This is a genomic window from Bacteroidota bacterium, from assembly GCA_026391695.1.
Taxonomy (GTDB): domain Bacteria; phylum Bacteroidota; class Bacteroidia; order Bacteroidales; family JAGONC01; genus JAPLDP01.
In genome coordinates this window covers 1-51,184 of sequence record JAPLDP010000025.1, presented here as the reverse complement: position 1 = coordinate 51,184, position 51,184 = coordinate 1, and the positions used below count along the sequence as shown (strand labels likewise).

Here is a 51,184-nt window from a genome sequence, read left to right as displayed (position 1 = left end):
TGATGATCAAATATTTCGACGCGTTGCATAAATCAAAAATGAAAAACGAATAACATTGAAGTGCAAGAGCTTAATAAAAAATCTTTAAGATAAACAGGCTAATAATGAAAGCATAAATTTAGGTGCGAAACTTTAGTTATTTATATTTCCTATCCTGATTGGAAACCACTTCGAGGCATTGAGGAAAATATTAACCTATCATTATTGAATTCAAACAATCATCTAGGATATCTATTATATAATCTGGTTCTCTTCCCATTTTAAAAATCACAAAATAAAATATTTCATAATTCTCCTTATTTCCAGCCTGTTTCTTATCTTGTTCATTTGATTCAATAAAAACTTTATATACCGAGCAACTCCCTAACTTTTCAATAGCAATATGATTTATCTTACGATGTGTAAAATAGAGATCTCGCAACCGAATAAGTGTATAAGATATATTTTGAGGATTTTCACAATAATTTTTTTGAAAAAGCAAACAACTATCTTTGCTTAAATTCCTTTTAAAGCATTGAACATCCAGATTATAGCCTTCAAATAGACTTTCTCGATCAATATATTTATGATATGTCGCTATTGAAATTGAATCATTATTGATATCATTTAAGAAATTTTGTATTAATATAATTTGCCTATTAGAAATCGTATCATCCTCATAATTAGAATTAAACGATCCAGGAAATAATAGAAGCAGCAACATTAGTTTCATAGTTTTGTAATTTAATGCCAATAAACTCTTAAAGGAATTGGGCCATATCTATTTATATGGTTTTGAATAAAACTACTTAGTTGATTCAATCGTAAAGCATTTTCTTGAATGCCGGGACATCCTGCTGTTCCATCATTTAGCCACCACATTCCTAAAGAATTACCATCCGGGTGTATACTGTATCCATAGTGACCATTTGGAAGCCTATATGGCTCTATCTTCGCAAACCATCCTATGCCATCACGAAAATAGCTTGGATTGTCCTTAATATTAACATCAAAAGAAATATGTGTAATAGAATAGTCATAGTTTTGAGATAAAGGGCTGTAATTACTTGATCCGCATCGAGTCAAATAAAGATCATTGAATACTTGAGTGCCATCTGAATAATTATCATAAATGTGCAATCCTTCATCATCAATACAAGAACTAGAATTTTCATACCAGGGATTTAATTTGCTTCTTAGTCCCTCCGTATTCAATTCTATTCTTTGTTCTGGTATATTGAAGTCTATTCTTTCGGAAGTAATTCTGAGTGCGCCCTTCCAATTTGGCTCTCCTGTCCAAAAGTTTCTATCTTTTGCAGCAGCAGCAATTCCCCCACCGATACCACCAAATGTTGCACCAATAAGTGCCTGTCTCCATGTAGCATCAATTCCTTTGGATAAAGACTCTCCCAGATTTTTACCTGCCACCACACTATTACCAGTGCCAGTAATAAATCCATTCGTCGCGCCAGCCGCTCCACCCATAGAGGCTCCGGTTATAAATCCATAAGCACCATCAACAGCACATGTTCCTAAAAATCCGGCTCCAAATGATCCACCCATGAATAACGATCCGATACCAGCTCCAACTCCTGCAGCTGCGGCTCCTGCAACAGCGCCTACGCCAAAGTATCCCAATCCTTGCCAGAAGTTGTCAATATTACCCCAGTTACTTATCAGGTTCATTGTCCCCCCAATGATTGCCCCAATAATAAGATGAAGAAACTCCCCATTGGGATCGGCGTATTTCAAAGGATTATTCAGTGCATAACTGTACCGGTTAAAATTCTGTCCATTTTCCGGTGCTTGCACAAAAGGATCAGGGCTTATGAAACATCCAAGCCAAGGATCGTACACGCGACCGTTCATGTTTATCAGGTTAAAAACATCAAGGTGTTCATGACCCGTAAATCCCCGATCGAATAAAAACGAAACCGGCACATTTTCGTATGTCCAATCGGTATGATTACGCCTCCGTCCCCAGGGATCAAAACTATAAATCTGTTCTACATTATTGTACTCAGCTACTATCCCGTTATCGGAGGTAATACAATAAATAGAGCCCAGATAATCCTTGTAGATGTAATACATAATATTCTCATTTCCCTGCTGGACATAAATTGCAAAAAGGCCATCACCTCCAATTAAGTAATGCATTTTACGATCGGGAGCAGACTTGAATTTTTCAATTTCGCAATCGCTGCCAATATAGTATTTGGTCTTATATACTACCCGATTAATTGAAAATTGTGTTTTTTTCCTGACTTCATCAGGTCCATACAAAAATGACATTTCTAAAGTGCTGACATCATCCGGTTGATCTATTGTTTGTGTTATTTTTTTGACTTTATTGAAAGTCCACTTAGTACATGACAAAAAATTATAATAATTTGATAATCAATAATTTATGTTAATAACTCGGTGATAACTATTTGAAATAAAATGATATAAAATCCTGATATTCAGTATCCTAGGTGAAAATATCTATGCATATGACACCAAGACACACAAACACCAGGGTTGAGAGTAAAAATAGTATTTTATTCGATGCATTATCAAAAATTTTCGGGAACAAAATGAATTTGGCCCGAATAAAGTTCTTTGGCTTATTTATTTGTGCTCTTTGCAAGGTACAAACTGTTTGCTTTGAGAAACTGGCTACCGGTTTTGATTTGGATGCTAAAGTTGATTCTTCCTTACGCAGAATTCAACGCTTCATCGCGGATTATGTGTTGGATACACGGCTTATTGCCCGCTTTGTTTACTCCTTATTACCGCTTAAGCCGCCCTATCGCCTGACAATGGATAGAACCACTTGGAAATTCGGATCATCAAATATCAATATACTGGTTCTTGCGATTGTTTATCAAGGTGTGGCCTTCCCAATCCTGTATAAGATGATGCCCAAATTTGGCAACTCTTCCACCCGGGAACGCATTGAACTCATGGAGGATTTCATTGAACTGTTCGGCATCGACAGTATTGAATGTCTGTTGGCAGACCGGGGGTTTGTCGGAGATCATTGGCTGACCTATCTCAATTGTCGGCATATCCGGTATTACATTCGAATACGCAAGAACTTTTGGGTTGTTATACCTAAAAACGGACATCGGGTAAAAGCTTCATGGCTGTTTAACCGTTTAAAGATCAATCAGTATGAATTTTACCGGGGGATCGTTTACGTGAATGGTCAACTTTGCTATTTGTCAGCATCAAAGATCAAAAACAGACATGGTATACCGGAACTCCAGATCATTGTTTCGTTCAATAAACCCGATCAATCGCAATCATTATACAAAGAACGTTGGCAGATTGAATCTGCATCTAAAGCACTTAAAACAAGTGGTTTCAATATTGAAGATACCCACTTGACAGATATTAATCGTATTAACAAACTCCTTGCATTGGTGCTTTTCGCTTTTACCTGGGCGTACCTTGCAGGAATTTTTTTAGACTCGCTTCGCCCAATCAAGATTAAAAAGCATGGCAGAAGAGCTAAAAGCTTGTTTAAATATGGTTTAACTTATCTCGCAAGTGTGTTGTTTTCCAATGATATAAATAAATTTATTGAGTGTTGTAAATTTTTGTCATGTACTTAGTGCAAACATTTACTTTGATCGGGTTTTAAAAAAGTTCGTCCGCTTGATTTATCGTGCCATGGTTGATAGGTATGGCACAATTCCATCGTGGAGATAATATGAACCACTCCGGGGTGGATGCCTCGTTGCTTGATCTTATCCGCAATGATTTGTTCCTTCCGGGTAGCCGCTTTACGGATAAATTCAATATTTACCGATTGTTCTGCCGCTTTACGGTTGGCGTTTTCCTTGATCATTTCTTTGAAAGGTTCCGCAAATCGAGCATAATCGAAAATACGTATTCCATTTCGGTTTAAATAAGCTGTCATTCCCTGTTCGTAAGAGAGCTCTGGCAATGTGCCAGTAAGAATAAGCCGATCATAATATCCAAGTTCAAAACTGATTTTGTCCTGATATCTTTGTGTCAATAGTTCCATTCATGCAAGGTACGATTTTCCCTCTTTGGTTCTGGCTTGTCCAGGTTAGGTTTTCTTCGTTCAATAAGCTGTTACCAATGCCATATATGAAGCTATTAGTAATACTCAAAAGGTCTCCTCTCACAAACTCGCTTGAAACACTCGCCATTACTTTTTGAGTATGGGTGAAGGTAAAAACAGCGCTTCCTTACAGGAAAAGCATCTCCTTGTACTATTGAATACCTTCCATTCTTTTTGTTGGGAATCATATACTTTTATGCTATCCCAATCCAAGTATTTAACCTTTATATATTTAAGAGCCCATTTATTTGAATAAACTGACGACATCCCTTCAGGAAAATAGGATTCAATAATATATTTCCTTTTATTTTTTAATGTTACAATTTGTATTGTTGAAAAACTTAAAGCATAAATCTCTATTTTGACTTTTATGGAATCGCTATTTAAGGACTCAAAATCAATCATTAAACAACCATTTACATCAGTCGATGATTTTATTTGTACATTATCGTTTTCTTCTAAGCTTGAAATGATAACAGCAGAACAAATAATTGGAGTACCATCGGCATGTTGAACACATAATTTAACACTGTCAGAAAAACTAGTATCTTCAACTTCATATACTCTCGATGATATTCTGTTGAAGTCCAAATGGTTAATTATGAATTTAGATTTTTTTTGTGAATAAGATCCTATTCCATAATTGTAATTTATGAAAGCACCATTATTAAGAAAGCGATATGCTAAAGAATCATAACCGATACAAAACATCTCATTTTCACTATTAAAATATAGGTTATTATTAAAGTCCTGAGAATATGATTTATTAGTCAGAAAATTAATTAAAAATAGAAGCAATAATTTAACATATCTAGTCAACATAATAAATTATTTTAGGGCACCTCTAAAAACAGGTTTTAGCCCGGTTAATAATACAATAAAGGTATAACGAGACCTTTGCAAAATGATCGATGTTTACCTCAGTTGAAGTTTTAGCTTATTTTTTCGTTGAAATTTTCTTTTTAACCTTCGTTTTTTCAAAAAATTTCCAATTTTACTTGATTTTTATCCCAAATTTGGCCTTTTTTGACCTTTTCTTGTTTATTTGACACATTTCGCCACTACTAATCCAGGTGACCGCTTCAGATTATAAGCTATAGCTTCCATTACATGTTGTCCATGTGTTTTTGCAAGCCCTTTATATCTTGCCAGTCCCGCTCCAAACCACCGGCTCATCCCTCCAAATGTTCGCTCCACCACCCATCGGCTTTTGCTTATTAGTTTAGGGCACCTCTAAAAACAGGTTTTAGCCCGGTTAATAATACAATAAAGGTATAACATTGTTTTTTTAAAAACAAACTTTTACCCCCCCTATTTTTATATACTTATATATCAATGACTTACAAAAGACATCGTTCACATTTGGGCACACTTATCCCCCGTAACCTATCTTTTGCAGTTGAATATACCGAAATAAATTGTATGTCAAATTTATTAACCCTATCTGTGACTCCGCCCGTATCTTGCCTATACAACGAATATATGAACCATGCATACTATTTTCCACAAATCCAAATATATGCTCTATCCGCACTCTTACGGAAGACTTTTTTTTATTGTTTTTTTTCTGTACTTCTGTTAACGGTTTATTTCGGTAACCTTTTTCGTGTGTGCAGTTTTTCATTTTGTTCTTTGAAATGGCTGCTTCTACAGTTGGGCCTGTATATGCGCTATCTCCATACATTTCCTGATCCGCATCTTTTTCTTCCATAATATCCGGTACAGTTGTGGAATCGTGAACGGATGCATCTGTTACCGTATACTTTTCTATCAACTTGCTTTTTTGATCACTCTTGATATGATTCTTGTATCCATAGAAAGTTTCATCGTTTTTCTTGGTCCATCTATCATCTATGTCTTTCTGCGATAGTTTGTGCCGATTTTCCAACCACTTTTCCCGGGCACGTTGCCTTCTTTGATTTGTTTGTTTTCTGCTCTGCTATTTCTTTGTCTTGGTACCTCAACAAAACTGGCATCTATTATTTTCCCTTCCTTACCAATATATCCCTCTTTTTCCAACAATTCTTCAAATGTATGGAATAACTCTTCCGTCTTTCCTGATTTTGTTACAGTTTCCTTAAACAACCATATGGTTTTACTATCTGGTACTTTATCGCTTAACTCCAAATCCAAAAAACGCATGAATGTTAACCGGTCCAATATCTGGTATTCTGTCTGATCATCCGACAAATTATAATACCTTTGCAATATCAGTATTTTGAACATCAACAGATATTCATATGGAGTTCTGCCTCCTATCCCTTTTTCTTCCTTTCTAAAAATGTCTTCTAATAGGGGACGGAATAGTTCCCAATTTATCTTCTTTTTCAACAATAACAATGGATCGCCTTGTTTGGATAGCTTGGTTAACCGAAATTCTTCGTCAAATAAGCCTCTCGCATTTTTATTCTTCATAATTTCAATACTTTCTACTAAAGATAAGGCTTTCCATTATACAAACAAATATATTTTGTTAACAATCAATTGTTTACAACTACCAAAAATTCAAAACACCTTGCCTGATAAGCATTGTAGAATTTTTAGAGATGCCCAAAATTATTTTTGAATATCCAGGTGATCAGGAATAGAATAATTCCATCTGTTCATGGCAAATTCACAAAAGTCCAGAACCTTATCGAGCTGCTCCCTTTGAATGATGAGCTTGTTTTTTTTATAGTCTTTTGTATCAGCCAAATAGACTTTTATTTTTGATAAAGCCGATTCTTTTAGTGGAAGCTTGAAATGATCGTATATTTTTTCCAGTTGCTTCATAGGATCTCTTTCAAGATCCTCAAATCTTAACTCAATGAAATTTTTCGCAGATAATAATGGAATATCCTGTATCAATTGATTCATCATCTCATGATATATATTAAGGACATCCTCTTCGAGCTCCTTGTCAGAAATGTCGTGGAACTGAAGATAAGGCAATAACTGGCGGTAGAAATGCCTTGTCGAAAGGAATACCTCTATGGGATTGCGATGAATATGAATGAATCTGGCATCAGGGAAAATTTCAAGAATTTGTTTAATACGTCCGGTATTGACCGGATTTTTTGAAACGAAAATGTGTGAATGGGAATTTTTGAGTGCTTTCTTGATCAGTAATTGGTATTCGGATCGCCACTTTAGTGTTAGTTCAAGCGAAACCTCTTTAAACTGGACGTACTTTTTATAATACTCTTTAATTCTCCGCGGGAACATCCAAAAATAATAATAACAGAAAGGGATATTCATCCCGGGAATGAAATCTTCTTCCTGTGGATAATTGGAATCCAGCTTGACATTATCTCCCTTCCTGGTAGGAGGGATCAGAAGTATCATGAAATTCTTGAAAATGAACTTTCCAAGCCAGTTGAACATGGTATCGGGGAATACTCCCTGGTAGGTAGTGACAAATCCTATCTGCGGATCCTGGCACATGAGGTTATGCAGGTGAGTGGTGCCGCTGCGCCAATGCCCGATAATGAAGATCGGTGCTACAGGATCGGCTAACCGCTTTATTTTGGGATTTATAAACAGTTTCTCATATAACCTGAATGGTAAGTTGATGAGGTTGATGATAATGATGATAAATGCACGAAAATAATATTTAGGTAAAACCTTATTGGTACAGAGTAGTTTAAGTAGTAAGGTAAGCCTGAATCCAACAGCAGGAGGGAGAAGTACGTTGATATTTTCCTTGACGGCTTTATAACTTTTTAACATGCTCAAAAATAATAAAACATTTGGGATGGATTAATCATAGAGACCTTATTTATTTCGGGTTGCAAGTTGCAAGTTGCAGGTTACAAGTTACTAGTGTGATTCTCAACCCGCAACCTGTAACCTGTAACCTGAGACCTCAATAGTTTACCATCCTTTCCACCTTGTTTATTCTCAGGTAAGATTTAATAATTTGCTGCACATCTCGGTTATCGTTGAAACTTTTTACACTTTCACGCAGGGATTCAGCATTCTGATGACACATAGTAATATCAATAAACCCGAATCCGATATATTTTATCGATGACCAGGAAACTGGAGTGATCGAACAGGTACGGTTTTATAGCCAGGCCGACCTTTTGATTGTAATCTTCAGCACTTTCCTCACAGATGCATGCACCATTACATTGCCTGATGTGGTACTGAAAACAGGCTCCCCTGGATTTATATAATCCACACAGCTTCTGGCATAATCCAAACTTTTCAACCAGTGAAAATAAATGCTCTTTGGCCTCAATTTGTGAGGTATAGGAGAGAAGAGGAACGAATGTACCGTCGTTTTTATCGATTTTTAATCGGAGATAACCTTTGTCATCAATAAAATCGAAAAGGCCATAGGTAAACACCGACCTTCGCAGGGATGTATTGTAAAATGGTTTGTGTTTTTTTATTTCATCCGATTCAAGGAGCATTGCAACGAGGTCATTACCGGTCAGCTCGAAACTCACATCGGCAATGTTATTTTTCATCTCGATTTCCTTTTTAATTGTATTATTGCTGAAATGTGACAGCACACGCTGGTATATGTTTACACTTTTTCCGACATAAATGATATCTCCGTCTGCATTATAAAAATAATAAACGCCGGGTGCTTCGGGCAAGTGATTGAGTTTATCGCGGTCAATGATGGTATCCGGGAACTTGTTTATACCATTCACTGCTTCGGGATCGACGGAAATCAGCAATTCAAAAAGACGTGCTGTTGCTGTTGCATCACCTGCAGCACGATGCCGGTTTGGATTATTGATATTCATGTCCTTGCACAGATTCCCCAATCCGTAAGATTTACGGAAGGGTATGATTTTCCTGCTCAGCTTGGCAGTGCATATCTTTTCACGTTTATAATCATAGCCAAGATTGCCGAATTCCTGCTTCAGGAAATTATAGTCAAAAGCTACATTATGACCGACCAGTACTTTGTCCTCGGTGAGTTCGATGATTTTTTTTGCAACCTCAAGGAACCTCGGAGCGACTTCAACCATTTTATTATTGATTCCTGTCATTTGCGTGATGCGGTATGGAATGATCTTCTCCGGATTGATGAGTGTCACAAACGCCTCTATGATACTATGACCATCATGGATAAAGATGGCAATCTCGGTGATTTTTTCAAAACGGGCACTCAGTCCGGTTGTTTCAACATCTATGACAGCATACATGTAACTTGAAATTACAGGTTTAATTTGGTCTGGATGGCTTTAACTTCCTTTTTCAGCGTGCGGATGGTTTCGGCCAGGTCTTCCTTTTCAATATTGGGTTCGGGCATTTCCGAACTGAAATAGTAAACGAATTTCCATATTTCCCTGATTTGGCTTACCAACACATCATAAGGTTTAAAGAAGGAATTGAGTGAATGCAGGGTGAGTTTCTTCTCTTTTTCAATTTTGTTCTCAACCACTTTAAACACGATGCCTTCATCCTGGGTGAGGAGGATATATGCGTGCTTATTTTTTATCAGGTTCCAGTTTTGGACATATTCTCCGATGACCCATGAACCATCGGGTATGGGATGCATGGAATCACCGCTGATCTGGAAGGCACGGTACTTTCTTTCTTTTGACAGAAATGGCAGGTGAAATGTCGGCAACACTCTAATATATTCCGGATCGGAAAATCCATTGGCATAACCTGCCTTGGCTTTTTCAGTGACCAACTCGATGTTTTCTTCGTTGTCATCGTTTATGGTGGTTGCCAGCACTCGCAAGGTGCTTCCGGATATATAGATGTCATATCCCTTTTCCAGTTGCGACATTTGGCTTTCAGGAAGTTGTGAAAGGTCAACTTTGATCAGCGTGTCGATGGCAATATTAAAGTATTTTGAGAATGCAATCAGTGCCTGGATACTGGGTTGGGCCACTTCATTTTCATATCCGCTCAGAGTCGAACGCTTCATCTCCAGGGCGAAAGCCACATCGTCTTGCGTGCGGTTTTTGCGTTTTCGGAGGAATTTTATATTATTGCTGAAGTACATACTATGAATTTTAAAATTTAGCAGTCATACGTTGCAGGTTGCAGGTTGCAGGTTACAAGTTGCAAGTTGAGCGAAGCGCAGCTGAGCGAAATCCCGACAAAGTCGGGATTATAGGGTGTCATTTCCAATTTTGTTCCACATAATCTGTAAATGAAAAAATCATTTTACTGAGTTGACAATATTGTTGAATGAGATCTATTAGATATTTGTCTTTGAAATGAATTTCATGAATCATTCTTAAATGAGAAATTGTTTCATCACATGAAGCATGAGCGAAGATTAAAAATCTGATAAAATCTGCCTGATATCTTTTTCTTCCATACCCTTCAACAATATTTGATATAATACTTTTTGATGATCTTCTGATCTGGCTTCCAAGTTCAAATAGTTCATATTTAGGTAATTTAAGTGTCATTTGGTGAACTTCTATGGCCAACGTAAATGATAAATTATAAATTTCCAGATCTCTGTAACTTTTGATTCTTTCTTTATCTGTCATTTTTGGGACTATCAACCTGTAACCTGCAACCTGCAACTCATATCATTTATCAATTTAATTCCCAATTGTTACCCAAAAATTTTTAAGTTTTTTATATGTACCTGAAAAAATGATTATATTGTAATCAAAAAAATGATTAAAAACTAATCAAAGGTAATACAGAAAATTTAAATCCAAACTTTTTTTCAAAATTTTTTTATGGTTACCGATCATCGCAGTATTGTTCATATTGACCTGGATTCATTCTTTGTTTCAGTAGAGCGTCTGCAAAATCCGAAACTTATCGGAAAGCCTGTTCTTATTGGTGGCACTTCCGACAGGGGCGTTGTAGCGAGTTGCAGCTATGAAGCCCGCAAATTTGGTGTCAGCTCGGCAATGCCGATGAAAATGGCAAAAAATTTATGCCACGATGCCATTATCATCAAAGGAGATATGGAGCTATACAGTAAATATTCAAACGTCGTCACCCAAATCATTGCCGACGAATCACCATTATTTGAGAAAGCTTCCATTGATGAACATTATATTGATATTACAGGAATGGATCGTTTCTTTGGCTATTATAAATGGACGCAGGATCTGAGGAAGAAAATCATCCTGAATACCGGCCTGCCCATTTCTTCAGGACTTTCAGTTAATAAAACCGTTTCAAAGATGGCCACCGGCGAAGCCAAACCCAACGGGGAGCTTTTTGTGCCGGAAGAGAATGTCAGACCATTCATGTTCCCGCTTTCTATCAGGAAGATTCCCATGATCGGCAATAAAACATACCAGTTATTGAGGTCAATGGGTATAGTTACTATTGAAACACTCAGTAAAATCCCGGTGGAGATGATGGAAAAGGTAATGGGCAAGAATGGTATCATCATCTGGAAAAAAGCCAATGGCATTGACCCTACACCTGTCATCCAATACTCCGAAGCCAAATCTATCAGCACCGAACGAACCTTCGACAAAGATACCATTGATGTGGCCCGGCTCAAAGAGATACTGACTGCAATGGTTGAAAAAATTTCGTTTGAGTTACGGCAGGCACAGAAACTCACGGCATGCCTTACTGTCAAGATCAGGTATTCAAATTTTGATACGGAAACACTTCAAAGACAGATACCGTATTCATCTTTCGATCATGAATTGATTCCAGTGGCTCAGGATCTGTTTAAACAATTGTATAAACGAAGGATGCTGGTCAGGCTGATAGGGGTGAGGTTCAGCCACCTCGTACCCGGTGTTCAGCAATTAAACCTCTTTGAAAGCACGCCTGAGATGACAAGCCTTTATATGGCAATGGATAAAATCAGGAACAGGTATGGACGACATGTGCTTAAAAGGGCAATATGTTTCTGAATTGCCATTCATATTATAGTTTGAGATATGGAGCGCTATCCATCGAAAACCTCATTGCCACGGCATTACAGAATGATGTTCACACCCTGGCTTTGACGGATATTGATAATTCGACTGGTATTATTGATTTTGTTAAGCTCTGCAAGGAAAGCAACATTAAACCCATTGCAGGTATTGAATTCAGAAATGGAGATAAACACCTCTATACGGGACTGGCAAGGAATAATAATGGTTTCAGGGAATTGAACGAACTCGTCACCCACCATAATATTTCCAAAACGGAATATCCGGATATTGTCCCTGAGTTATCGGATGTTTATATCATCTATCCTTTCGAAAAAAAGAGGAAAAGAGATTTTCGGGATAACGAGTTTATTGGAATTCGGCCTTCTGAAACACGATTGCTCCATACCGGTGAATTCAGTTCCGACCAATCAAGGCTTGTCATCTCCCAGCCTGTGACATTCAAGGATAAAACAGGATATTTCCTTCACAGGAATCTCAGGGCAATAGATCATAATACATTGATTACAAAGCTTGAAGATGACCAGTCAGCGCTCCCCGATGAAATTTTAATCCCTTCCGGTGAATTGTTGAATCATTATAAGGATCATCCACAGATTATCATAAATACTGAACGGATCATCAATGATTGTGCGATTGATTTTGACTTTAACGGAGTCAGAAATAAAAAAACCTTCACCGGCAGCCGCTATGACGATAAAATTCTGCTGGAGAAGCTAACGTATGATGGCCTTGAATACCGGTATGGCCGAAAGGACAAGGTAGCTGAAAACCGTGTGAAGCGTGAGCTGGAGATTATTGATAAGCTGGGTTTTTCGGCTTATTTCCTGATCACCTGGGACATCATACGGTATTCTATGTCACGTGGTTTTTATCATGTAGGCCGCGGCAGCGGAGCAAACAGCGTGGTGGCCTATTGCCTGAAGATCACCGATGTCGATCCCATTGACCTGGACCTCTATTTTGAACGCTTCATCAATCCCAAACGTACCAGCCCCCCTGATTTCGACATTGATTATTCATGGAAGGAGAGAGAAGATGTGCAGGATTATATCTTCAAACGATATGGACATGAGCATACAGCCCTTCTCGGAGCTATGTCGACATTTGTCGGCAATTCCATTTACAGGGAGCTGGGGAAGGTATATGGCCTGCCTAAGCAGGAGATCGACAACCTGTTGATGAATCCCCAGGCGGAGATCAATAAAAATGAGATCACCCGTAAAATTCATGCTGTCGCCGAAATGATGGTTGATTTTCCGAATATACGGAGTATTCATGCCGGAGGTGTGCTCATATCCGAGGATCCCATCTGTTGCTATACTGCCATGGATATGCCACCGAAAGGATTTCAAACTACACAGTGGGACATGTATGTCGCCGAGGCTATCGGCTATGAAAAACTCGACATCCTGAGCCAGCGCGGCATCGGGCATATCAGGGATTGTGCCGATATCATCAGGCAGAATAGGGGAATAACGGTGGATGTCCATCAGGTAAAAAAGTTTAAAACCGATCCGCAGGTCAAACACCAGCTGAAAATTGGCGAGACCATTGGCTGCTTTTATATTGAAAGCCCTGCTATGCGGGGACTGCTGAAAAAGCTCATGTGCGATAACTACCTCACCCTTGTCGCGGCCAGCTCTATCATCCGCCCTGGCGTGGCGAAATCAGGGATGATGCGCGAATATATATACCGTTTTCATCATCCCAATGACTTCACTTACATCCACCCGGTGATGGAAGAGCAATTAAAGGAAACCTATGGTGTGATGGTTTACCAGGAAGATGTGCTGAAAGTGTGCCATCATTTCGCCGGACTCGACATGGCTGATGCCGATGTCTTACGCCGCGCCATGAGCGGAAAATCGCGTTCTATAAATGAATTTAATCGTATAGTAGAAAAGTTTTTTTCGAATTGCAAGGCATCGGATTACCCCGAAGATATCACACGCGAAGTGTGGAGGCAGATCGAATCTTTTGCCGGATATTCATTTTCGAAGGCTCATTCTGCCTCCTATGCCGTGGAGAGCTACCAGAGCCTCTACCTGAAAGCACATTTTCCACTGGAATTTATGGTGGCTGTCATCAATAACTTTGGAGGCTTCTACCAGCGCTGGGTCTATTTCAATGAAGCCTGGCGGCAGGGGGCGACGATTAACCTGCCCTGTGTGAATAACAGCGACTACCTTACAACCATCAATGGAAAAGATATCTACATCGGATTTATTCATGTCGCTAACCTTGAGGAAAACCTTGGCAGGGCTGTGGCTGCCGAAAGGATAAAAAACGGGCCATTCACCGGTCTGGAGAATTTTATAAACAGGGTGCCGTGCCACCTGGAACAAATTATCCTGTTGATCCGCACCGGCGCCTTCCATTTCACCGGTATGACAAAAGCACAGTTATTATGGGAGGCACACCTTTTCTTCGGAAAGCATATTAACACTGACATCAATCATCAACTTTTTCATTCTCCGGCGAAAAATTATACCCTGCCACAGCTTGAACAGACCAGGATCGAAGATGCCTATGATGAAATTGAGATCATCGGATTTCCTGTGACATTATCTTATTTTGACCTGCTTGAAACGAATTTCAGGGGTGAAGTCACAGCTTTAGACATGCTAAGTCATACAGGGAAAAAAGTAAGGATGGTCGGACGCCTTGTGACCATTAAATATGTTAAAACCGTCAGAAAGGAATTGATGCACTTTGGGACATTTCTTGATATTCATGGTGAATTTTATGATACCGTTCATTTCCCCGATTCATTGAAGAATTATCCGTTCAGGGGTAGCGGCGTTTATCTTATTCTCGGAACCATCACTGAAGAATTCGGTTATCCCAGCCTGACGGCAGAAAAAATGGCCAAACTTCCATTGAAAAAAGATCCCAGAAGTAATTAATGCAGATTTTTATAAATTTGATGCTCTTATCGCAATTTTTATGGATATGAAGGAAATACTGGAAAGCACTGAATTCCTGAAGGGGAAAGGCTACCTGTCGCCTGAAATTGCCATTATTCTGGGAACAGGACTTGGCAAGCTGGTAAATTATATCGACGTGGAAATTGAGACGTCTTATGAGCAAATACCGCATTTCCCGGTCTCTTCCGTTGAATTTCATTCCGGTAAGTTATTGTATGGGACATTAGAAGGGAAAAAAATCATTGCCATGCATGGCCGGTTTCATTATTATGAAGGATATGATTTCCAGCAGCTTACGCTGCCTGTCCGTGTGATGAAATTACTCGGCGTCAAATATCTTTTAGTCTCCAATGCAGGCGGAGCGGTTAACCTGAATTTTAAAAAGGGATCCCTAATGCTGATTGACGACCATATAAACCTGTTACCGGGTAATCCTCTGATAGGAAAGAATCTGGATAAATTTGGCCCACGTTATCCGGATATGAGTGAGCCCTACTCTAAATTTCTGAATGATAAGCTCGTGAATATTGCCGCCAGGCTGAATATCACCCTGCATAAGGGTGTTTATGTTCCCATGCCCGGACCCATGCTCGAAACAAGGGCGGAGTATAGGTATCTGCGGATCATCGGAGCCGACGTGGTTGGCATGTCGACAGTTCCCGAAGCTATTGTGGCTAAACACATGAATCTGCCATGCGCAGCTATTTCCGTTATCACTGACGAATGTGACCCCGACCACCTGGCACCTGTTCAGATTAAAGATATCCTGGCCGTCGCAGCCAGGGCTGAGGAAAATCTGATCAGGCTCATCATTGGTTTAGTCGCAGAGCTCTGATCTATTTTGCGTAGCTTATCGCTCTGGTTTCCCTGATGACCGTAATTTTGATCTGACCGGGATAAGTCATCTCATCCTGTATTTTTCGTGACAGGTCATAGGCCAGCTGGTTGGCTTCGGTATCGGAAATCTTATCGGCGCCGACGATCACGCGCAGTTCACGGCCGGCTTGGATAGCATAGGTTTTCACCACACCGGGATAGGAGAGTGCCAGCTCTTCCAGGTGACTCAGGCGCTGGATGTATGCCTCCACAACTTCTCTTCTTGCTCCCGGCCTGGCTCCTGAGATGGCATCACACACCTGAACAATAGGAGCTGTGAGCGATTCCATCTCCACTTCGTCATGATGTGCTCCGATAGCATTGCAGATTTCAGGTTTTTCCTTGTATTTTTCGGCCAGTTTCATGCCCAGGGTTGCATGTGGCAGATCGGGTTCGTTATCCGGAACTTTGCCGATGTCATGCAACAGTCCGGCTCTCTTGGCAGTCTTGGGATTCAATCCCAGCTCCGATGCCATCGTCGCACACAGGTTGGCGACTTCCTTGGAATGCTGCAGCAGGTTTTGCCCGTACGATGACCGGTATTTCATCTTACCTATGAGCCGTATGAGCTCGTGATGCATGTTATGGATGCCGAGGTCGATACAGGTGCGTTTTCCGATCTCAATGATCTCCTGCTCAATTTGCTTTTTGGTCTTGGCCACCACTTCTTCGATTCGGGCAGGATGGATGCGGCCGTCGGTGACCAGCTTATGCAATGAAAGACGGGCGATTTCGCGTCGTACCGGATCGAATCCGGAAAGGAGGATGGCATCGGGTGAGTCATCGATGATGATTTCGATGCCTGTCAGAGCTTCCAGGGCACGGATGTTACGCCCTTCACGGCCAATAATACGGCCTTTGATTTCATCGTTTTCAATATTGAAAACCGACACCGTGTTTTCGACAGCATGCTCTACAGCCGTTCGCTGTAATGTTTCAATGACAATCTTCTTGGCTTCACGGTTGGCAGTGATCTTGGCTTCCTCAACGATCTCGCGAATATGTCCTATCGCTTCGGTTTTGGCTTCTTCCTTCAGGCTTTCGGTAAGCAATACTTTGGCTTCCACGGCCGACATTCCCGAGATGGTCTCTAATTGCTCAACCTGTTTCTTGGTAGATTTCTCGAGTTCCTGCTGTTTCTTGCTGACGATCTCGAGTTGCGTCGTGAGATTGGTTTTGATGGTTACAACCTCTTTTTGCTTACGCTGTAAGTCTTCAAGTTTTTGATTTATCAGCGTTTCTTTTTGCTTTATCCTGTTTTCGCTTTTTTGGACTGTGTTGTTCTTCTCCTGGATGATTTTTTCATGTTCTGCCCTGAGCTGGAGGAATTTTTCTTTCGCTTGAAGAATTTTGTCTTTTCTAATCACTTCTGCTTTTTCCTCAGCCTCTTTCAGGATGTTTTCACTTTTTTTCTCCAGAGTCTTACGCAGGACGGTGCTGGTGACCAGGAATCCGACAATCAGTCCTGCTGCTGCTGTGATTATGTAAATGGTAATCATTTTTAATCAGTTAATTAGTTTGTAACTTAAGTTTTTTGTTGAGTATACAAACTGCTGATTAATGCAAGGGATGTTTCAAAGAACGCGGGTGTCGGAGCTTTTAAATCCTATCCTCAAGAACCTTATCAATAGTTGTAAGTTTATCGATAATCTTTTTATCGATCGATGATAGTTGCGCTTCACTGTTCAGCGCATTCGTTGTATAACTAAGCGCCACCATGGCCAGCAGATCCTGTTTGTCCTGGTAATCGTATTTCAAAGAATAGTCGTTTATCAGGGCATTGATTAATTTGGCTGCTTTTCTGATGATCTCTACATTTTCCGGAGCAACCCGCAAATGATAAGGCCTGTCAGCAATCGTCACCGTGGTAGCCAGTTCTTCCATAATGTTTCTGAGAGATATGTTTTTTCAAGAATTTAAAAGATCTATACACCTGTCAATTTCCTGCACTAACCCGTCAATTTTATTTTTTACCTCAACACCTCCCTGTGATGTTTCAGGGGATTCCGTAATAGTTGATAGACTGTTTTTTTCTTCCAGTTGTTTTATGGTATTTTCTTGTTGTTTAATTATGTTATTTAGTTTTTCTACGTTTTGTTTTAGCATTTTGTTCTCGGTTTCACTGACTTTTTGCTGATCAACCAATTTCCTGATCTTGTGTTCGATACTGGAAATCAACTGATCTACTTCTTTCATAAAACCTGAATCTAGATTATGCCATAGTGCAAAGGTATGATTTACTATTGTTTTATACAAAAATAAATTTGAACAGGATGGGAATTGAACGATGGCCGATGGCCGATGGAGCGATTTTTGAACGATTAATTGTCTGACTTGCAAACTTTTTTTAGAACGAATCACCACTTTTTTCCCCATACCAGGGTCACATTTTGCGCTAAATGGAATTAATAAATAAACACATCTCGATGACAGAACATTTCCTTCATTATTTGTGGAAGTTTCGTTTAATTGAAAATCCATTGCTGACCACGCAGGGTGAAAGAGTGACCATTGTTAAGCCAGGGGAGCACAACAGCGATGCCGGTCCCGATTTTTCAAATGCCCGTATCCGCATAGGCACGACTTTATGGGCCGGCAATGTGGAGGTACATCTGAAATCTTCCGATTGGATCAGGCACAAACATCATGTTGACGAGGCTTACCAGAACATCATACTGCATGCTGTGCTGGAACACGACAGAGAAATCTTCAGAACCAATGGTGAGCCCATTCCTACTGTGATTTTACAAGGAAAATTTGACCCGTTATTATACGAGAGATACAGAGATCTAAGTGAAAACCTGAACTGGATACCCTGCGAAAAACTTATCGGCGCTGTCGATCCCTTGGTAATTGAAAGCACTCTCCCCAGGATGATGGTGGAACGCCTGGAACGTAGATCGGCATATTTCGAATCGGTGTATCAGAGTTGCGGTAATGATTGGGAGGAGACATTTTATCGCCTGCTAGCCAGGAATTTTGGTTTCCGCCTGAATGCCGAACCTTTTGAACTGCTGGCAAAATCATTGCCCATGAAGATAGTGGCTAAGCAACGCGACGATCTGTTTCAGACCGAAGCCCTGTTTTTCGGACAGGCTGGCATGCTGAAAAAGAGATATCGTGATGATTATCCCAAACGTCTCACAAAAGAATACAGGTTTCTGAGGAAGAAATACACGCTTACCCCAATTGACGGTCATCTCTGGAAATTCCTGCGCCTGAGGCCATCGAATTTTCCAACTATCCGAATATCACAGTTTGCAGGCATCCTATGTAAGTCAAAGAGACTTGTTTCGGAGATACTGGGCGCTGAGACCATGGCAACCTTAAAACCGATTTTTGAATCGGCAGGTTCGGATTATTGGATGACACATTACATTTTTGACCGTCCTTCGGTTCAAAAGGCCAAGAATCTGGGAGATAAAACTATTGATCTATTGCTGATTAACACAATCATACCGTTTATTTATTTTCATGGGGAAAAAAGAGATAATCCCCGGCTTATGGAAAGTTCTTTGGACTTCTTTACAAGCCTGACACGGGAAATGAACATCACAGTGAAAAAGTGGATGGAAACCGGAATGAAAGCTGAAAATGCCTTTACAACCCAGGCGTTGATGGAATTGAAAGAGAATTACTGCGATCAGAAAAAGTGCCTGGAGTGCAGAATAGGCCATGTTGTGTTGAATTCTTCTTCCAACACATAAAACATGTTCCCCGTTTTCTAATTTTTAAATTATTTTTTTATAGGATTATCATGAATCGATTGAATTCTTATTTTTGAATAAGGTAAAGAGATACATTTAATCAGATTCCACTATGAACAATCGACTTTTCATTACTAAACCGATTAATGAATTACTGAAGAGCTCAGAAAGCGGGGAACATGGATTTAAGCGCGTGTTGACACCCCTTAATTTAACTACATTAGGAATCGGTGCCATCATTGGTGCCGGTATTTTTGTGATCACCGGGCAGGCTGCAGCCATGTATGCCGGACCTGCTATTGTTATTTCCTTTATCATTTCGGGTGCCGCCTGTGCTTTTGCCGGTTTATGCTATGCGGAGTTTGCTTCCATGATACCTATCGCCGGCAGTGCTTATACGTATGCCTATGCGACTCTGGGTGAGTTTCTTGCCTGGATCATCGGCTGGGATCTTATCATTGAATATCTTTTTGCATGCTCTGCTGTTTCGGTTGGATGGTCGGGTTATATGGTGAGTTTTCTGGCTGATTTCAATGTTCATATGCCTGCTTTCCTTACAGCCCCTGCCGGATCTATACTGATAAATGTTCCTGATATAGGGTGGAGACCCGAAACCTCATCACTCATAAAGGAGCTGGCCGGCAAAGGGATAAACCCTGACTCACTTCAGCATATCACGGCCATCTGTAACCTGCCTGCCATGTTCATTATCGCCCTTCTCACAATGTCACTGGTCATTGGCATCAGGGAATCGGCAATTTTAAACAATATCATGGTTATCGTCAAAGTGGGTGTGATCATCCTGTTTATCATCACAGGATTTTACTTTGTAAAATATTTTAACTGGCATCCTTTCATACCGAAAAATACAGGTGGATTTGGTAATTTTGGCTGGTCGGGTATATTCCGTGCATCCGGAGTAATATTCTTTGCCTATATAGGTTTCGATGCGGTTTCAACAGCAGCCCAGGAAGCCAAAAATCCCCAGCGCGACATGCCTGTCGGAATAATGGGATCGTTAGGTATTTCTACAGTCTTATATATCCTGGTAGCTCTTGTTCTCACGGGGATTGTCAGCTATACCCAATTGAATGTCGCCGATCCGATGGCTGTTGGCGTCAACGCCATGGGGCAGAAAATGTTCTGGCTTCGACCGATAATCAAGATTGCCGCTCTTGCAGGCTTGAGTTCTGTCATACTGGTCCACTTGCTGGGCCAGCCCAGGATATTTTATTTCATGGCTAAAGATGGCCTTTTACCGCCTGTCTTTTCAAAAATGCATCCGCGTTTTAAAACTCCATTTGTCAGCACTATCCTTACGGGATGTGTGGCCATGATTATTGGCGGTATTTTACCTCTTGACGTTTTAAGCGAACTGGTTTCTATAGGCACCCTGCTTGCCTTTGTTATTGTATGTGTCAGCATCATTGTTCTGCGTAAGACACGACCGGATGTAAAAAGGCCATTCCGCACGCCGTGGGTTCCCCTGGTGCCCATTCTTGGTGCAGTTGTTTGTCTGGCAAATATGGTGTCTCTGCCCCTGAGCACCTGGTGGCGGCTTCTGATATGGATGGGAATTGGATTTGTTATTTATTTCACTTACGGAATACGCAAAAGCAAACTCAGAAAGACAAACTGAAAATATGTCTGATTCAATTAGCAAAATCCTTGAAACCGGACTTAAGCGAATTGTCATTGCCGGATGTGGTTTTGCAGGATTAAAAGTTGCTATGAAATTGTCGCGGCATGATTTTCAAATCATTGTCCTGGATAAAAACAACTATCACCAGTTTCAGCCGCTGTTATATCAGGTGGCTACGTCGGGACTGGAGCCCAGTTCAATATCCTTTCCGCTGAGGAAGATCTTTCATAAATGGAGCCATATCCATTTCAGGATTGCAGATGTGAAAACAATTGATCCCGGAAAAAATGTCCTTTACACTTCAATTGGCAGCCTGAAATACGACTACCTGGTACTGGCCTCCGGCACCGGCACTAATTTTTATGGCATGAAAGATATTGAAAAGAATGCCATAGCCATGAAATCGACTTCTGAGGCGCTTTATATCCGTAACGTCATTCTTCAGAATTACGAATGTGCGATGTGCATGGATGATCCCGAAGAGGTGAAAGCTAGGATGAATATAGTCATTGTTGGTGGAGGCCCCACCGGTGTCGAACTCGCCGGTGCGCTGGCGGAAATGAAAAAATTTGTCCTGCCGAAAGATTATCCTGAGCTGGATTTCAGCTTCATGCATATTTATCTGATGGAAAGCAGCCAGCGGCTGCTGAATGTCATGCGTGAGAAATCATCAGCAATCGCTTTACGTTACCTGAAGAAGTTAGGTGTCGATGTGGTTTTAAATGCTATGGTCGGCAGCTATGATGGTTATGAAGTGACATTAAAGAATGGGAATACGTATCGTTCCCGCACATTGCTGTGGGCTGCAGGGGTGAAGGCAAATCCGGTTCAGGGATTGGCTGCAGATTGTTACGGACCTTCAGGGCGTATGATTGTGGATGAATTCAATAAAGTACCGGGTTATAGTAATATTTTTGTCATAGGCGATCTGGCCCTGATGCGAACTGCGGAGTATCCCAATGGCCATCCCCAGGTGGCTCAGGTTGCCATACAGCAGGCCAGGCTGTTGGTATCAAACCTGGTGAATGCCTCAAAAGGAAAGGAATTCCACCGGTTCAGATATAAAGATAAAGGTACGCTGGCCACTGTGGGACGTAACCTGGCTGTTGCTGATTTTCCCCATTTCAGCCTGTATGGATTTCCTGCATGGTTCACTTGGACATTTATCCATCTGATGTCGATAGTAGGTATCAAAAACCGTTTGTTTATTTTTATCGACTGGCTATGGAATTATATCACCTATGACCAATCGCTGCGATTGATAATAAAACAGGGCAAAAGCGAATGAACACCTGATAATGAGCGACACCGGAAAGTTCAAAAAGTCACTGAACCTCTTTGATTCTACTGCTATCACGATGGGCTCAATGATTGGTTCAGGCATATTCATTGTCAGTGCTGATATAGCCCGGAATGTCGGTTCCCCGGGCTGGATGCTGGTCGTATGGGCCATCACCGGGGTGATGACCATACTGGCTGCCCTGGCTTATGGTGAGCTGGCCTGTATGCTTCCTCATGCCGGTGGTATCTATGTTTATCTTCGTGAAGCCTATTCGCCGCTTTATGGCTTTTTATATGGCTGGACACTTTTCCTGGTCATCCAGTGCGGTACCATTGCTGCAGTGGGTATGGCCTTTGCCAAATTCTCCGGAGTCATCATACCCTGGATATCCGAACAGAATGTGCTTTTCAGTTTGGGTGCTTTTAAATTCAATACTACACAAGCTGTTTCGATTTTCCTGATACTTTTTCTGACCTGGAATAACACCAGGGGCATCGACCAGGGTAAACGTATTCAGAATATTTTCACTTATTCCAAGATTTTTATTCTGCTGGTCTTTATCGCCATAGGCATCTATGCTGCCAGCCGCAGCCATCTCCGTATCTTAAGTTCACCGGATTTCTGGAATGCCTCACGTGTCGATGGCGGCACCCATATTCCCATTTCCGGTCTGGCACTTCTCGTGGCTATTGGCACATCGATGGTGGGCTCACTTTTTGCTGCCGATGCCTGGTATAATATCACCTATACATCCGATGAGGTGATCAATCCCAGAAAAACCATACCCCGAAGCCTATTTCTTGGCACACTGGCCGTTTGCGTGGTTTATTTTCTCGTCAATGTGGTATATATCATTGTTTTACCGATGAATGGCTCCCCCGATGGCGCTACAGTCATGGAAAGGGGTATTCAGTTCGCCAGTGAGGACAGGGTGGCCACAGCAGCAATATATGGTATTTTTGGCCAGACGGCTGAAATCGTCATGGCTCTTGTGGTAGTCATTTCCACTTTCGGATGCAATAACGGCATAGTGCTTGCCGGCGCCCGCGTTTTTTATGCCATGGCTCAGGATGGATTATTCTTTAAGAAAACAGGCACACTCAATAAAAAGGGAGTGCCGGCCTTTTCATTGGGCATCCAGGCTTTATGGAGCATTCTGTTATGCCTCACAGGCACCTACAGCCAGTTGCTGGATTACGTGATGTTTGCTGCCATCTTGTTTTATATCCTCACCATTTCTGCGGTTTTTGTCCTGCGAAAAAAACGGCCGGAGCTTGACAGGCCTTACAAGGCATTTGGATTCCCCGTATTTCCTGTACTCTATATTATCGCCTGCCTGATTATCCTTATCGTCATTTTACGCTATAAGCCCCTCTTTACCTGGCCTGGATTGCTTATCGTGCTGGCAGGTATTCCTGTTTATTTCATCTGGAAAAAATATTCGTCCGGTAAAAAGAATTCTACTTAAAGGGTCACATAATCCTGTTTTTTTGATTAATGGTTGATGAGCCGGATGCCTGGCACCGGTTTATCATATAAACCATGAAACAACTGCTAAAGGATTATCTCACTTTTACAAAGAGGGAACAACGCGGCATCTTTATCCTGTCGTGCCTGGTATTTCTGGTTATTTTGGGCAATACATTCACACCATTATTCATTCGGAGAGAGAAGTTTGATTTTTCGACCTTTGAAACTGAAATTGCAGCCTTTTATCAGGCTGTTGAAGCTACTGAGAGCCGGCCTGATACCTTGAATTCGAATAAAAAATTTAATGTTTATCCCAAAAGTCAAGCCGGCCTTCCGGCAGTTCAATCTCTAAAGCAGAATGAAATCATTGTTGAAATCAATTCTGCTGACTCGGCAACATTTGACAAACTGAGGGGCATAGGACCCAAATTCGCCCAGCGGATCATAAAATACCGTGACCTTCTCGGAGGATATTACTGCAGGGAGCAGTTGCTGGAAGTGTATGGCATGGACAGTGCCAGGCTCATGCCTATATGGCAGAATATTTACGCCGACACGGGTCTGATCCGTAAACTGGATATCAATAAAGCATCGTTCAGCGAGCTTTTAAGGCACCCCTATCTGGAAATGGATGTAGTCAAAGCCATTACCAGACACAGAGAGAAATCCGGCGATTTTCATTCCATAGGGGAACTGCTTGATCTGAAATTGGTCAATGACAGTATATATAGGCGAACAAGACCTTACCTCATGGTCAGGGATACGTTGTGACCATTTCAAAATTTTTGAGATGTGGCGTGAGTGAATCCTGATATAATATTTTTCATACATTTGTCCATGATCGTCTTTTCATATATTCATTGGTAATTATCGAGTAATGAGCAGTAGATATCCCCGAACGTTCTGGTCAGCCAATTTCATGGAGTTATTCGAACGATGGGCATGGTATGGCATGTTCATGGTGCTGGCCTTATATCTGACAGGTTCACGTGATACTGGCGCCCTGGGCTTCTCACAATCTCAAAAGGGTTTGCTGATAGGAACCGTCGTCATGACCCTCTATTTTTTACCCATAATCACCGGTGCGATAGCCGATAAATTCGGGTATAAGCGTGTGCTGATCATCGCGTATCTGATCCTGATTTCAGGTTATTACCTCTTGGGGCAATTCACCTCCTATACCGGCATGTTTTTCATCTTCTTCTATGTGGGCATTGGCGCCGCTCTGTTTAAACCAATCATCTCTGCCACCATTGCAAAAACTACCAATAATGAAACCTCCTCTATCGGTTTTGGCATTTTTTATATGATGGTCAACATTGGCGCTTTCATAGGCCCTGTTTTCGCCTCCAAGCTCAGGGCATTTAATTGGGAGTATGTATTCATCATGTCGGCGCTCATCATCTGTGTAAACATGTTCATTGTCATTTTTTTGTATAAGGAACCACCCAGACAGAAAAATGTAGATTCTCTGGGAAAATCCATTTCCCAGGTCTTTAAAAATATATTCACAGCTCTCACCGATTTCAAGTTCCTGGTTTTTCTTCTCATCGTCATTGGTTTCTGGGCTATGTATAATCAGTTATTTTATACACTTCCGGTATTTATTGACCAGTGGGTAGATACGACAGGCATTTATCATGCGCTGGCCTCGATTTCACCCAGGCTGGCATCTGCCATTGGAACAGCCCAGGGAACCATTGCCCCTGAAATGCTTTCAAACGTTGATGCCTTTTATATTGTGTGTTTTCAGGTCCTCGTCTCATCCATTGTCATGCGTTTTAAACCATTAAATGCCATGATGTCGGGTTTCCTGGTCAGCTCTATTGGCATCGCCCTGTGGTTTATCACTCAGAATGGTTTCTATCTGTTCTTATCTCTATTGATTTTCGGACTGGGAGAAATGTCGAGTTCTCCAAAAATCACTGAATATATCGGACGAATAGCCCCCAAGGATAAGATAGCCTTGTATATGGGTTGTTCTTTCCTTCCTATGGCCGGTGGGAACTTCCTTGCAGGTATTCTGTCAGGGGGCGTTTATACCAGGATGGCTGACAAAATCACCATCCTGCAGGCAGAAGTGGCATCAAGAGGTCTTGACATACCTGCCATATCCGATAGCTTTACTCAAAACGATTATATCAACAGGGCGTGTGAACTCATGGGAATGAATCAGCATGAACTCACCTATATGCTCTGGAATACCTATCATCCATCCAATATCTGGGTGGTCTTCACCGGTATTGGCGTAGCGACGGCAATAGCCCTGTTTCTTTACGACAGGTTATGGCTTAAGAGCAGAAAGTAGTTATCAGGACTGCCCCGGGTCGGAGTCACTCCGGCTCTTATAATGATAGGTGACTTTCATCTCCTGCCTGTTACTGTTGTCGGAAGTTTCATCCTGACTTGGTGAACCGGTGTCATGAGCATCATCTTCCTCGTCTTCCTCATCTTCCCAATCATATTTTTTTCTTTGGGGACCGGATTTACGGTAGTAAAAAGCCATGATTAATCCTGAAACAAATCCCATCAGATGTGATTCCCACGAAATCTCCCTGTCAGGGAAAAAGTCGGGGAATACACCCCATACAAAGCTGCCATAGAGGAAAACCACAATGAATGACACGATGGATAGGCGCATGTCTTTTCGGATTAAACCGCTGAAAATGAGGAATGAAGCCATGCCATATATTACTCCGCTGGCGCCTATATGATAGGCATCCCTGGCTATAAACCATGTCCACAGGCCGGTTGTGAACCAGATCAGCAGAACGATCTGCCAGGCAATCTCTCTGTAGAAATAAAAAATGGCAACAGTGAGCACAAATAGCGGTAAGGAATTAGCCGCCAGGTGCGAAATGCTGCCATGTATCAGTGGTGCAGTGATGATGCCTATGAGCCCCGATAATTTCAGGGGAGAAATGCCAAGAAATCCCAAATCAATACTGAAGAGGACCTCTATGCCCCGGATCAGCCAGATAAGAACCAAAAGAATGGATGGGAATACCAGGCTGTTAATGAATCCTCTCTTTTCCTGATCCATATGTCCGGACCTTGGATTGTTAAAGTGTGTTAAAAATCGAAATGTTACTAAACCAAAGGTAACGCAAAATGTTAAACTTTAAGCATCTTTTTTACAATACAACATGTATAACAAGTTTATATTAGGATTTAAACAGAAATAGTTACATGCCTTTTGTGGTTTAGTGCCAATAAATGAATAATTTTGTCGACCCAATAACCCGATTAGAAATGAGCCGAATTTACCGAATATCAAGTGTCATTAAATCAGCTTTGCTGATAGCGATAGTCTTCTGCATGATGTCAGGGTATGGAAGTGCCCAGACTGCCGATCCGAAACAGACCTATCAGAAGTTGGCAGCCACCCTTCAGATCATCGATTATTTTTATGTCGATACGGTTAATGAACCTTCTCTTGTCGAAGCCGGCATTATTGAGATGCTCAAGCATCTCGACCCTCACTCGGTCTATATTTCAAAAGAGGAAGTAGAGCGTGCAAATGAACCCCTGGTGGGGAATTTCGACGGCATAGGCGTGCAATTCCAGTTATTTAAAGATACTATCCTAATTATTTCACCTGTTCCCGGTGGCCCTTCCGACAAGTTGGGCATCATGGCAGGGGATAAAATTGTCAAAATCAACGGTGAAAATGCCACCGGCTCCAATATTACCAACGACTGGGTAATGAAAAAGTTACGTGGTGATAAGGGTACCAAGGTGACAGTCTCCATTCAGCGGGGAACCAGGAAGGACCTGATGGATTATACCATTGTGCGGGATGAAATTCCTCTGAATAGTATCGATGCTACCTATATGGTCAGTTCGGATATCGGATATATCAGGCTGAACCGTTTTTCCAAGTCTTCCATCGATGAATTCCACAAAGCCATGGCCAGCCTGAAAACGCAGGGGATGCAAAGCCTTATCCTTGATCTGCGTTTTAACTCCGGCGGATATCTGAATACTGCCGTAGAACTTGCCGACCAGTTTCTTGGTAATGGGAAACTGATTGTTTATACCGAAGGATTGAAAAGTCCGCGTACGGATTTTAAAGCTACTGCCGATGGTGATTTTGAAAAGGGCAAGCTGCTCATCATGATTAATGAAGGATCTGCCTCGGCCAGTGAAATTGTATCAGGAGCTATACAGGATTGGGACAGGGGCATTATCCTCGGGCGGCGTTCCTTTGGCAAGGGCCTTGTACAGAAGCCTTTTAAGCTCCCCGATGAGTCGGTCATCAGGTTAACTACAGCCAAATATTATACACCCACAGGCCGTTGTATCCAGAAACCCTATGACGAAGGCCTCGATGCCTATAATAATGACTTTGAAGAAAGAATGAAAAAGGGGGAAATGGTTCATCCCGACAGCATTCATTTTCCGGATTCACTGAAGTATTACACCCCTGCACAGCGCGTGGTGTACGGCGGCGGCGGCATTATGCCCGATGTCTTCGTCCCCTACGATACTACCCACTATTCAAACTATTACATTGACCTGCGAAGAAAAAATGTCTTCAATAATTTTGTGCTGGATTATCTGAATGCTAACCGCCAAACCTTACATAATGAATACCGGGATTTCACAACCTTTGATCAGAAATTTACCGTCGATGACAAAATCATCCAGGAATTCATGGATTATGCTGAAAAAGCCGGCGTTACGAAGGATGAAAAAGGTTTCAACGACTCAAAAAATGAAATAATTTTTGGCATCAAGGCATTGTTTGCACGTAATTTGTTTGATTATAACGCCTATTTTAAAATTATTAACCAGATCGATGATGATTTTATCAAGTCGGTCGAAATCATGAAAAATAACACCATGTTCGATAAGCTGAGTATAAATTACTGAAATAATTAAGACATCCCACAAAAATATTTGACTTATTCAGATTCGGAAAATTCACCATAATCATTAATTTTGCAGCGGAAAATGAAAATCAAAACTTTAAACCTTACATATATGAAAAAATTGGCTTTTTTATTTGGATTAGTTCTGTTTACACTGTTTTCGGTCAATGCCCAGACAACAGCGACTGATACCCTGAATGCCGCTGACATCAAATTCGATAAGCTGGAACATGATTACGGCACCATTACTCAGAATGGCAACGGGGATTGTGAATTCACATTTACGAATACAGGCAAGGAGCCTCTGGTTCTTACCAATGTACGTTCATCATGTGGTTGTACGGTGCCCAGTTGGCCACGACAGCCTATCCTGCCGGGAAAAAGCGACAAGATCATGGTTAAATATTCCACCAGCCGTTTGGGCGTGATTAATAAAAGTATTACTGTGGAGTCCAATGCCAAAACAAATCCCGTCACACTAAAAATAACAGGTAATGTCGTTGCTCCTCCGAGTGAGACCTTACCTGAGAAAAATGTGGATCAGAACTCCACTCCTACGCCAAAGTAATTCCATAACTGCTATGCCCCAAATTTCAGATAAGGGACGACGGATGCCTCCGTCGCCCATTCGTAAGTTGGTCCCCTATTCCGATCAGGCCAAAAAACGTGGTATAAAAGTCTATCACTTAAATATCGGTCAACCCGATATTGAAACCCCGGAAATAGCCCTGAGAGCTATCCGGAATTTTGACCAGAAAGTGGTAGCCTACAGCCATTCAGCCGGAATACTGTCGTACCGGGAGAAACTCACACAATACTATAAAAAGAATAACATCGATATCACGCCCGAAGAAATCATCATCACCACAGGTGGGTCAGAAGCTATTCTTTTTGCCATGGGCTCATGCATGGATGCAGGGGATGAGATCATCATCCCCGAGCCGTTTTATGCCAATTACAATGGTTTTGGCATCAGCATGGGTGTGACCGTGAAGCCAATTCCTTCAGAAATTGAAACCGGTTTCGCTCTTCCGCCCATAGCGGGCTTTGAGAAGTCCATCACACCACGTACAAAGGCCATCATGATCTGTAATCCGAATAATCCGACGGGTTACCTTTACTCAAAAGAGGAGCTTGATATGCTCAAGGATTTGGCTCTGAAATATGATCTGTTTCTCTTTGCTGACGAGGTATACAGGGAGTTTTGCTATGATGGGAGCACCCATCACTCGGTCATGCACATGAAGGGGGTTGAACAGCATGTGGTCCTGATGGATTCGGTATCGAAACGTTACAGTGCCTGTGGATTCAGGATCGGAGCGCTGATATCGAGGAACCGCGAGGTGATGCTGACAGCGCTGAAGTTTGCCCAGGCACGGCTTAGCCCGCCGACATTCGGACAGGTCGCAGCTGAAGCTGCCATCGACGTTCCCGAAACATATTTTGAAGGCGTATTGAAAGAGTACCATGCCCGGCGGAATGTGGTGGTGGAATGCATTAACAAAATGAAGGGAGCTTTCTGCCCTGTGCCTAAAGGTGCATTTTACGTTGTCGCCCGGCTGCCCATCGACGATTCCGATAAGTTCTGCCAGTGGCTGCTCGAAGGCTTCGATTACAATAAGGAAACCGTCATGCTTGCCCCTGCCACAGGTTTCTATGCAACCAAAGGCAAAGGTCTGGATGAGGTGCGCATCAGTTATGTTCTGAATGTCGATGACCTGAAGCGGGCAATGAAATGCCTCGAGGAAGCCCTGAAGGTTTATCCCGGTAGAACGATATAATTGGCCTCACCCCCGTCCCCCTCTCCCCAAGGAGAGGGGGTGAAAGGGGTGAGGTGGTTTGGTCAAGTTCCCCGTAGGATCCCACTTTATCTGAAATCCGGATAAAGCAAATATTTTTTCCTGACCACCTTAAACGCATCCAGCCCCTGTTGCCATGTGGCTTTGATATCCTCTTCACTTTTCCCGGCAATGATCTGTTCGCGTAGCGAAGAATTTCCGGCCAGTTTATCGAAATAGTCATTGAAAAAGGAGGGCAGATCCTTCAGGAACTCATAATAGTATATCAACCATGAAAGATGAAGGCGGCGCTCTTTCTGGCATACTTCCTTTGCGAAACCAGTAAGACTTCCTCCAAGACAATAGACACCCTCGTAGGGTGGGTGCCTGGCTCCCGGTCTGCTTTCAGGTTTAAAGGCATAACTGCCAATGACAAAATGAGGGTGTCCGAGCACCTGAAACGGATAGTCTGTTCCCCTTCCGACACTTACTACCGTTCCTTCAAAAAGAGCCAGTGAAGGGTACAGGCACACCGCATCGGCATTGGGCAGGTTAGGGGAGGGCCTGACAGGCAGATCATACCGGCATGAATGATCATATCCTTTCAACGGCACCACACGTAAATCAGCTTTTATGCCATCTTTCAGCCACCCTTCGCCGTTTACCATCCCGGCATATTCGCCGATGGTCATTCCATACACAATAGGTACAGGATACAATCCCACAATGGATGCATACTTTTTTTCCAATACCGGCCCGTCCACATAATCACCGTTGGGATTGGGCCTGTCGAGGACAATGATTGGAATGCCTTGTTCTGCGCAGGCTTCCATCACGTAAGTCAGCGTCGAAATATAGGTGTAGAATCGCACACCCACATCCTGGATATCGAAAAGGATGATATCGATGCCTGCCAGATCCTCTTTTGTCGGTTTATAATGATCGCCATAGAGCGAAATAACGGGTACGCCGGTGGTTTTATCCACCTGGTCCTGAATCGGCTCTCCCGCATCTTCCATTCCCCTGAAGCCATGTTCCGGGCTGAAGACCTTCACCACGTCCAAACCGGCACCCAGAAGACTGTCGACCAAATGCGTCTGGTTAATAAGCGAAGTTTGGTTCGCGACGACTGCAATTTTTTTGCCGGTTAGCCATGGGAAATAGATGTCGGTTCGTTCGGCACCGGTAATGATGGTGCACGCCTGATCTTTACTCTCTTGACCGGAGTTTCCGGAATATGGGTTTATGCAAAAGTGAAAATCCGTCAGAAGGAGTAAAACGAATGAAAACAGCTTCATATCAGATAAATCAAATCAGCTTATGAACATAGTCTCTATTGGCAATCCTTAATTATTTTGGTTCATCGCAATAATCCGTACCTGAGGTTAGAATTCGTGATTTGAATTACCCCGGACTTCAGGCCGGGATTTTCAGGCAGCTAAATTGAACTTTGGCTTTAGCCCTAAACAAAGGCATCAAATCAGAATGTAAATAAGGTTTTGGGCTAAAGCCTGGTTTTGTGTGGTTTTTTTAACCCCGCGCTAAAGCACGGGGTAATTCATTTCCCCAAGCTGAAGCATGGGGTCATTTACCTGGGTTACCCTAAAAATACCCATTTTCGTGATGCTTCATTATTTTCTTAATATTCAATCAACCTGTGACAGAATAGCCACATAATTTTTCCCGTATTTTTTTGCACACTTCGGACAGGTTGTATACCACATGTACAACTTTTTGACATTATATCCTTTCGATTTGGCGATATTTTCAAAGTCTTTACACCATTTCCCCGTATCCCTGAAAGGACCTTCATAGACTTTGCAATAAAATTTACCGCTCAGAGTCGTATTTTCAGCACCCGGTACGTCCTTGTCAACTGCAAGATAGAGATCCATATTCCATTTGGAAGTATGATCCGAGAGGCAAAGCCAGTCGGGCATCGTTGCCCCGGCCTCAGTTACTTTTTTATTGAATTTTTTCATCACTCTGCTAAAGTTGATGGGCATGTAGAAAAAAGTGCATACCCTATCCTTAATGAACTTCTTATTCTCCCATATAAATGTTTTATCATCCCATAAAGTAGGATTAAACGGGGGACAGCAGATGGAATTTTGTTCTGGTTGCGATGTCATAATAGCCTCCTTGTTTTAGTTGATTGTTCTTAAAATGAAATATTTCTGATTTATTCTGGTAAAAGTAACTCTTTTTATGTTTATGATTACAAACGTCTGGCAGTATGTGCAGTTGCCGATTTCATGGCGCAGACTTGTCTATTTACACTGAGCTTCATAATTGCTTGCACATTAATAGACCCGCCAACCCTGCAATTGCATATACTGCGTGTGTGTGCCGTCATGCATTTTTAGATTTCGTCAGTCAATTAGTCCTTTTCTTATATGCAAAACACTTGAATTCTTTATTAGCCCTTTGGTCATATCGTGTCATAATACATATCATTTCCTCATTAGGATCTTCATCATTTATGCAAGTAAGGCATAAAGATGGTTTTTTAATTAATTCAGTATTAATCTCATATCCCTCATCATCAAAAAATCCTGCAATCTGTGTTTTGTCCATTTCAACTATGTGTTTGCGGCCTTTTTTGCTTTCATTTTTTTTTAAGGCCGAATCAATCTCGTAAGCATCAATTGGATAACTTTCACCTGTTATGCAGGTAAAACAACTGTTACCGACTGATGCTGAACCAATAACCCAAATATCATTACCGCAAGAACATTTTACACCTTTTTTATAATCTGCTAATGCAGAATTTAATCTTGTTCGTAAATCCTTTTCATTTTCAGTAGGATTATTCTCAAGATGTTTTTTTACATACGTATCGATTGAAATCGCGATAAATCCCATTGTGTTATCTTTTCGTTACAAATTGTGAACGAGCTTTCCCATCGTTTTTAATTCCTCTCATTTTGCAATATTTAATCAACTCATCTATATCCACTATAAAATCATTGACTCTGAATCCTCGTATACTGAGCTCCTTTTTTGTTTTTAAGTATGCTTTGTGCCACTCTTTCCATGTATCATGCATACTTTCCCTGTCGTCAATTGATTCCAGGAATCGTTTCCAATCTTTCTCAAGATAATATGCTATATTTATAGAATGTATCATATTTTAGGCTTTTTGCATGCGGCTTATGGGGGTAGTATATTTCTTTATTTTTTAGTATGAAATTCAATGTCCTTTCCCTCTGATCTGACTTTTCTGACTTTTTCCTGTAGATCCTCCGGCAATGAATCAACTGGAACTATAAATCCATTAAACATTACCAGATCATTATAGGGATTATTTTTTTGCATGTGACTTGTTGAAAACTCACTATTATAATAATCCATTTTTAATAAATCTCTGATAAACTTGGATTTTGAGCCAGTTGATGATTTATTTGTTCCGAAAAAATCGTTAATCTCATCAATTGTGACATATGGGTTGAATGATTTATCGAATAAAAAATTAATGGTTCCAAGAGCATGAATAACCGCAGCAGCCCATATTTCAATCTTTCCGGTCATAAATGGCACATCTCTTTTTCTTCCGAGTTTATCTAAAAGTCGTTCAGATAGTACAAAATACTCATCATCAAGTTTTTGTGAACAAAATTCTTTTATCAAATTAAGAATTTGATTTTTTTTGCTTTCGATTGCTGATTTATCTTTTTTCTCCATTTGGGATTAAGTTTAAGTTTTATTATGTATTGCCACTAAAAACAATGTATGTGCTGCAGTATAGCGTTAATTTGTTTTACAAGTGAATGAATTCACATATCAAAACGCCAACTTGGAAGCCGCACCACTATATTTTTATACTGTACAAATTATCTGCATGAATTTCAAACAAATATATGTCATCTCAATAAGATTAACAAATCATGTCGAAAATTTTACGTTAACGTGGGAATGAGATTTGAAGGCAGGTAAATAATATTTTGATCTGCTGGAGATTGAATAGTTCTGTATTTAAAGATTCGTTTCATAGATGCAGACTTTTTAAATTATTTCTTTTCTTAAATGCCTTAGGGTTTGCAGGCGGGGCGGGGAATTAATTTGAAAATTTGAGAATTTGAAAATTAGTCAAATAGTCAATATGGCAACTTAGATGTAATAGTAAACAATACGCAGCAGACGCTTATGTTTAATGTCTTTAACTTCGAAGATTATTTCGCCTTCTACTTCGAATGTTCGATATTGGATATTCAAGGAGTGGGTCGCCCAAAACCCAGGCTGTCCTTTTCTTTCGTACTTTCTGGAGTTTATCCCGTCGAAAGACGGGAGACAAATAAAAGAAAGTACAGAAATAGAAAAACATTCTTTATCCATTTCTCTTTTTCATTGAGCATCATCTCTTTTCGCATAAAAACATACTCTGAATTCGCGCAATTAAGATTATTCAACATTTTCGATTAATTTTGAAACCCACGATTAAAATCGTGGGCCAGGTAAATCATTCGCAATTAATTTCACCCACGATTTTAATCGTGGGCCAGATAACAATTGAAAATTTAAAATTTAAAATCGAAAATTGAATTTTGAACTTTTTATAGCGCGTCGTATTGTATCCAAAAGCGAAGCCAGCTTTTCGCGTCCGATCATCCGTATTACCATCCTGAGCATCGTCCTTGGACTGGCTGTCATGATCATCTCAATGGCCATTGTCACCGGCTTTCAGCAGCAGATACGTAACAAGGTCATCGGCTTCGGAGGACATATTCAGATATGCCGTTACGACATGAATGCCTCCTATGAGTCATCACCGGTTGAGAAGAACCAGGATTTCTATCCTTCCCTTGAAGACATCCGGGGTGTAAAGCACATACAGGTTTATGCCATCAAGGCCGGCATCATCAAGACGGAAGACCAGATACAGGGTGTCGTACTCAAAGGTGCCGGCAGCGACCACGATTGGTCCTTCTTCAGCGATAAAATGGTCGCGGGAAATATCTTATCCGTCAGTGATACCGGCAAAACCGACGATGTCATGATTTCAAAAAAAATCGCCGCAAAGCTGAAATTCAACGTCGGCGATGACCTCCGGATGTATTTTATCATCGATAATACAACCAGGGGCCGGAAATTCAGGGTCGCCGGCATCTTTGAAACCGGACTCGATGAATTTGATAACACCTATGTGTTTTGTGACATTGGACACATCCAGAAGCTGAATAACTGGACAGCGGACCAGGTGTCGGGCTTTGAAGTGCTCATCGATAATTTCAGGGACCTCGACAAAGTTGCGGAAGAGGTTTACAGCCATGTGCCCTTTAATCTGGATGTGCAGACCATCAGGCAGCTATATCCGCAAATGTTCGACTGGCTGGCGTTACAGGATATGAATGTAGTCATTATCCTGGTGCTGATGGTCGTTGTTGCAGGTATCACCATGATATCCACATTGCTCATTCTCATCCTGGAACGAACTAATATGATCGGCATCCTTAAAGCATTGGGCACCAGGAACTGGAGCGTGCGGAAAATATTTTTGTACAATGCAGCCTGGCTCATCGGAAAAGGTCTCCTGTGGGGCAATTTCTTCGGCATAAGCCTGTGCCTGCTCCAGCAAAAGTTCGGACTTATCAGGCTCCCGCAGGAATCCTATTATGTATCGGTAGTCCCTATCAACCTCGATGTTTGGACTGTTGTTTTGCTTAACGTCGGAACCCTGTTGATTTGCACGCTCATGCTGATCGTTCCTTCGTATATCATAACCCGTATCACCCCTATGAGGGCGATAAGGTTTAATTAACAAGAATGAATAAAAAACTTGCAATCCCGACTTTGTCGGGATTTCGCTCGGCCGCGCCTCGCTCAACCTGCAACTTGCAACTTGTAACTGATTTTTAACAAACATGAAAAAAACCACCCCATTTCTCGTACTTTTTGTTATACTGACTTCCTGCTCAAAAACTGAAAGAAAGGATTACCCAATCCGGCCGGTTCCGTTCACGCAGGTGCACTTTAACGACCAGTTCTGGGCACCCAGGATAGAGGTAAACCGAACGGTGACAATACCTTTTGCCTTTAAGCAGTGCGAGTTGACTGGCCGTCTTGACAATTTCGCTATCGCCGGCGGACTAAAAAAAGGTGAACACAAGGGAGATTATCCTTTTGACGACACCGATGTTTACAAGATTCTGGAAGGCGCAGCATACTCCCTGGCCATATACCCTGATAAGGCCCTTGAGAGTTATTGCGACAGCGTGATAGGCCTGATTGCCGCTGCACAGGAGGATGATGGCTACCTCTATACCTGCCGGACCAACAAGTGTTCCCGCCTTGAACGGTGGATGGGCAAAGAACGGTGGGAGAAGCTCAACAGCCATGAATTGTATAACATGGGGCACCTGTATGAAGCTGCGGTGGCCTATTACCAGGCGACAGGCAAGAGAGCACTCCTGGATGTCGCCATCAAAAATGCCGATCTGATTGATAAGGTTTTCGGAAGTGGTTCCGGTCAGAAACAATGTCCTTCAGGCCACCCCATCATCGAAATGGCCCTGGTGAAGCTTTACAGGGTGACAGGCGCGGAAAAATACCTCCGGCTGGCGAAATTTTTTCTCGACGAAACCGGTTACGGCCACGATGGGCATAAGCTCAGCCCTTACAGCCAGGATCATATGCCTTTGAAGGAACAATCCGAAGCTGTCGGCCATGCAGTCAGGGCCGGTTATTTATATTCCGGTATTGCCGACATAGCGGCGCTGACAGGCGACAGGGAGTACATGGATGCCATCACCAGGATATGGGAAAATGTGGTTACGAAGAAATTGTATATCACCGGTGGCATTGGCGCCAGGCCGTTTGGCGAAGGTTTTGGTGAGAACTATGAGCTACCCAACATGACCGCCTACTGCGAGACATGTGCCTCCATTGCCAATGTATATTGGAACTACCGTTTATTCCTGATGTATGGCGATGCGAAATACATGGATGTTCTGGAACGTACTCTTTATAACGGACTGTTGTCGGGTGTGTCGCTCAGCGGTGACCGTTTCTTTTATGATAATCCACTGGAATCGAATGGCATACATGAGCGCCGGCCCTGGTTTGGCTGCGCCTGCTGCCCGGGAAATATCACCCGGTTTCTGGCTTCTGTGCCGGGATACGCCTATGCACAAAGTGAACATACCCTGTATGTGAATCTTTTCGCAACAGGCACAGCCCAGATGCAGATGAATGGCCGGAAGCTGACAGTCATCCAGGAAACAGGATATCCATGGGACGGGAAGGTACGGCTGACCATATCACCAGAGAGATCATCCAGGTTTTCAGTCTGTATACGTATACCTGGCTGGGCCGGCAATCAACCTGTGCCGGGCGATCTGTATTCTTTCCCCGATCAGAATGATGAAGTCATCACACTTAAAGTGAATGGCGAAGACCTGCCTGTTGACCTTAAAAATGGATACGCGACGATATCTCGCAGGTGGAATGAAAACGACAACATTGAATTAAACCTACCCATGACTGTCAGGCGTGTCATTGCCAATACCCTGGTGGAGGATGATGCCGGCAAGGTTGCACTGCAATGCGGACCTGTTGTTTATTGTGCTGAATGGCCCGATTATCCTGACGGGTATGTTCTGAATGTATATCTGCCTGACACCGTAACACTTGAACAGTCCTATCGCCCTGATTTGCTGAATGGGGTCAATGTCATCAACGGTGAAGCCAATGCTGTTTTCAGGGGAGCAGGTAACGATTCTGTTGACATCAAAAAAGTGAAATTCACAGCTATTCCATACTATACCTGGGAGAACCGCCGGCCCGGCGAAATGGCTGTGTGGCTGCCACGTCAGGCTCAAGGTGCATGGATAACACCGTTGCCGACCATCGCTTCAGCAAGCAAGGTATCAAGTTCAACAGGCGATTCCATTGGCCTCAATGACCAGTTCGTACCCAAAAGGTCAAACGATAGTTCAAAGCCATTTTACTACTGGTGGCTGCGGAATGGCACGAAGGAATGGGTGCAGTATGATTTCGCTAAGCCTGTAACAGTGAGCCAGACAGAGGTGTACTGGTTTGAATTTGATCATTATGATTATGTATGCCGTGTGCCGCAATCATGGCAGTTGTTATATCACAATAATGGCAACTGGATGCCTGTCGAAAACACAACTCCTTACGGAATAGAAAAGGACAAATACAACGTACTTACTTTCAAACCGGTAAAAACTGATGGATTACGAATAGAAGTTCAGTTGCAAAACGCCAAATCCGGAGGAATCATCGAATGGAAGGTGGACTAGGTACATGTATTCCGCATTCCCTGTGTCCGTCCATTTCCCACCACCACCTGCCGGCACGGATATCTTCACCAGGTTTCACAGCCCTGGTGCATGGCTGGCACCCTATACTTGGATAGCCATTGTCGTGGAGTTTATGATAAGGTACATGGTTTTCCCTTATGTATGCCCACACCTGTTCATAGGTACGGTTCACCAGCGGATTTACCTTAATGAGGGCATTTGGGTCATCCCATTCGACAACCTGGATGTTCCTGCGTGATGGCGACTGTTCGCGGCGCATGCCGCTGACCCAGACATCCACACCATGAAGAGCCCTTTTCAGCGGTTCGGTCTTCCTGATAGAGCAGCATAGCAAGCGGTTTTCAATGCTCTCATAGAACAGGTTGACACCCTTTTCATTGACCATATTCTCGACCTTATTAAAATCAGGGAAATATACCTCTATATTCAGATCATATTTGTTTCGCGTAATGTCAAGAATATCATAGGTCTCCTGGAAATGCCTTCCTGTATCGAGAGTGAAAATCCGGACGGTTTTATCGATGACCGAGATCATATGCGTAATAACCTGGTCCTCAGCGCTAAAGCTGGTCGAAAAGGCAATACTGTTTTTATAATTTTTAATGAAAAAGTTTAGCACTTCTTCCGGTGAAGAATCTTTTAACTGATTATTGAGATGTTCACTTTGTACTTTATTCATTTCCTCAGATAATGGGCGGCAAATGTATTCAATTTTAAACGACTAACGAAAAACAATTAAATCCATAAAAAGTTTATTTTACGTAGATTTATTAATCCGTGATCATCCGTGTCCTCTGTGTCCTATTAATTTAAAAATTGAATAACTTTGAAGATAATATTCAATAACGAAATGAAAAAGACCGACAAGCTCAAACACACGCGCTATATTTTATCCATGAAGATCATTGAACTTGAATCCAAACAAAAAAGGATGAAACTGACAAAAAATGAGATAGCGGAGTTAGAGATACTCAAGGATAAGGTGGAAGAACTGAGCAGACAAATCAATGATCAATGAGCAATGATCAGGGACCAATAGGAATAATGTTTTTGGCAGAGAATAATTTTTTTAAATACGTTTAAGGATTATGAAATATCCCGGAATTGTTTTGATTGTTTTTTTGCCATTCATTTCATTTGCACAGGAGATACCTTATAATCTGAATCCTGACTGGCAATCGACGCCTTTGAGTCAGGTGGCCACCGGACTTGGGTTGGCTGACATCAACGGCGATGGATGGAAAGACATTATCGTGGCCAATGGTAATGACCAGGCGCGACAGAAGCTGGTGGTCTATTATAACAATGGCGATGGGACTTTTCCCCTGGCTCCGTCGTGGCAATCTTCTGATGTCGATTATCATGGCCATCTGGCTGTGGGTGATATCAATAAAGATGGATGGAATGATGTGGCCGTTTCGGTATATTTAGGTCCGTCAGGCTTTGGCAGTCCCGGCAAGGTAAAAGTCTATTATAACCAGGGAGGACAATTGGAATCCTCGCCTTCGTTTGTCTCCGATCCATTTTATACGTTCAGTTGTGCCCTTGGCGATGCCGATGCAGATGGCGACCTTGACCTGGCAGTTGCCTGCGGTGAACCGTATCATAACATCATCGACAAAGGACGTATTTTTATCAATAACAACGGTTTATTCACCAACGTCGATGTGTGGGAATCAGCCATCGACATTGGCGCTGCAGATGTGGAATTCGCTGATATGGATGGAAATGGATTTACCGATGTGGTATTTGTCTGCGAGCCGAACAGAAGTTACATCTTCCTGGCCAGCAATTCAGGATACATTCAGAGTGCTCCTGCCTGGCAGACTGCAGAGTCAAGTCTTTTCATCAATTCGGTGGATATTGGCACTTTGCAGGCAGGCCAGCTGCCGTGTATGGTCATGACCGGTAACGACCAGCATGGCGGCGATGGCAAAATACGGCAATATATATTTTCCCTGCCTTTTCCTGAAGCTTCTTATGCTGCATGGACATCAATGTACATAGGTTATGGTTCAGGTATTCTCCTTGCAGATGTCACCCGTGATGATACCCTTGACCTTATTTATGGCGGATGGTGGCTCCCAATGGAGATCCTCGTGGGAAACGGTGTGGATTTTGCGACTGTTCCGGCCTATACATCCAACACAGCATCAGTGGTTGAAGCCATCCAGATGGCTGACCTTGGACAGGAAGGCCTTGTCGGGGATATTGATACCATCACCATCCAGCAACTTGAAGCGGCTGTTGTCACCCTTCAGCATCAGATCATCGAAGAAATTCGGTATGTCATGATCAATAACGTGCTGATCGATCCGGCCAATTACTCCTCCCTGCCAAACAGGAACCTGGTATTTTTTAAAAACCGCCTTTTCCAGGGTGACCAGGTGACCATTGCCTACAAATACTGCCTGGATGGCGATATAGTCATTACAAACTGGGATTCGAATGTCGGGAATTACATCTTTTATAATACAAATTCGCCTGTCGGCATTAAAGATATAAACGCTGCAGCAGGTGATGTATGGACGTCCGATATCTATCCCAATCCTGCCTCAAAAGAGATCAGCTTGAAATACGGCATTATAAATGACAGTTACATAATTGTTTCCATTGCTGATATGACAGGCTATACTGTCAAAGTCATCAGTGAAGGATTTAAAAAATCAGGGGAATACGATATAAAATATGATGTTTCCGACCTTACTGAAGGATGCTTTTTAGTAAACTTTTCTGCCGGTGAAGTGTTTATATGTAAAAAGTTAATCATAATGCATTAGGTTCTTTGTTAACCGCAAAGGACGCAAAGGAGGCGCAAAGGAGGCGCAAAGGACGCAAAGTCAATTCACGATCTCTGCGACCCTTCTATGATCTCTGCGGTTTAGTAAAGAACATATTTCTTGATAGAAACCAACCATGAATATCCTCAGATTTAAGACTTCAGTAAATTGTTATAACTGCATCCGTGCAATCACACCCTATCTGAATAAGGTTGCAGGAATCACATCGTGGCTTGTAGACATTGATGATCCGGCAAAGATTCTCACTGTCGAAGGTGATTCAGTAAAAGCAAGTGATATTGTAAAAGCACTTTCCCAGGTGGGCTACAAAGCCGAACAGCTCGACTGACATGTTACCGGTAAAAAGCATATACCCTGTCGAAGGTATGACCTGTGCAAATTGCGCCGGTAGCGTTGAAAGACGCCTGTCGGCCATGAAGGGTGTTAAAAAGGTCAACGTTAACCTGGCAGCCAACCAGGTACAGGTGGAATATATTCCTGATCATACAGGACCTGAGAATATGAAGAAAGCACTGGATGAGATTGGCTATACGCTTGTCATTGATGAGACTCTCACTGCCGGAGATATTGAACAGCATGAGATTATCAGGTTGAAACGGTCACGGACGGCAACCTTACTGGCAATTATCTTTAGCTTGCCGGTATTGATCATAGCCATGGTTTTTCCTGCCATTCCCTATGCCCGTTGGATAATGTTGATCCTCACAATTCCTGTGGTTGTAATAGGGAAGAATTTTTATATCAACGCCTGGAAAAGAGCCCTGCATCTTACAGCAGGTATGGACACCCTGGTTGCCATCGGCACCGGGGCAGCCTTCATTTTTAGCCTGTTCAACACCATATTTCCTTCTGCGCTTACGGGGCCAAATATGGAATCGCATGTGTATTTCGAAGCCTCTGCCGTTATCATTTCACTTGTCATGCTCGGCAAATTTTTTGAGGAACGGGCTAAATCAAGGACTTCCACCTCCATAAAGAAGCTGATAGGGTTACAGGCGAAGAGCGCCCGGGTTATAAGGAATGGGATCGAGATGGAAATCCCTGTAAAGGATGTCATTAAAGGCGATATCGTCATCATCAGGCCGGGTGAAAAGATACCTGTTGACGGCGTCATTACCGACGGAACATCATTTATTGATGAAAGCATGATTACCGGCGAGCCGGTGCCTGTTGAGAAAAAAGCCGGCGATAGTGTCGTCGGGGCGACCATTAACACGACAGGCACGTTTTGTTTTATTGCCGAGAAAGTGGGAGAGGAGACCATGCTGGCACAGATCATCAGGCTTGTCAGGGAAGCCCAGGGCAGCAAAGCACCCATCCAGCGTCTTGCTGATAAAGTAGCAGGGATATTCGTACCTGTCGTTATTGTGATAGCGTCGGTAAGTTTTGCATGTTGGCTTATCTGGGGTCCTCACCCTTCATTAAGTTACGCATTCATCACGCTTGTGAATGTCCTGATCATTTCATGCCCATGTGCCATGGGGCTGGCGACTCCGACAGCCATAATGGTCGGACTCGGAAAAGCTGCCGAATCCGGCATATTGATAAAGGATGCACAAAGTCTTGAACTGAGCAATAAACTTGATGTCATTGTCCTCGATAAAACAGGAACATTGACCATCGGTAAACCGGAAGTCACCGGTCTTTTTTGGGACAACGACCTCGATCAAAAAGATAAGTTGGCAGAGGTTATTTTCAGTGCCGAATCCCTCTCGGAGCATCCTCTCGCAATTGCGATAGTGAATTATCTTGCCTCAAAGAACTTGAAAACATTAAAATTCCAGAGATTTGAAAGTCTGCCTGGTAGGGGAATCTCAATTGTTCATAACAAAAAAAATTACCTGATTGGCAACAGGATGTTCATGGATGAGAACCACATTCAATTACCTGCCACTCTTGATCTTAAAGAAAACGAGCTGAAAGATAAAATTAACAGCCTCATATACTTTGCTGATTCAGAGAAGGTTTTGTGCATTATAGCTGTGGCTGACCATCTTAAAAGTAATTCTAAATCAGCTATAGCAGAATTACAGAATATGGGCATGCAGGTTCACCTGTTATCAGGTGATAATCAGCAAACGACCGCTGAAATAGCTGGTCAGGTTGGGATTGAGCATTTCAAAGGTGATGTCCTTCCTTCCGAAAAGCTGGATTATATTAAGACTTTACAGGCAAAAGGACATAAGGTAGCCATGGTAGGGGATGGCATTAACGATTCACCCGCTCTTGTTCAGGCTGATGTCAGCATTGCTATGGGAACAGGTACGGATATCGCCATGGAGAGCGCTTCCATTACACTTATCAAAGGTGACTTGCGGAAGATCATTCAGGCAATAAGGTTATCCAATTTTACAGTCAGGACAATAAAACAAAACTTATTTTGGGCATTCTTTTATAACATCATTGGAATTCCTGTGGCTGCAGGTATTCTTTTTCCTGTCTCGGGATTCCTTTTAAATCCCATGATAGCAGGCCTTGCTATGGCATTTAGCTCGGTTTCTGTTGTGACAAATAGTCTTCGTTTGCGTCGGAAAAATCTGTGATACAGATTAATGACACTCCTGATCCGTTTTCTCAAGTTTATCGATATCAAATCCTTTTTTAGTCAGATTTCCCAAAATCGCATTAAAAACCTGTGATTCCATTGTCCTGGTTCTGCAGAGGATCCATAGGTATTTCCTGTGCGGATCGGACACAACAGCGTAAGAGTAATCGGGTGACAGGTCTATAATCCAGTAGTTGGCACGGAAAGGCCAGAAAAACTGGACCTTCAGCTTTGCGTTATTTGAACCTTTCACGACAAAGGCTTTACCGTTTATACTTGATAATTTGCCGCCGGATTTCTGACATCTGTTGGTGACAGTGACATAACCCTTTGAGGTTAATGAATATTCGGCTGTCACACAACGGCATCCTTCTTCAAACCGGACCGGATATTTGGCGATTTCGTACCATTTGCCGGCATATCTGTTGAGGTCAACTGCCGGAACAGTGTCAAGTGGCAGGTGTTTTTTTGTACAACATGAACTGAAAAGCATAGTCAGTGATATTAAGTAAGTACCAAGTCGTTTCATAGCATTATTTGGTGATGATTTTTCATTCACATCCAAATTGATTTTGTCTTCGATGGAAACAAAGTACATCTTTAAGAATTGTTTTTGAATTAATAGTTTCCATGTGATATCCTCCGTGTCCCTTGGTTTAACTAGTAAAGATAGTTAATTACAACCGTCATGTCAATGGGCTGATTGCCTATTAAAACCAGAATGTCTTTCATCCCCACCGGAATTTGTCCATATTTCAGATAACTCTCCCAAATATGCTCAATATACCACTCCGGTACAATACCCCATCTATCGTCGGCTGCTTTTCGTGTTTTGAATTCTTCCTCCGGTATCTCTAAAAATATTTTTTTATGGTATAGATCGTTGATCCTGTCGTCATAGAATGCGAGCAATCCTTCAGCGATCACCATGTCGTTTTTTTTGCACGCTTCTTTGATGGCATCATAAAACCTGGCAAAATCAATCGATTCAGGGCATTCCCAGTCAATATGATCTTTAACTTTTGGTATCTGCCCCGGAGGAAAAACAAAGTCATCCTGGCAAAGAATAGCTACTCCTTTATCCGGTAAATGTTGCTTTATCTCTGATGCCAGCTTACTTTTACCAGCAAGACTTACACCACCGATCCCGACGATCATATTCTGCCTGTTAATGCAATGTAAAATTGGGTCATCACAGAAATGGGTACTTTTAAAGCCTTTGTTTTGGGCTAAAGCCCACGTTTTCGTTCACTATCTTTTCCCAGGACTGAAGTCCTGGGCTATTTAAATCACGAATTCTAATCCCATGTACGAATTATTGTAATGATCCGTAAAATTAAGCTGAATTCTTCAATAATGGAATTTCCTGGTATCAGACTATAAGGCAAACTAAAACGGAAATTTACTGCAGATGTAAATATGCATTATCAGCGAGCTATTCAGAAATTTAATTAATTTTAATCGACTAATTACAATCCAATATGAAAAGAATAACAGGAACACTTGCTTTTTCTGCATTGCTTATTGCAATCAGCATCATCAGTCTCACAACATGGTCCTGCAGGCAAAAACCTGCTGAAAAGCCTGTCATGGTTTTCATGACCGATTCGGTGAAATTAACAGGAGAAATGTTTGACCTGGTTTTCAGCCAAGTCGAACTGGATTCTATGCGTAGTGGTTTAAATGATCAATTATCCTATTATAAGGAAATTCATGCTGTGAAACTGGATAATAGCATACCGCCGGCACTGTTGTTCAATCCCCTCCCTGCCGGATTTGTCCTCCCTAAAGATCAGTTACCCTTAGACTGGCAGCAGAAAAGGGAGGTCAGGTTACCTGATGACAAAGCTGACCTGGCATTTTATTCCGTTGCCGATCTTTCTGTTTTAATAAAGACTAGACAGATAACTTCGGTTAAACTGACGAAATTCTTTCTGGATAGGCTGAAAAAATATGGTGATACGCTGAAATGTGTCATTACCCTGACAGAGGATCTTGCTCTTAAGCAGGCGAAAAAGGCAGATGACGAGATCGCAGCAGGGATGTACCGTGGGCCGTTGCATGGTATACCTTTCGGCTTGAAAGATCTTGTTGCTGTGAAAGGGTTTAAAACTACGTGGGGTTCTGTGCCTTATAGGGATCAGGTAATAGACAGGACTGCGACTGTCGCTAAAAAGCTGGAAGCTGCTGGTGCTGTGCTCGTTGCTAAGCTAACACTTGGCGAGCTGGCTATGGATGATGTGTGGTTTGGCGGTATGACAAAGAATCCCTGGGATTTGAAACAGGGTTCCAGCGGATCTTCGGCAGGATCGGCATCTTCCGTCGCTGCCGGGCTGCTTCCTTTCGCCATTGGAAGCGAGACCTGGGGCTCTATTGTTTCACCATCAACGCGATGCGGGACGACAGGACTGCGACCTACATTTGGTCGTGTCAGCCGCGCCGGATGTATGGCCCTGAGCTGGAGCATGGACAAAATCGGCCCTATAGCCAGAAGTGCCGAAGATTGCGCTATGGTGTTCGAGGCTATCCGCGGCTCTGATGGCATCGACAAAACGGTGATAGACGCTCCATTTAATTATGATCCCAACCTTCAGATTAAAAATATCAGGATAGGGTATTTTAAGAACCTGTTTGATAAGGATGAAGATCACCCTCAAAATGACAAAAGAACATTAAATGAATTTAAAAAGCTGGGAGCCAGCCTTGTGCCGTTGCAGTTTCCCGACAGCTTGCCCGTTGAATCCCTGCAGATCATCCTGTCGGCCGAAGCAGCAGCCGCATTTGATGAGCTGACACGGTCGAACCGGGATTCATTAATGGTCAGACAATATCAGGAGGCATGGCCCAATATCTTCAGATATGCACGCTTCATACCCGCGGTGGAATATATCCAGGCTAACAGGATTAGAACTCTAGCGATTGAAGAGTTCAACAAGTTGTTTGATGACGTTGACGTGATCATCTCACCAAGCTTCACAGGTGATCAGCTTTTGCTGACCAATCTTACCGGCAATCCCTGTGTTGTGCTGCCCAATGGATTTGATAAGGATCATCATCCGACAAGCATTACGTTTATCGGGAAGCTATTCGATGAAGCATCCATCCTTGAAGTGGCAAAAATTTACCAGGATGCTACTGATTTTAATAAGCAACATCCAAAGATGTTTTTGAAATAACAAAACGGATGGCATCTTTAGATGAGATAACATCCGTTTATCTGGTCCCCAGCTGGCGCGCGTTTCCGAACGCGTGCCAGGTATCAGCGCGTTTAAAACGCGCAACTCTTTAGCACGCGTCACAGACGCGCGCTAGCATTGAAAAACCCTAATTTTGAGTTATGAAAAGTATCAATTATTGTATTTACATTACAATTTTCCTGCTTTCTGGGTTACAAATTTTTGCCCAGGAAAATATTCTGTACTATGATGATTTTAAGGATTATTCCTATTTTCCTACGGGTGAACTGGATGGATGTACTGTGCAGGTGAAGGATGGCAAATATATCATCAGTATGAGTGATAATAATACATCTTCCTTTTGTTTGATGGCTCCTTTTGAACTTGATGCAGCGAAAGATTTCAGCATCGAGGCCAGCATCCGGCAAACATCCGGTTCATCACGGCATTTTTTCGGATTGTTATGGGGGGCGGAAGATCCTGAAAATAATTACTGTTTTGTCATAAACTCCGAAGGCCAATTCATTATTGCCAGATATCAGAAATCCCGGCTGTCAACAATAGGGGAGAGTGACTCCATTGAAGCTATTCACGGCATGCAGATGCCAAATCAACTAAAAATTGATAAAAAGGCCGATACCATTGGATTTTATATTAATGACAGCCTGGTTTTTTCAACTTCTTTTCAATCATTTCTTGGATCAGGAATTGGGTTTCAGACTGAATATAATGTGTCGGTTGAAGTCGATTACATCAGGATTTGCCAGGATATCGGGATCAACGTCATCCCCGACTTGACACTGGGGCTGATAAAGGAAAACCTCGGACCTATGGTTAACTCGGAATACTATGAAGTAGCACCGCTCATTTCACCGGATGGAGAAATGCTGTACCTCGTGGTCGAAGGCGATCCCGGTAATACAGGCGATGCCGGGGATCAGGATATCTGGTTTTCGCAGTTGCAGGATGGAAAATGGACAAAACGGAAAAATATCGGATTCCCGTTAAATAATGAGGCTGCCAATGCCATCATCTCGGTCAGCCCGGATAATAACACGCTGTTGCTCATGAACCAATACGAAAGTGATGGTACACTGAAAAGTGACGGGTTCTCGATATCCCAAAAAACAACCAGTGGCTGGTCAGTACCTGTTGATGTGATGATCGAAAACTATTATAACAACTCGCGGTATGTGGATGCTTTTTTAACTGCCGATCAAAAAACCCTGATCATATCGGCAGAGCGCGATGATTCGTACGGCGACCGCGATCTGTACGTCAGCTTTTTGCAGGATTCCAGCCAATGGTCTGAACCTGTGAATCTCGGTCCGCAACTGAATACACGCGCTGCTGAGGGCGGTCCCTTTCTGGCTGCCGATGGAGTGACATTATATTTTTCCACAAAAGGACACCCGGGGTATGGTGAAGAGGATGTGTTTTTAAGCCGGCGGCTCGATGATACATGGAAAAACTGGTCGGTGCCGGAGAACCTCGGACCAGAAATAAATACTGCCGGAGGTGATGGCTATTTCACTATCCCGGCATCAGGTGAATATGCTTACCTCGTATCCGGTTCCAACACCCTTGGTGGAAGTGATATCTTCAGGATCAAATTACCTACTGCCGCCAAACCCGAGCCGGTGGTGTTGGTTTATGGGAGAGTGCTTAATAAAAAAACCAGTGAACCTGTTCAGGCCAGTATCACCATCAACGACTTTACCGATAATAAGCAGGTTGGCATCGCCAGCTCTGATCCTTCCGACGGAAGCTATAAAATCGTGCTGCCCGCCGGTAAAACGTATAGTTTTCTGGCTGAAAAGGAGGGCTACTATTCGGTCAGCGAAAATATTGAGATCACTGAGCTTGAGGAATATATCGAGATAGAGCGTAATCTGTACATTGCACCTGTCGAAGTAGGCCAGACTATCAGACTGAACAATATCCTGTTCGACTTTGACAAGGCCACTTTACGACCCGAATCTTTTCCTGAGCTGAACAGGGTGGTGAAGATGATGAATGATAATGTGACGATGAAAATTGAAATTGCAGGCCATACCGACAATATAGGCAGTGATGAATATAATAGGGTGCTGTCGGAGGACAGAGCCATTGCAGTTCGTAATTACCTGACAGAAAACAATCTCGCCCCCAGCCGCATCATTTCCAAAGGATATGGTGAATCAAAGCCGATGGCAACAAATGATACTGAAGAAGGCCGGCAATTGAACCGGAGAGTTGAGTTCACCATCCTGGAGAAGTGAAAAGATTTTGTTAGTTTCCTCCTTTAGAACACGGATTACGCGGATTACATTGAATAACACGGATGTCCTTTAATTGGCTTTCAGATAAAGAAAAAATGTAAGGAATGGGTCAACAATGCAATCTTGGGCGCTATTCCCGGTCATCCCTTCACGAAATGCTGCATGGATATAGCCTCTTTGTCATCTTTATAGTAGCGAGGATGGGAATTGAACCCATGACCTCCGGGTTATGAATCCGACGCTCTAACCACCTGAGCTACCTCGCCGAAATGGAGTGCAAAAATAAAAAAAATTTGCTCCTGAAACAGATTTTTTATTTTACATTAAAGTAGAATTCCATCTTTGATTTTTACACTGTGTTTTTAATATTTTCACTTTTAATTTTTAGTTCAATAACTGACTCCTTATAAATCACCCCTCTCTCTTTGAGTCCATTAATAATAAACCTGACACATCCCTCATCTTTACTGATATATTCAGGGGGTGAAAATCCCTTTTGCTTGTACATTCCCTTTGCGAGCATTCTTATTGCCATTGTCGCAGTGTATCCTGTGGTCCTTGCCATTGAATGGATACCTGTATGGCGGTCATATTCATCGTAAAGATCATAAATGTAACGCAATGTCTTTCCGTTCTTCATCCCCTCGGTAATGATCTTTAAGACGGTGATATCTTCATCACCTTTTTTCATCTTCCATTTTGGGAAAAGGAGCTTGGCTGTTAAATCCAGGGGTGATATTCTGGTGCCGTTAATATCTATCTTATCTGAGCTGAAAAAACCAGTATCCCTCAGCACAGCGATCTTCTCTATATGGCCTTTATAACGGAGAGTCTTTTCAGCCATATCCGGAGCATTAATGGTATAAATCAGTGTGCGGAGGCCATCGCTGTTAAAGGCTTCCAATGTTCCGGCATCCGGGAAATGGATGAGCTCGGATTCGGATAGTGCAGGCTTGATAACCACTTTCCCGTCTTCAACAAGTCTTGCAGGTCTTGTGTATTCTTCGATGACGTCGATGGGTGAAAAGACTGCTTTATATTCCCATGGCCACTCCCTGACTTTTGGCAGTCCTCCGACGTATATTCTTACTTTATCTGTACGATCAAGCATTTCGCAGACGTAACCTACCAATAAATTGCTCATACCTGGTGCCACGCCCATGTCGCAGATGGCTGTCACCCCCTTTTCTCTTGCCAGCTCATCCAGATCAAAGGGATTCTCAGAAAAGAAAGAGATATCTACAACATCCTTCCCTGCTTCAATGACGGCTCTTACTGTCCTGAATCCCATATGTCCCGGCACTGCGCAGAGAACAAGATCCTGATCACTTACCAATTCCTTCACTCTTGCCGGTTGTGAAAGATCATCACAGATGCACCGGATACTCTTATAATTTTTCAGATTGTCGAGTGATTCTTTGCTGATATCAACAACGCTGACATCAAATCCCTTTTCTTTAACCAGATCGATAGCCATTGGGCCTCCGACAAGCCCGGCACCAAGAATTATTATTCTCATAATATTATTATTTCACCCATGACTTAACCTGAATAATTCATAAATCCAAAATTCGGATAAAAAGCTATACTATTTCCAGGACGAATACAAAAAATTAGGCAAGCTGGGATAATTTGTAAGATATTGATGCAGTTTTTGTTTTGACAAAATTCATTGTTCAG

Annotated in this window: 43 protein-coding genes, 1 tRNA gene and 1 pseudogene; 21 read left to right on the top strand and 24 right to left on the bottom strand. The window is 42.2% G+C overall.

Features of this window, described 5'->3' with window-relative positions:
* Nucleotides 1-190 precede the first annotated feature (190 nt).
* Both NT175_02495 and NT175_02490 read right to left on the bottom strand, forming a co-directional pair.
* Nucleotides 191-712 carry a hypothetical protein gene (locus NT175_02495; GenBank protein MCX6233578.1) on the bottom strand — a complete coding sequence of 174 codons (522 nt, stop codon included), beginning with the start codon at nt 710-712 and terminating at the stop codon, nt 191-193.
* An 11-nt stretch (nt 713-723) separates the two neighbouring features.
* On the bottom strand, nt 724-2,271 hold the full coding sequence (locus NT175_02490; protein ID MCX6233577.1) for an RHS repeat-associated core domain-containing protein: 1,548 nt from the start codon (nt 2,269-2,271) through the stop codon (nt 724-726).
* Nucleotides 2,272-2,471: 200 nt separating this feature from the next.
* On the opposite strand from NT175_02490, the gene NT175_02485 reads away from it, so the two are divergent.
* Nucleotides 2,472-3,578 carry an IS4 family transposase gene (locus NT175_02485; GenBank protein MCX6233576.1) on the top strand — a complete coding sequence of 369 codons (1,107 nt, stop codon included), beginning with the start codon at nt 2,472-2,474 and terminating at the stop codon, nt 3,576-3,578.
* Here NT175_02485 and NT175_02480 read toward each other — a convergent pair.
* From NT175_02480 to NT175_02445, 8 genes and pseudogenes are all read right to left on the bottom strand, one after another.
* Nucleotides 3,575-3,994 carry a hypothetical protein gene (locus NT175_02480; GenBank protein MCX6233575.1) on the bottom strand — a complete coding sequence of 140 codons (420 nt, stop codon included), beginning with the start codon at nt 3,992-3,994 and terminating at the stop codon, nt 3,575-3,577. The two genes, NT175_02485 and NT175_02480, sit on opposite strands and share 4 nt — an antisense overlap.
* 147 nt (nt 3,995-4,141) lie before the next feature.
* Nucleotides 4,142-4,876 carry a hypothetical protein gene (locus NT175_02475; protein ID MCX6233574.1) on the bottom strand — a complete coding sequence of 245 codons (735 nt, stop codon included), beginning with the start codon at nt 4,874-4,876 and terminating at the stop codon, nt 4,142-4,144.
* A 219-nt stretch (nt 4,877-5,095) separates the two neighbouring features.
* Nucleotides 5,096-5,278, bottom strand: a pseudogene (locus NT175_02470) (transposase).
* Between the two features lie 148 nt (nt 5,279-5,426).
* Nucleotides 5,427-6,469 (bottom strand): IS5 family transposase gene (locus tag NT175_02465; GenBank protein ID MCX6233573.1). Its coding sequence is split into 2 segments (ribosomal slippage): nt 5,427-5,957 and nt 5,960-6,469, totalling 1,041 coding nucleotides; the frame shifts between segments, so codons are not numbered across the junction.
* Between the two features lie 141 nt (nt 6,470-6,610).
* Nucleotides 6,611-7,762 (bottom strand): sulfotransferase, encoded by a 1,152-nt coding sequence (locus tag NT175_02460; GenBank protein ID MCX6233572.1) that lies wholly within the window; start codon nt 7,760-7,762, stop codon nt 6,611-6,613.
* A 269-nt stretch (nt 7,763-8,031) separates the two neighbouring features.
* On the bottom strand, nt 8,032-9,198 hold the full coding sequence (locus NT175_02455) for an exonuclease domain-containing protein (GenBank protein MCX6233571.1): 1,167 nt from the start codon (nt 9,196-9,198) through the stop codon (nt 8,032-8,034).
* Nucleotides 9,199-9,209: 11 nt separating this feature from the next.
* Nucleotides 9,210-10,010 carry a LexA family transcriptional regulator gene (locus NT175_02450; GenBank protein MCX6233570.1) on the bottom strand — a complete coding sequence of 267 codons (801 nt, stop codon included), beginning with the start codon at nt 10,008-10,010 and terminating at the stop codon, nt 9,210-9,212.
* 118 nt (nt 10,011-10,128) lie between these two features.
* On the bottom strand, nt 10,129-10,509 hold the full coding sequence (locus NT175_02445) for a four helix bundle protein (GenBank protein MCX6233569.1): 381 nt from the start codon (nt 10,507-10,509) through the stop codon (nt 10,129-10,131).
* 198 nt (nt 10,510-10,707) lie between these two features.
* Here NT175_02445 and dinB point away from each other — a divergent pair, with 198 nt between their 5' ends.
* The 3 genes from dinB to NT175_02430 are packed head-to-tail and all read left to right on the top strand — an operon-like array spanning nt 10,708 to nt 15,645.
* The gene (dinB, locus tag NT175_02440; GenBank protein MCX6233568.1) at nt 10,708-11,856 is read left to right on the top strand and encodes a DNA polymerase IV; all 1,149 of its coding nucleotides are present in this window, start codon (nt 10,708-10,710) and stop codon (nt 11,854-11,856) included.
* Nucleotides 11,847-14,789 (top strand): DNA polymerase III subunit alpha, encoded by a 2,943-nt coding sequence (gene dnaE / locus NT175_02435; GenBank protein MCX6233567.1) that lies wholly within the window; start codon nt 11,847-11,849, stop codon nt 14,787-14,789. Before dinB ends, dnaE begins: the two co-directional genes overlap by 10 nt.
* Nucleotides 14,790-14,835: 46 nt before the next feature.
* A complete protein-coding gene (locus tag NT175_02430) occupies nt 14,836-15,645 on the top strand; it encodes a purine-nucleoside phosphorylase (GenBank protein ID MCX6233566.1) in 810 nt (269 codons plus the stop codon).
* Between the two features lies 1 nt (nt 15,646).
* Here NT175_02430 and rny read toward each other — a convergent pair whose 3' ends face one another.
* The 3 genes from rny to NT175_02415 all read right to left on the bottom strand — a co-directional run bounded on the left by rny (nt 15,647) and on the right by NT175_02415 (nt 18,062).
* Nucleotides 15,647-17,185: a ribonuclease Y gene (rny, locus tag NT175_02425; protein ID MCX6233565.1), complete on the bottom strand. Its 1,539-nt coding sequence runs from the start codon at nt 17,183-17,185 to the stop codon at nt 15,647-15,649.
* 100 nt (nt 17,186-17,285) lie between these two features.
* Nucleotides 17,286-17,570, bottom strand: a complete 285-nt coding sequence (locus NT175_02420; GenBank protein MCX6233564.1) for a cell division protein ZapA — start codon at nt 17,568-17,570, stop codon at nt 17,286-17,288.
* 24 nt (nt 17,571-17,594) lie between these two features.
* The gene (locus NT175_02415) at nt 17,595-18,062 is read right to left on the bottom strand and encodes a hypothetical protein (GenBank protein MCX6233563.1); all 468 of its coding nucleotides are present in this window, start codon (nt 18,060-18,062) and stop codon (nt 17,595-17,597) included.
* A 50-nt stretch (nt 18,063-18,112) separates the two neighbouring features.
* Between NT175_02415 and NT175_02410 the strand changes: the two genes are divergently transcribed.
* The 6 genes from NT175_02410 to NT175_02385 all read left to right on the top strand — a co-directional run bounded on the left by NT175_02410 (nt 18,113) and on the right by NT175_02385 (nt 26,095).
* Nucleotides 18,113-19,393, top strand: a complete 1,281-nt coding sequence (locus NT175_02410; GenBank protein MCX6233562.1) for a DUF2851 family protein — start codon at nt 18,113-18,115, stop codon at nt 19,391-19,393.
* A gap of 112 nt (nt 19,394-19,505) precedes the next feature.
* Nucleotides 19,506-21,032 (top strand): amino acid permease, encoded by a 1,527-nt coding sequence (locus NT175_02405; protein ID MCX6233561.1) that lies wholly within the window; start codon nt 19,506-19,508, stop codon nt 21,030-21,032.
* A gap of 4 nt (nt 21,033-21,036) precedes the next feature.
* On the top strand, nt 21,037-22,323 hold the full coding sequence (locus NT175_02400; protein ID MCX6233560.1) for an NAD(P)/FAD-dependent oxidoreductase: 1,287 nt from the start codon (nt 21,037-21,039) through the stop codon (nt 22,321-22,323).
* A 10-nt stretch (nt 22,324-22,333) separates the two neighbouring features.
* On the top strand, nt 22,334-23,785 hold the full coding sequence (locus NT175_02395) for an amino acid permease (protein MCX6233559.1): 1,452 nt from the start codon (nt 22,334-22,336) through the stop codon (nt 23,783-23,785).
* Nucleotides 23,786-23,859: 74 nt separating this feature from the next.
* Nucleotides 23,860-24,558: a helix-hairpin-helix domain-containing protein gene (locus tag NT175_02390; protein ID MCX6233558.1), complete on the top strand. Its 699-nt coding sequence runs from the start codon at nt 23,860-23,862 to the stop codon at nt 24,556-24,558.
* Between the two features lie 106 nt (nt 24,559-24,664).
* Nucleotides 24,665-26,095 carry an MFS transporter gene (locus NT175_02385; GenBank protein MCX6233557.1) on the top strand — a complete coding sequence of 477 codons (1,431 nt, stop codon included), beginning with the start codon at nt 24,665-24,667 and terminating at the stop codon, nt 26,093-26,095.
* Between the two features lie 3 nt (nt 26,096-26,098).
* Here NT175_02385 and NT175_02380 read toward each other — a convergent pair whose 3' ends face one another.
* Nucleotides 26,099-26,830 carry a rhomboid family intramembrane serine protease gene (locus NT175_02380; protein ID MCX6233556.1) on the bottom strand — a complete coding sequence of 244 codons (732 nt, stop codon included), beginning with the start codon at nt 26,828-26,830 and terminating at the stop codon, nt 26,099-26,101.
* Nucleotides 26,831-27,039: 209 nt separating this feature from the next.
* Between NT175_02380 and NT175_02375 the strand changes: the two genes are divergently transcribed.
* The 3 genes from NT175_02375 to NT175_02365 all read left to right on the top strand — a co-directional run bounded on the left by NT175_02375 (nt 27,040) and on the right by NT175_02365 (nt 30,442).
* A complete protein-coding gene (locus tag NT175_02375) occupies nt 27,040-28,662 on the top strand; it encodes a S41 family peptidase (protein MCX6233555.1) in 1,623 nt (540 codons plus the stop codon).
* A gap of 111 nt (nt 28,663-28,773) precedes the next feature.
* Nucleotides 28,774-29,229 carry a DUF1573 domain-containing protein gene (locus tag NT175_02370; protein ID MCX6233554.1) on the top strand — a complete coding sequence of 152 codons (456 nt, stop codon included), beginning with the start codon at nt 28,774-28,776 and terminating at the stop codon, nt 29,227-29,229.
* 13 nt (nt 29,230-29,242) lie between these two features.
* Entirely contained in the window at nt 29,243-30,442 is a 1,200-nt protein-coding gene (locus NT175_02365; GenBank protein ID MCX6233553.1) for a pyridoxal phosphate-dependent aminotransferase, read from the top strand.
* An 86-nt stretch (nt 30,443-30,528) separates the two neighbouring features.
* Here NT175_02365 and NT175_02360 read toward each other — a convergent pair whose 3' ends face one another.
* From NT175_02360 to NT175_02340, 5 genes are all read right to left on the bottom strand, one after another.
* Nucleotides 30,529-31,737 (bottom strand): DUF1343 domain-containing protein, encoded by a 1,209-nt coding sequence (locus NT175_02360; protein ID MCX6233552.1) that lies wholly within the window; start codon nt 31,735-31,737, stop codon nt 30,529-30,531.
* Nucleotides 31,738-32,085: 348 nt separating this feature from the next.
* Nucleotides 32,086-32,571, bottom strand: coding sequence for a hypothetical protein (locus NT175_02355; GenBank protein ID MCX6233551.1), 486 nt, complete (start codon nt 32,569-32,571; stop codon nt 32,086-32,088).
* 244 nt (nt 32,572-32,815) lie between these two features.
* Complete coding sequence (locus tag NT175_02350) at nt 32,816-33,304, bottom strand: hypothetical protein (protein ID MCX6233550.1); 489 nt, start codon at nt 33,302-33,304, stop codon at nt 32,816-32,818.
* Between the two features lie 4 nt (nt 33,305-33,308).
* Nucleotides 33,309-33,569, bottom strand: a complete 261-nt coding sequence (locus NT175_02345; protein ID MCX6233549.1) for a hypothetical protein — start codon at nt 33,567-33,569, stop codon at nt 33,309-33,311.
* Nucleotides 33,570-33,613: 44 nt separating this feature from the next.
* Nucleotides 33,614-34,123 (bottom strand): DUF6398 domain-containing protein, encoded by a 510-nt coding sequence (locus tag NT175_02340; protein ID MCX6233548.1) that lies wholly within the window; start codon nt 34,121-34,123, stop codon nt 33,614-33,616.
* 853 nt (nt 34,124-34,976) lie between these two features.
* Here NT175_02340 and NT175_02335 point away from each other — a divergent pair.
* Together NT175_02335 and NT175_02330 are read left to right on the top strand one after the other, a co-directional pair.
* A complete protein-coding gene (locus NT175_02335; protein ID MCX6233547.1) occupies nt 34,977-36,197 on the top strand; it encodes an ABC transporter permease in 1,221 nt (406 codons plus the stop codon).
* Nucleotides 36,198-36,300: 103 nt separating this feature from the next.
* The gene (locus NT175_02330; GenBank protein ID MCX6233546.1) at nt 36,301-38,700 is read left to right on the top strand and encodes a glycoside hydrolase family 127 protein; all 2,400 of its coding nucleotides are present in this window, start codon (nt 36,301-36,303) and stop codon (nt 38,698-38,700) included.
* Here the strand turns inward: NT175_02330 and NT175_02325 are convergent.
* Nucleotides 38,678-39,400 carry a phosphoadenylyl-sulfate reductase gene (locus NT175_02325; protein ID MCX6233545.1) on the bottom strand — a complete coding sequence of 241 codons (723 nt, stop codon included), beginning with the start codon at nt 39,398-39,400 and terminating at the stop codon, nt 38,678-38,680. The two genes, NT175_02330 and NT175_02325, sit on opposite strands and share 23 nt — an antisense overlap.
* Nucleotides 39,401-39,547: 147 nt before the next feature.
* On the opposite strand from NT175_02325, the gene NT175_02320 reads away from it, so the two are divergent.
* The 4 genes from NT175_02320 to NT175_02305 all read left to right on the top strand — a co-directional run bounded on the left by NT175_02320 (nt 39,548) and on the right by NT175_02305 (nt 44,065).
* Nucleotides 39,548-39,739, top strand: coding sequence for a hypothetical protein (locus NT175_02320; GenBank protein ID MCX6233544.1), 192 nt, complete (start codon nt 39,548-39,550; stop codon nt 39,737-39,739).
* Nucleotides 39,740-39,809: 70 nt separating this feature from the next.
* Nucleotides 39,810-41,501, top strand: a complete 1,692-nt coding sequence (locus NT175_02315) for a T9SS type A sorting domain-containing protein (GenBank protein ID MCX6233543.1) — start codon at nt 39,810-39,812, stop codon at nt 41,499-41,501.
* Between the two features lie 136 nt (nt 41,502-41,637).
* The gene (locus NT175_02310; GenBank protein MCX6233542.1) at nt 41,638-41,850 is read left to right on the top strand and encodes a hypothetical protein; all 213 of its coding nucleotides are present in this window, start codon (nt 41,638-41,640) and stop codon (nt 41,848-41,850) included.
* Between the two features lies 1 nt (nt 41,851).
* Nucleotides 41,852-44,065 carry a heavy metal translocating P-type ATPase gene (locus NT175_02305; protein ID MCX6233541.1) on the top strand — a complete coding sequence of 738 codons (2,214 nt, stop codon included), beginning with the start codon at nt 41,852-41,854 and terminating at the stop codon, nt 44,063-44,065.
* Nucleotides 44,066-44,071: 6 nt separating this feature from the next.
* On the opposite strand, the gene NT175_02300 is transcribed toward NT175_02305, so the two are convergent.
* Together NT175_02300 and NT175_02295 are read right to left on the bottom strand one after the other, a co-directional pair.
* Nucleotides 44,072-44,665: a lipocalin family protein gene (locus tag NT175_02300; protein MCX6233540.1), complete on the bottom strand. Its 594-nt coding sequence runs from the start codon at nt 44,663-44,665 to the stop codon at nt 44,072-44,074.
* 62 nt (nt 44,666-44,727) lie between these two features.
* Nucleotides 44,728-45,225, bottom strand: coding sequence for a hypothetical protein (locus NT175_02295; protein MCX6233539.1), 498 nt, complete (start codon nt 45,223-45,225; stop codon nt 44,728-44,730).
* A gap of 323 nt (nt 45,226-45,548) precedes the next feature.
* On the opposite strand from NT175_02295, the gene NT175_02290 reads away from it, so the two are divergent.
* Both NT175_02290 and NT175_02285 read left to right on the top strand, forming a co-directional pair.
* The gene (locus NT175_02290) at nt 45,549-47,243 is read left to right on the top strand and encodes an amidase (GenBank protein ID MCX6233538.1); all 1,695 of its coding nucleotides are present in this window, start codon (nt 45,549-45,551) and stop codon (nt 47,241-47,243) included.
* Between the two features lie 161 nt (nt 47,244-47,404).
* The gene (locus NT175_02285) at nt 47,405-49,504 is read left to right on the top strand and encodes an OmpA family protein (GenBank protein MCX6233537.1); all 2,100 of its coding nucleotides are present in this window, start codon (nt 47,405-47,407) and stop codon (nt 49,502-49,504) included.
* 192 nt (nt 49,505-49,696) lie between these two features.
* Here NT175_02285 and NT175_02280 read toward each other — a convergent pair.
* Both NT175_02280 and NT175_02275 read right to left on the bottom strand, forming a co-directional pair.
* Nucleotides 49,697-49,770 (bottom strand) — tRNA-Met (locus NT175_02280).
* An 83-nt stretch (nt 49,771-49,853) separates the two neighbouring features.
* Nucleotides 49,854-51,023, bottom strand: coding sequence for a saccharopine dehydrogenase NADP-binding domain-containing protein (locus tag NT175_02275; GenBank protein ID MCX6233536.1), 1,170 nt, complete (start codon nt 51,021-51,023; stop codon nt 49,854-49,856).
* Nucleotides 51,024-51,184: the final 161 nt, after the last annotated feature.

What these genes read in the sequence shown, in the direction of transcription:
- NT175_02495 (MCX6233578.1), bottom strand. Translation starts at nt 712, where the DNA reads ATGAAACTAATGTTGCTGCTTCTATTATTTCCTGGATCGTTTAATTCT.
- NT175_02490 (MCX6233577.1), bottom strand. Translation starts at nt 2,271, where the DNA reads ATGTCATTTTTGTATGGACCTGATGAAGTCAGGAAAAAAACACAATTT.
- NT175_02485 (MCX6233576.1), top strand. Translation starts at nt 2,472, where the DNA reads ATGACACCAAGACACACAAACACCAGGGTTGAGAGTAAAAATAGTATT.
- NT175_02480 (MCX6233575.1), bottom strand. Translation starts at nt 3,994, where the DNA reads ATGGAACTATTGACACAAAGATATCAGGACAAAATCAGTTTTGAACTT.
- NT175_02475 (MCX6233574.1), bottom strand. Translation starts at nt 4,876, where the DNA reads ATGTTGACTAGATATGTTAAATTATTGCTTCTATTTTTAATTAATTTT.
- NT175_02460 (MCX6233572.1), bottom strand. Translation starts at nt 7,762, where the DNA reads ATGTTAAAAAGTTATAAAGCCGTCAAGGAAAATATCAACGTACTTCTC.
- NT175_02455 (MCX6233571.1), bottom strand. Translation starts at nt 9,198, where the DNA reads ATGTATGCTGTCATAGATGTTGAAACAACCGGACTGAGTGCCCGTTTT.
- NT175_02450 (MCX6233570.1), bottom strand. Translation starts at nt 10,010, where the DNA reads ATGTACTTCAGCAATAATATAAAATTCCTCCGAAAACGCAAAAACCGC.
- NT175_02445 (MCX6233569.1), bottom strand. Translation starts at nt 10,509, where the DNA reads ATGACAGATAAAGAAAGAATCAAAAGTTACAGAGATCTGGAAATTTAT.
- dinB (MCX6233568.1), top strand. Translation starts at nt 10,708, where the DNA reads ATGGTTACCGATCATCGCAGTATTGTTCATATTGACCTGGATTCATTC.
- dnaE (MCX6233567.1), top strand. Translation starts at nt 11,847, where the DNA reads ATGTTTCTGAATTGCCATTCATATTATAGTTTGAGATATGGAGCGCTA.
- NT175_02430 (MCX6233566.1), top strand. Translation starts at nt 14,836, where the DNA reads ATGAAGGAAATACTGGAAAGCACTGAATTCCTGAAGGGGAAAGGCTAC.
- rny (MCX6233565.1), bottom strand. Translation starts at nt 17,185, where the DNA reads ATGATTACCATTTACATAATCACAGCAGCAGCAGGACTGATTGTCGGA.
- NT175_02420 (MCX6233564.1), bottom strand. Translation starts at nt 17,570, where the DNA reads ATGGAAGAACTGGCTACCACGGTGACGATTGCTGACAGGCCTTATCAT.
- NT175_02415 (MCX6233563.1), bottom strand. Translation starts at nt 18,062, where the DNA reads ATGGGGAAAAAAGTGGTGATTCGTTCTAAAAAAAGTTTGCAAGTCAGA.
- NT175_02410 (MCX6233562.1), top strand. Translation starts at nt 18,113, where the DNA reads ATGACAGAACATTTCCTTCATTATTTGTGGAAGTTTCGTTTAATTGAA.
- NT175_02405 (MCX6233561.1), top strand. Translation starts at nt 19,506, where the DNA reads ATGAACAATCGACTTTTCATTACTAAACCGATTAATGAATTACTGAAG.
- NT175_02400 (MCX6233560.1), top strand. Translation starts at nt 21,037, where the DNA reads ATGTCTGATTCAATTAGCAAAATCCTTGAAACCGGACTTAAGCGAATT.
- NT175_02395 (MCX6233559.1), top strand. Translation starts at nt 22,334, where the DNA reads ATGAGCGACACCGGAAAGTTCAAAAAGTCACTGAACCTCTTTGATTCT.
- NT175_02390 (MCX6233558.1), top strand. Translation starts at nt 23,860, where the DNA reads ATGAAACAACTGCTAAAGGATTATCTCACTTTTACAAAGAGGGAACAA.
- NT175_02385 (MCX6233557.1), top strand. Translation starts at nt 24,665, where the DNA reads ATGAGCAGTAGATATCCCCGAACGTTCTGGTCAGCCAATTTCATGGAG.
- NT175_02380 (MCX6233556.1), bottom strand. Translation starts at nt 26,830, where the DNA reads ATGGATCAGGAAAAGAGAGGATTCATTAACAGCCTGGTATTCCCATCC.
- NT175_02375 (MCX6233555.1), top strand. Translation starts at nt 27,040, where the DNA reads ATGAGCCGAATTTACCGAATATCAAGTGTCATTAAATCAGCTTTGCTG.
- NT175_02370 (MCX6233554.1), top strand. Translation starts at nt 28,774, where the DNA reads ATGAAAAAATTGGCTTTTTTATTTGGATTAGTTCTGTTTACACTGTTT.
- NT175_02365 (MCX6233553.1), top strand. Translation starts at nt 29,243, where the DNA reads ATGCCCCAAATTTCAGATAAGGGACGACGGATGCCTCCGTCGCCCATT.
- NT175_02360 (MCX6233552.1), bottom strand. Translation starts at nt 31,737, where the DNA reads ATGAAGCTGTTTTCATTCGTTTTACTCCTTCTGACGGATTTTCACTTT.
- NT175_02355 (MCX6233551.1), bottom strand. Translation starts at nt 32,571, where the DNA reads ATGACATCGCAACCAGAACAAAATTCCATCTGCTGTCCCCCGTTTAAT.
- NT175_02350 (MCX6233550.1), bottom strand. Translation starts at nt 33,304, where the DNA reads ATGGGATTTATCGCGATTTCAATCGATACGTATGTAAAAAAACATCTT.
- NT175_02345 (MCX6233549.1), bottom strand. Translation starts at nt 33,569, where the DNA reads ATGATACATTCTATAAATATAGCATATTATCTTGAGAAAGATTGGAAA.
- NT175_02340 (MCX6233548.1), bottom strand. Translation starts at nt 34,123, where the DNA reads ATGGAGAAAAAAGATAAATCAGCAATCGAAAGCAAAAAAAATCAAATT.
- NT175_02330 (MCX6233546.1), top strand. Translation starts at nt 36,301, where the DNA reads ATGAAAAAAACCACCCCATTTCTCGTACTTTTTGTTATACTGACTTCC.
- NT175_02325 (MCX6233545.1), bottom strand. Translation starts at nt 39,400, where the DNA reads ATGAATAAAGTACAAAGTGAACATCTCAATAATCAGTTAAAAGATTCT.
- NT175_02315 (MCX6233543.1), top strand. Translation starts at nt 39,810, where the DNA reads ATGAAATATCCCGGAATTGTTTTGATTGTTTTTTTGCCATTCATTTCA.
- NT175_02310 (MCX6233542.1), top strand. Translation starts at nt 41,638, where the DNA reads ATGAATATCCTCAGATTTAAGACTTCAGTAAATTGTTATAACTGCATC.
- NT175_02305 (MCX6233541.1), top strand. Translation starts at nt 41,852, where the DNA reads ATGTTACCGGTAAAAAGCATATACCCTGTCGAAGGTATGACCTGTGCA.
- NT175_02300 (MCX6233540.1), bottom strand. Translation starts at nt 44,665, where the DNA reads ATGTACTTTGTTTCCATCGAAGACAAAATCAATTTGGATGTGAATGAA.
- NT175_02295 (MCX6233539.1), bottom strand. Translation starts at nt 45,225, where the DNA reads ATGATCGTCGGGATCGGTGGTGTAAGTCTTGCTGGTAAAAGTAAGCTG.
- NT175_02290 (MCX6233538.1), top strand. Translation starts at nt 45,549, where the DNA reads ATGAAAAGAATAACAGGAACACTTGCTTTTTCTGCATTGCTTATTGCA.
- NT175_02285 (MCX6233537.1), top strand. Translation starts at nt 47,405, where the DNA reads ATGAAAAGTATCAATTATTGTATTTACATTACAATTTTCCTGCTTTCT.
- NT175_02275 (MCX6233536.1), bottom strand. Translation starts at nt 51,023, where the DNA reads ATGAGAATAATAATTCTTGGTGCCGGGCTTGTCGGAGGCCCAATGGCT.